This is a genomic window from Cobetia crustatorum (assembly GCF_000591415.1).
Taxonomy (GTDB): Bacteria; Pseudomonadota; Gammaproteobacteria; order Pseudomonadales; family Halomonadaceae; genus Cobetia; species Cobetia crustatorum.
The window spans coordinates 1-57,671 of the sequence record NZ_JEMF01000016.1 but is presented as its reverse complement, the minus strand read 5'-3'; the positions used below and the strand labels follow the sequence as shown (position 1 = coordinate 57,671).

The 57,671-nt window shown below is 59.7% G+C and carries 51 protein-coding genes and 1 pseudogene (1 of these 52 running past the window's edge); 31 read left to right on the top strand and 21 right to left on the bottom strand.

All coding sequences use genetic code 11. The features are described 5' to 3' along the window. The 3 genes from BF12_RS0103645 to BF12_RS0103635 form a co-directional block, all read right to left on the bottom strand. Positions 1-243, bottom strand: the 5' end (the start) of a protein-coding gene (locus BF12_RS0103645; RefSeq protein ID WP_024951085.1) for a sulfite exporter TauE/SafE family protein. The gene continues 540 nt to the left of window position 1, outside the view; only the first 243 of its 783 coding nucleotides appear in the window; the start codon lies at positions 241-243; its stop codon lies beyond the left edge, outside the window. Between the two features lie 87 nt (positions 244-330). Then, positions 331-1,617 (bottom strand): response regulator, encoded by a 1,287-nt coding sequence (locus BF12_RS0103640; RefSeq protein ID WP_084487958.1) that lies wholly within the window; start codon positions 1,615-1,617, stop codon positions 331-333. Further along, positions 1,551-3,164, bottom strand: a complete 1,614-nt coding sequence (locus BF12_RS0103635; protein WP_156941125.1) for a PAS domain-containing protein — start codon at positions 3,162-3,164, stop codon at positions 1,551-1,553. The genes BF12_RS0103640 and BF12_RS0103635 overlap by 67 nt, the downstream gene beginning before the upstream one ends. Positions 3,165-3,397: 233 nt before the next feature. Here BF12_RS0103635 and BF12_RS0103630 point away from each other — a divergent pair, with 233 nt between their 5' ends. Further along, positions 3,398-4,288, top strand: coding sequence for an NRDE family protein (locus BF12_RS0103630; RefSeq protein ID WP_024951082.1), 891 nt, complete (start codon positions 3,398-3,400; stop codon positions 4,286-4,288). A 61-nt stretch (positions 4,289-4,349) separates the two neighbouring features. Here BF12_RS0103630 and ptsP read toward each other — a convergent pair whose 3' ends face one another. Next, positions 4,350-6,647: a phosphoenolpyruvate--protein phosphotransferase gene (ptsP, locus tag BF12_RS0103625; protein ID WP_024951081.1), complete on the bottom strand. Its 2,298-nt coding sequence runs from the start codon at positions 6,645-6,647 to the stop codon at positions 4,350-4,352. Positions 6,648-6,813: 166 nt separating this feature from the next. Then, positions 6,814-7,287: pseudogene (locus BF12_RS18550) on the bottom strand (RNA pyrophosphohydrolase); the annotation flags it as partial. A 260-nt stretch (positions 7,288-7,547) separates the two neighbouring features. On the opposite strand from BF12_RS18550, the gene BF12_RS0103615 reads away from it, so the two are divergent. Then, a complete protein-coding gene (locus BF12_RS0103615; RefSeq protein WP_024951079.1) occupies positions 7,548-8,207 on the top strand; it encodes a histidinol-phosphatase in 660 nt (219 codons plus the stop codon). A 256-nt stretch (positions 8,208-8,463) separates the two neighbouring features. After that, on the top strand, positions 8,464-9,855 hold the full coding sequence (locus BF12_RS0103610; RefSeq protein WP_024951078.1) for an FAD-dependent oxidoreductase: 1,392 nt from the start codon (positions 8,464-8,466) through the stop codon (positions 9,853-9,855). A gap of 111 nt (positions 9,856-9,966) precedes the next feature. Here BF12_RS0103610 and rsd read toward each other — a convergent pair whose 3' ends face one another. The 6 genes from rsd to BF12_RS0103580 all read right to left on the bottom strand — a co-directional run bounded on the left by rsd (position 9,967) and on the right by BF12_RS0103580 (position 17,212). Further along, complete coding sequence (rsd, locus tag BF12_RS0103605; protein WP_024951077.1) at positions 9,967-10,464, bottom strand: sigma D regulator; 498 nt, start codon at positions 10,462-10,464, stop codon at positions 9,967-9,969. A gap of 127 nt (positions 10,465-10,591) precedes the next feature. After that, entirely contained in the window at positions 10,592-11,143 is a 552-nt protein-coding gene (locus tag BF12_RS0103600) for a disulfide bond formation protein B (protein ID WP_084487957.1), read from the bottom strand. A 236-nt stretch (positions 11,144-11,379) separates the two neighbouring features. Beyond that, the gene (gene gshA / locus BF12_RS18545; protein WP_084487956.1) at positions 11,380-12,978 is read right to left on the bottom strand and encodes a glutamate--cysteine ligase; all 1,599 of its coding nucleotides are present in this window, start codon (positions 12,976-12,978) and stop codon (positions 11,380-11,382) included. Between the two features lie 163 nt (positions 12,979-13,141). Beyond that, complete coding sequence (locus BF12_RS0103590) at positions 13,142-15,565, bottom strand: Tex family protein (RefSeq protein ID WP_024951075.1); 2,424 nt, start codon at positions 15,563-15,565, stop codon at positions 13,142-13,144. Positions 15,566-15,720: 155 nt separating this feature from the next. Continuing rightward, positions 15,721-16,218 (bottom strand): peptide-methionine (R)-S-oxide reductase MsrB, encoded by a 498-nt coding sequence (msrB, locus tag BF12_RS0103585; RefSeq protein ID WP_024951074.1) that lies wholly within the window; start codon positions 16,216-16,218, stop codon positions 15,721-15,723. A gap of 232 nt (positions 16,219-16,450) precedes the next feature. Next, complete coding sequence (locus BF12_RS0103580; protein WP_024951073.1) at positions 16,451-17,212, bottom strand: SDR family oxidoreductase; 762 nt, start codon at positions 17,210-17,212, stop codon at positions 16,451-16,453. Positions 17,213-17,667: 455 nt separating this feature from the next. Here BF12_RS0103580 and BF12_RS0103570 point away from each other — a divergent pair, with 455 nt between their 5' ends. The 5 genes from BF12_RS0103570 to BF12_RS0103540 all read left to right on the top strand — a co-directional run bounded on the left by BF12_RS0103570 (position 17,668) and on the right by BF12_RS0103540 (position 22,154). Next, on the top strand, positions 17,668-18,228 hold the full coding sequence (locus BF12_RS0103570) for an FxsA family protein (RefSeq protein WP_024951072.1): 561 nt from the start codon (positions 17,668-17,670) through the stop codon (positions 18,226-18,228). A gap of 516 nt (positions 18,229-18,744) precedes the next feature. Further along, complete coding sequence (locus tag BF12_RS0103555; RefSeq protein WP_024951071.1) at positions 18,745-19,038, top strand: co-chaperone GroES; 294 nt, start codon at positions 18,745-18,747, stop codon at positions 19,036-19,038. A 56-nt stretch (positions 19,039-19,094) separates the two neighbouring features. Continuing rightward, the gene (gene groL, locus BF12_RS0103550) at positions 19,095-20,735 is read left to right on the top strand and encodes a chaperonin GroEL (protein WP_024951070.1); all 1,641 of its coding nucleotides are present in this window, start codon (positions 19,095-19,097) and stop codon (positions 20,733-20,735) included. A gap of 195 nt (positions 20,736-20,930) precedes the next feature. Beyond that, a complete protein-coding gene (locus BF12_RS0103545) occupies positions 20,931-21,749 on the top strand; it encodes an RNA methyltransferase (protein WP_024951069.1) in 819 nt (272 codons plus the stop codon). A gap of 201 nt (positions 21,750-21,950) precedes the next feature. Continuing rightward, positions 21,951-22,154 carry a hypothetical protein gene (locus tag BF12_RS0103540; protein WP_024951068.1) on the top strand — a complete coding sequence of 68 codons (204 nt, stop codon included), beginning with the start codon at positions 21,951-21,953 and terminating at the stop codon, positions 22,152-22,154. 204 nt (positions 22,155-22,358) lie between these two features. Here BF12_RS0103540 and rpsA read toward each other — a convergent pair whose 3' ends face one another. From rpsA to BF12_RS0103505, 8 genes are all read right to left on the bottom strand, one after another. Then, on the bottom strand, positions 22,359-24,041 hold the full coding sequence (rpsA, locus tag BF12_RS0103535) for a 30S ribosomal protein S1 (RefSeq protein ID WP_024951067.1): 1,683 nt from the start codon (positions 24,039-24,041) through the stop codon (positions 22,359-22,361). A gap of 301 nt (positions 24,042-24,342) precedes the next feature. Continuing rightward, positions 24,343-25,062: a (d)CMP kinase gene (gene cmk / locus BF12_RS0103530; RefSeq protein WP_024951066.1), complete on the bottom strand. Its 720-nt coding sequence runs from the start codon at positions 25,060-25,062 to the stop codon at positions 24,343-24,345. After that, positions 25,059-27,293 carry a bifunctional prephenate dehydrogenase/3-phosphoshikimate 1-carboxyvinyltransferase gene (locus BF12_RS0103525; RefSeq protein WP_035158946.1) on the bottom strand — a complete coding sequence of 745 codons (2,235 nt, stop codon included), beginning with the start codon at positions 27,291-27,293 and terminating at the stop codon, positions 25,059-25,061. Before BF12_RS0103525 ends, cmk begins: the two co-directional genes overlap by 4 nt. 65 nt (positions 27,294-27,358) lie before the next feature. Beyond that, positions 27,359-28,480: a prephenate dehydratase gene (pheA, locus tag BF12_RS0103520; RefSeq protein WP_024951064.1), complete on the bottom strand. Its 1,122-nt coding sequence runs from the start codon at positions 28,478-28,480 to the stop codon at positions 27,359-27,361. Continuing rightward, entirely contained in the window at positions 28,396-29,583 is a 1,188-nt protein-coding gene (serC, locus tag BF12_RS18540) for a 3-phosphoserine/phosphohydroxythreonine transaminase (RefSeq protein ID WP_084487969.1), read from the bottom strand. Before serC ends, pheA begins: the two co-directional genes overlap by 85 nt. Before the next feature lie 58 nt (positions 29,584-29,641). After that, the gene (locus BF12_RS23670; RefSeq protein WP_439644472.1) at positions 29,642-30,865 is read right to left on the bottom strand and encodes a DNA gyrase C-terminal beta-propeller domain-containing protein; all 1,224 of its coding nucleotides are present in this window, start codon (positions 30,863-30,865) and stop codon (positions 29,642-29,644) included. Positions 30,866-31,254: 389 nt separating this feature from the next. After that, positions 31,255-32,484, bottom strand: coding sequence for a DNA gyrase subunit A (locus BF12_RS23665; protein ID WP_439644465.1), 1,230 nt, complete (start codon positions 32,482-32,484; stop codon positions 31,255-31,257). Positions 32,485-32,705: 221 nt separating this feature from the next. Beyond that, a complete protein-coding gene (locus BF12_RS0103505; protein WP_024951063.1) occupies positions 32,706-33,212 on the bottom strand; it encodes a thioesterase family protein in 507 nt (168 codons plus the stop codon). Between the two features lie 339 nt (positions 33,213-33,551). On the opposite strand from BF12_RS0103505, the gene BF12_RS18530 reads away from it, so the two are divergent. Then, complete coding sequence (locus BF12_RS18530; protein WP_345917355.1) at positions 33,552-34,397, top strand: recombination-associated protein RdgC; 846 nt, start codon at positions 33,552-33,554, stop codon at positions 34,395-34,397. A gap of 180 nt (positions 34,398-34,577) precedes the next feature. After that, the gene (locus BF12_RS0103495; protein ID WP_024951062.1) at positions 34,578-35,846 is read left to right on the top strand and encodes a 1-acyl-sn-glycerol-3-phosphate acyltransferase; all 1,269 of its coding nucleotides are present in this window, start codon (positions 34,578-34,580) and stop codon (positions 35,844-35,846) included. 141 nt (positions 35,847-35,987) lie between these two features. On the opposite strand, the gene BF12_RS23310 is transcribed toward BF12_RS0103495, so the two are convergent. Both BF12_RS23310 and BF12_RS23305 read right to left on the bottom strand, forming a co-directional pair. Further along, positions 35,988-36,800: a TrkH family potassium uptake protein gene (locus tag BF12_RS23310; RefSeq protein WP_345917354.1), complete on the bottom strand. Its 813-nt coding sequence runs from the start codon at positions 36,798-36,800 to the stop codon at positions 35,988-35,990. Beyond that, positions 36,797-37,498 carry a potassium transporter TrkG gene (locus BF12_RS23305; RefSeq protein WP_345917353.1) on the bottom strand — a complete coding sequence of 234 codons (702 nt, stop codon included), beginning with the start codon at positions 37,496-37,498 and terminating at the stop codon, positions 36,797-36,799. Before BF12_RS23305 ends, BF12_RS23310 begins: the two co-directional genes overlap by 4 nt. Before the next feature lie 344 nt (positions 37,499-37,842). Here BF12_RS23305 and BF12_RS0103485 point away from each other — a divergent pair, with 344 nt between their 5' ends. The 21 genes from BF12_RS0103485 to BF12_RS22295 all read left to right on the top strand — a co-directional run. Further along, on the top strand, positions 37,843-38,577 hold the full coding sequence (locus BF12_RS0103485; RefSeq protein ID WP_024951061.1) for a beta-ketoacyl synthase chain length factor: 735 nt from the start codon (positions 37,843-37,845) through the stop codon (positions 38,575-38,577). Next, the gene (locus BF12_RS0103480) at positions 38,577-39,416 is read left to right on the top strand and encodes a lysophospholipid acyltransferase family protein (RefSeq protein WP_024951060.1); all 840 of its coding nucleotides are present in this window, start codon (positions 38,577-38,579) and stop codon (positions 39,414-39,416) included. Before BF12_RS0103485 ends, BF12_RS0103480 begins: the two co-directional genes overlap by 1 nt. Positions 39,417-39,453: 37 nt before the next feature. Beyond that, positions 39,454-39,723 carry a phosphopantetheine-binding protein gene (locus BF12_RS0103475; protein WP_024951059.1) on the top strand — a complete coding sequence of 90 codons (270 nt, stop codon included), beginning with the start codon at positions 39,454-39,456 and terminating at the stop codon, positions 39,721-39,723. After that, a complete protein-coding gene (locus tag BF12_RS0103470; RefSeq protein ID WP_024951058.1) occupies positions 39,713-39,985 on the top strand; it encodes an acyl carrier protein in 273 nt (90 codons plus the stop codon). Before BF12_RS0103475 ends, BF12_RS0103470 begins: the two co-directional genes overlap by 11 nt. Then, the gene (locus tag BF12_RS18520) at positions 39,982-40,557 is read left to right on the top strand and encodes a COG4648 family protein (protein ID WP_051510708.1); all 576 of its coding nucleotides are present in this window, start codon (positions 39,982-39,984) and stop codon (positions 40,555-40,557) included. The genes BF12_RS0103470 and BF12_RS18520 overlap by 4 nt, the downstream gene beginning before the upstream one ends. Positions 40,558-40,627: 70 nt before the next feature. After that, positions 40,628-42,595: an ApeI family dehydratase gene (locus BF12_RS0103460; RefSeq protein ID WP_248623613.1), complete on the top strand. Its 1,968-nt coding sequence runs from the start codon at positions 40,628-40,630 to the stop codon at positions 42,593-42,595. After that, a complete protein-coding gene (locus tag BF12_RS0103455) occupies positions 42,592-43,410 on the top strand; it encodes a glycosyltransferase family 2 protein (RefSeq protein ID WP_024951056.1) in 819 nt (272 codons plus the stop codon). The genes BF12_RS0103460 and BF12_RS0103455 overlap by 4 nt, the downstream gene beginning before the upstream one ends. Then, positions 43,407-44,471, top strand: coding sequence for a lysophospholipid acyltransferase family protein (locus BF12_RS0103450; protein ID WP_024951055.1), 1,065 nt, complete (start codon positions 43,407-43,409; stop codon positions 44,469-44,471). Before BF12_RS0103455 ends, BF12_RS0103450 begins: the two co-directional genes overlap by 4 nt. A gap of 36 nt (positions 44,472-44,507) precedes the next feature. After that, positions 44,508-46,115, top strand: coding sequence for an HAL/PAL/TAL family ammonia-lyase (locus tag BF12_RS0103445; RefSeq protein ID WP_024951054.1), 1,608 nt, complete (start codon positions 44,508-44,510; stop codon positions 46,113-46,115). Further along, the gene (locus tag BF12_RS18515) at positions 46,112-46,663 is read left to right on the top strand and encodes an acyl-CoA thioesterase (protein WP_345917352.1); all 552 of its coding nucleotides are present in this window, start codon (positions 46,112-46,114) and stop codon (positions 46,661-46,663) included. The genes BF12_RS0103445 and BF12_RS18515 overlap by 4 nt, the downstream gene beginning before the upstream one ends. Before the next feature lie 183 nt (positions 46,664-46,846). Further along, positions 46,847-47,251: a LolA family protein gene (locus BF12_RS0103435; RefSeq protein ID WP_024951052.1), complete on the top strand. Its 405-nt coding sequence runs from the start codon at positions 46,847-46,849 to the stop codon at positions 47,249-47,251. Next, complete coding sequence (locus tag BF12_RS0103430) at positions 47,248-49,626, top strand: MMPL family transporter (protein WP_024951051.1); 2,379 nt, start codon at positions 47,248-47,250, stop codon at positions 49,624-49,626. Before BF12_RS0103435 ends, BF12_RS0103430 begins: the two co-directional genes overlap by 4 nt. A 47-nt stretch (positions 49,627-49,673) precedes the next feature. Continuing rightward, positions 49,674-51,023, top strand: a complete 1,350-nt coding sequence (locus tag BF12_RS0103425; RefSeq protein ID WP_024951050.1) for an NAD(P)/FAD-dependent oxidoreductase — start codon at positions 49,674-49,676, stop codon at positions 51,021-51,023. Beyond that, positions 51,020-51,841 carry a DUF3261 domain-containing protein gene (locus BF12_RS21025; protein WP_024951049.1) on the top strand — a complete coding sequence of 274 codons (822 nt, stop codon included), beginning with the start codon at positions 51,020-51,022 and terminating at the stop codon, positions 51,839-51,841. Before BF12_RS0103425 ends, BF12_RS21025 begins: the two co-directional genes overlap by 4 nt. After that, positions 51,834-53,216 (top strand): beta-ketoacyl-ACP synthase, encoded by a 1,383-nt coding sequence (locus BF12_RS0103415; protein WP_024951048.1) that lies wholly within the window; start codon positions 51,834-51,836, stop codon positions 53,214-53,216. Before BF12_RS21025 ends, BF12_RS0103415 begins: the two co-directional genes overlap by 8 nt. After that, positions 53,210-53,785, top strand: coding sequence for an ApeP family dehydratase (locus BF12_RS0103410; protein ID WP_211242388.1), 576 nt, complete (start codon positions 53,210-53,212; stop codon positions 53,783-53,785). Before BF12_RS0103415 ends, BF12_RS0103410 begins: the two co-directional genes overlap by 7 nt. Beyond that, on the top strand, positions 53,785-54,576 hold the full coding sequence (gene fabG, locus BF12_RS0103405) for a 3-oxoacyl-ACP reductase FabG (RefSeq protein WP_024951046.1): 792 nt from the start codon (positions 53,785-53,787) through the stop codon (positions 54,574-54,576). The genes BF12_RS0103410 and fabG overlap by 1 nt, the downstream gene beginning before the upstream one ends. Next, the gene (locus BF12_RS0103400) at positions 54,576-55,832 is read left to right on the top strand and encodes a beta-ketoacyl-ACP synthase (protein WP_024951045.1); all 1,257 of its coding nucleotides are present in this window, start codon (positions 54,576-54,578) and stop codon (positions 55,830-55,832) included. Before fabG ends, BF12_RS0103400 begins: the two co-directional genes overlap by 1 nt. Before the next feature lie 184 nt (positions 55,833-56,016). Then, positions 56,017-56,538 carry a heavy metal-binding domain-containing protein gene (locus BF12_RS0103395; protein WP_024951044.1) on the top strand — a complete coding sequence of 174 codons (522 nt, stop codon included), beginning with the start codon at positions 56,017-56,019 and terminating at the stop codon, positions 56,536-56,538. Positions 56,539-56,571: 33 nt separating this feature from the next. Continuing rightward, positions 56,572-57,396, top strand: coding sequence for a 4'-phosphopantetheinyl transferase family protein (locus BF12_RS21020; RefSeq protein ID WP_156941124.1), 825 nt, complete (start codon positions 56,572-56,574; stop codon positions 57,394-57,396). A gap of 76 nt (positions 57,397-57,472) precedes the next feature. Then, on the top strand, positions 57,473-57,671 hold a 199-nt coding region (locus BF12_RS22295), incomplete at its 3' end, for a hypothetical protein (RefSeq protein WP_211242387.1).

Genomic DNA, 57,671 nt, shown 5'->3' with positions numbered 1-57,671 from the left:
TCGCTTGAGCCAGTCCAGCCGTACGGCACCTCGTTCATGATGTGCACGCGCCGATGAAAGAGAGGTCACCACGATGGTGGCCAGTGAAGTGCCGATAGCCAAATGCATCAGCACGTCAGGCGCGACGCCCTGCAACACAAAGGCCGCTGCCAGTACTGGCACAATGATCAACCCACCACCAATACCGAACAGCCCGGCAATCAAACCTGCCACTGCCCCCAGCAAGGGATACCACCACCACATGTTCAGCTCCTCATATTCGTCAGGTCACTATCCACACCTCTGGTCGTGACACTCTTCAGGCTGCTTGGCAGGCGTAGCATTCTGCTCTTACTGTCGCGGTGAAGCATCTTCATCCGGAGGAGTCTCACTGCCAGGCGATGCCAATGCGATAGGCGGTGTCAGCACTACATCCGGCAACCACATGTGTACCTTGTCGATCAGCGCCTGAGGGCGATAAGGCTTACCGAGGTAATCATCCAACCCCGCTGAGAAGAAGCGCTCGCGATCTGTCTCACTCGCATTGGCAGTCAGCGCAATGATGACACTGCGACGATCGCTGCCAGCCACTACCTCCCGTTCACGCCAGTACTGCGTAACGCTGACACCATCCATGCCCGGCATGAAGATATCCATGAACACCAGCGCATAGAAATGCTGCGTACGAGCCGTCAATGCCTCTTCACCACTACTGACGGTATCCACCGTAAGGCCCTGGCGTCCAAGCACAGTGCGCGCCAGCATGGCATTCACTGGCCCATCATCGACTACGAGTATGCGTACCTCGGCGGGATTACCCGGCCATGTCAGTGGCAGCAGAATTTCCAGCGCTTCATCTTCGCCAAGGTTTATCTGGCGATAACTGCCGCCCAGTTCATCAACAAGACGCCGCGCCATGATGAGACAGGAAGGCGCCTTGCGTCCGATATCGAGTCCACAGTGAGCACTAAATTCCAATCTCAGACAGCATTGTGTCGCTTGACCCAACGGCTCTGCCTGGTCGACAGACGGCTGATCGGAGGACTGGCGAGATACCAGCACGCCATGCGGTTGCTCAATCACCTCGACAAACAATCGATGATGGCCGGCATTCTGACGACGGCAACCATCGTCTGACAGATGCTCGAAAAGCTGTGCAAGGCGCCGTACATCACCTTTCAAAGTGTCAGGTAACGACCCCAGCTGCCATTCAAACGGTGAGCCACTATCGTGATAGCGCTGCTGCATATCATCCAGTAACGCGCTGAATGTCGTGGCAGGAGAGAAAGGGTTTTCCTCAAGCGGCGTGCGCACCACTTCATCACGCTCAGTCAGGGCATCCAGCAGCTGTGCCACGCTATCGAGGCGTCCTTGCAACAGGCTCAGTTCAGCATCTTCAAGGTGGCGCTCGCGGCGCAACTGACCCAGCTTACGCACCAGTCCTTGCAGCGGCGGCGTCAGCTCGGCATGCAACATGTCGAGATAGTCGCTCTTGAGGCGTGCCTCTTCACGGGCCCGATCACGCGCGACCAATAGCTGCTGGCTGGCCTGATCATGCTCCGACTCATCAATCATGACTCCCAGCACTTGGGCAGGGTCATTATTGAAGCGACACAATTCCAGTCGAATACGGCGCATGCGCCTTCGGCATCATGTACGCGCAACTCGCGGCTACTGGGCACGTTGGGATTGGGTTCCAGCATCAGAAGGCTGCCGACCGAGCGACCCAATGCTTCGTGCAGCACCAAGCCAAACATCTTTTCAAAGGCCGGATTCGCCATGGCCAACAAGCCGTGACGCATCACGAAGGCTGGCAGTGGCAAGGTATCCAACTCATGACCACGTCCTCGCCGCAGTAGCGCCACTGCCGCCCGGTGACGCCGTAGCAGGTCATCAGCAGGATTCCACTGACGCCTTGAAGTCGGATACTCCTCCATGATTTCGCCACATTCGAGACGCTCACTCTGCCTCGCCAGCCACTCCAGTGGCTGCCCAAGACGCTGATACAGTCGACGCAAACGCCATTGCAAAATCAGCATGCTGACAGCAAACACCAGCAACAAGGCGCCGAGGCTCCCCATCAACAAGGCCTTCAAGGGGATCTCGCTTGGCACTTCGAGGCGTGTCTTGGCGATCAGGCGCCAGCCATTGATTGTTAGCGTGTCCCACACCACCACATCTCCGCGATCTCCCTGCAGACTCACGCCGCGCAATCCAGAATCCAGTACGCTCGCGACCTCGGCAGGCAACTGCCGTGGCTGACTATCGCTGGTGTTGGTACTCGCCGCCCATACATCGAGTCCGTTGCCGACCAGCCAATAGGATTCTGCTCGTCCATGCCCGGGCAGCACCAATCGTGACTCCATCTGCGGCAGAGCCAGATCGAGCCCCACACGCGCTTTTTCACCGCTATTGAGCGTGACTTCCACTAGCGCCGTGATCTGTGTCAGTCCCGCTGGCCCAGGGTGCGGTGGCAGCCAGACCACGCTGGGTGCACCACTGTCCATACTTCGAGACAGCTGACGCACCGTCTCGGGCAGCACTCCGGTATAAGGCATGTGCTTGGCACCCGGCGCGAAAACGTCCAGAACATTAAACCAGGGGTACAGCATGACCATGCTGTTATCGAGGCTGACAAATAAGCGTGAGATTAGCGGGTCTGATGAGTAGAGATCCGACAGTAACCACTGCATCTGCATCAACCGCTGCCCGGCTTCACGATCATTCTCGGTCAATGCACGGTGGAATTCGCCATAAAGTGCGGCGCCTCCACGAGTAATCGGCCGAAACAGCTGGCCCTGTTCAGTCAACGTGAACTGGCTCAAGGGGCCATCATCGGCCCCTTCGCCAAAATCAAGATGCCGTCGAGTGTAACGAGCGAGAATCTGTAGCCTGCGCTGCTGGGTCTCGAGACGCTCGCTGACTAACGCCGTGGCCAATGCATGCTGCTGACGCAACCCGCTCAATGCCGTATCCAGGGCGCCGTGACGCGCGCTATCCCAAATCACGATGGCACCAACCAGACAGCTGAGGGCTACCACCAGCTCCGCTAGCAATAGCGGACCAACGGTCAGACGAATCATTTGCCGCCAAACCTTATCCATTCCGCTGGCAGAACGCTCGCCATGGGTGCCGGATGACGGCTTAGCTGGTGACTCGACAGGAGGAACACGGCGCGAGAACATGATCTAAAAGCATCCTGTAGGTGAAGCCGTCGGTATGGAGTCAATGGTGGTGTTGCAGAGCGTGTCGCTTCATTGCCAAGTCACCATGACCGGATCTCGACTCCAACGACCGGCAGACACAAGTCGTCGAGAGAAAACAGCAGCATACGCAAGCCGCTGGCAGGCGTCATGCGACGCGTACATTACTCATCTCTGTATTTGACCCTGATATCCCTTGTCGACGGAGTCGCGATATGTGCCTGATGGCGTTTGACTGGCAGCCGATGGCTGCACAAGGCGAGTGCCTGATTCTGATTGGTAATCGGGATGAATTTCATCACCGCGCCACCACTGGCCTATGTCATTGGCCAGACGACACTCTGTGTGGCGGACGTGATTTGGTCGCGGGAGGTGGCTGGCTGGTCATGCATCGTAGTGGTGCACTGGCCACGCTGACCAACGTCCGTCAGCTGGACCGTCAATCACCCGCTGCCAGGCATAGCCGGGGACGACTAGTCACGGCGGCTGTGCGGCAAGCGATTCCTGGCGCTCCTGGCTTGGCACTGAAAGACTGGCTTGAAGCACTGGTGACAGGAAAGGCTGTCTCGGCGGCATTGGAAGCGAATGATGCGCAGCAACGCTTCTCCATGACATTGGCCGAGCTGGACTGGTGCAATCTACTGGTCTGCGATGGTCATACTCTCTGGCAGCTGCATCATGGCCCTGAAGGTAGCCAACTAATGTGTCTGCCAGCGGGTATCCATAGCCTTTCCAACGGGCATCCTGACACCGCGTGGCCCAAGCAACAGCGACTCAGCCAACGATTGGCTGAACTCAAGGCACGCAAGGCGCACGTCAGTGACAAGGAGTATCTGGATATTCTGAAGGATGAATGGCGCCCGGCTACCGCATTACTGCCAGCCACAGGCTTGGACTGTGCACGAGAAGCACTGCTCTCCAGTCCCTTTATCACCAGTCCTGAATACGGCACGCGTGCCGCGACCCTGGTGCGCTGGCAGCGTGATGGCACTCAGCAAAGCCTCAAACTTCACGAGCGCCGCTTCAGTCCCGACGGTGACTGCGTTGCCAGCCGTATAGGCATTTCAAATCACTCTGACGCGACACAGGGCTGGCAACTGAGCTGAAGCAACGAGGAGCTGGATTGCTGAGCGACCAAACCGCCGAGGCATCGAGTCGCCGAAACGGTCAGGCTGAACTAGCGGCAGTCGGAATGACCGGTGCATGGTCGCGGGGCGGCAGAAGGTGTGCCAAGTCCCACGACTGCAAACGGCTTAGCAACAGTGCATGCACCTCACCCGCCGTCGGCTGGCACAACACCTCGCTGACCAGTCCTTGAGCGGCGGTCAGCGAGACGCGCCGGATGGCAGCCCTCACGCGGGGCAAGCTGGGCGCGTTCATCGACAGACTCTCGAACCCCATACCGAGCAACAACAATGCTCCCGCCGGATCACCCGCCAATTCACCGCAGACACTGACCGGCACGCCAAGGCGCAGGGAATCCTCCGCGAGACGCGCCAACGCCCTCAGTACCGCCGGATGACAGGCATCATACAGACTGGCCACACGCGGGTTATTGCGATCAACCGCCAGCAGATACTGGGTCAGATCATTGGAGCCTACCGAGAAGAAATCGACGCGAGTGGCCAGTGCCTCCAGCTGATAAAGCGCCGCGGGCACCTCGATCATCACCCCGACGCTCGGCCGCGAGACATTGACACCATCTTCTCCCAGCTCGATCAGAGCACGATTGATCAGCGCCAGCGTGGCATCTACCTCTTCTATCCCTGAAATCATCGGTAGCATGATACGTAAGTTGTCGAGACCTTCGGCGGCTCTCAGCATGGCCCTCAACTGCACCATCAACACTTCGGGGTGATCCAGCGTGACACGGATACCACGCCAGCCAAGGAAGGGATTAGCCTCCTTGATCGGAAAATACGGCAAATCCTTGTCACCACCGATATCCAACGTGCGCATGGTCACGGGCAGTGGTGCAAAGCCGCTCAGCTGTTCACGGTACAGACGCGCCTGCTCCTGCTCACTGGGAAAGCGGTCACTCATCATGAAAGGCACTTCGGTGCGATACAGGCCCACTCCACCGACACGCGTCTTGAGCGAGGCCACGACATCCAGCGCAAGACCGGTATTCACCATCAATGGCATGACATGGCCGTCAGGCGTCACACTCGGTAAATCCTGCTCTTGCTCCAGCAGCGCACTCAAGGCATGTTCCTCCTCGATCTGCCGTGAATAGTGGGCGCTGAGTTCTGCTCCCGGACGTACCACCAATCGGCCGCGGTGGCCATCAAGAATGACCGGCGCACCGCCGAGCCGCGATAATGGTAGATCCACCATCCCCAGCACGGTGGGAATGCCCATCGCGCGCGCCAGGATGGCGACATGCGAGGTGCTGGAGCCACTGACCGCGACTAGCCCCTTGAGGCGCTCGCGAGGGACTTCTCCCAAGGTGGCCGGGCTGATCTCGTGCCCGATCAGGATGGTGTTTTCGGGATACTCGATCGGACCGCTGTCACCTTCTTCCTGAAGGTGTGACAACACGCGCCGCCCAAGATCACGAATATCCGCCGCGCGTTCGCGTAAATAATCATCATCGACACGCTCGAGATACTGAACATGTCGACGCACGATATCGGCTAGCGCAGCAGGAGCCCACTGCCCTTCACGAATGCGTTTCTCGACTTCCTGGCCAAGCGCTGCATCTCCCAGCATCTGCTGGTAAACCTCGAACAGCGCATGTTCCTGAGTGGAGATCCGGCTGGCGAGACGCTCCGCCGCAACGCGGATTTCCTCGCGCACCGCGTTGATCGCCTCCTTGAGGCGCGCGATCTCGAAATCGATATCGGTAGGAATCAGGTCTGGCACGGAATCCAGATCAGCCGGAGGCGACAGAACAAACGCCTTGCCGATGACCACTCCGGGAGAACCAGCCACGCCAGAGAAAATCGCCTGGCCACTCGTGCCCGCCAGCTTGCCCAGCGCACCCGTGGCCAGCGCATGCGCCAACACACCCGCCAACTGTGCTCCCAGCGTGACGAGAAACGCTTCCTCACCCTCATCAAAGCGACGCTTTTCGTGTTGCTGAACCACCAGCACACCCAGCACTCTGCGCTGATGGATGATGGGCACCCCGAGAAAGCTGGAGAAGCGCTCTTCGCCGGTTTCCTCGAAATAACGAAACTGGGGGTGTGCGGGGGCATCCTCGAGATTAAGCGGCTCCTCGCGCAGCGCCACCATACCGACCAACCCTTCACCGCGCGCCAGGCTAACCTGCCCTACTGAAGAAGAGCGCAGCCCTATGGTGTCCTTGAGCACGAAGCGATCGGTCTCAGGGGCCAATAGATAGACAGAACAGACGTCCGTCTTCATGGCCTTGCGAATACGCAGCACCATCGTCGCCAGCGCCGCGTCCAAAGAACGCGCGCCATTGACCTCCTGAACAATACGACGCAGTACCTCGAGCATGGGGGGCGCCCTTTGCAAGTGATGAAGCCCGGGCTCAGCCGGGAGAGTGGCGGTCGTACCCAGCGGCGGAGTCCGGCGCGCTGTCACATGGGCCGCGTGAATCACGTGAGTCGCGAGAGAAAGCCTCCTCCGGCGCCATGGGTATCATGTCATGCTCGGTATCTACCAGTCGCTGCAAACGAGGCGCCAGCTCACGTAGAGCGCGTCGATAGACCTCTCGCTTGAAAGCGACCACCTGTCCTAATGGATACCAGTAGCTTACCCAGCGCCAGCCATCGAATTCTGGCTTGGGCGTCTTATCTACACTTACGCGGCTATCCTGGCAGCGAATCTGTAGCAGGAACCACTTTTGCTTCTGACCAATACAGATTGGTCGGGAGTGCGTTCTAACCATGCGTCTGGGTAACCGGTAGCGCAGCCATCCTCGAGTGCAGGCCAGTATCTCGACATCTTCAGCTTTCAGGCCGATCTCTTCTTCGAGTTCGCGATACAACGCCTGTTGCGGTGTCTCGTTTGGCTTGATGCCCCCTTGAGGAAACTGCCACGCATTCTGTCCTACCCGGCGCGCCCAGAGCAGCTGGCCCTCACAGTTGGCAATGATGATGCCAACGTTGGGGCGAAAGCCGTCAGCGTCGATCACGGATGTCACCTTTGATTCGTTAATTGAAACCATTCTTCCACAAAGGCTGAAAGCGCTTCAATACACGGTTTGGCGGTGTGAAAGCCGGAGCACGTCTGCAATAATCGCATCTACCATCGTATTGCAGTGCAACACAGTCGCCGAAAAAACATCCTCGGCCTCCGTACACCCGCGTAAACACTGGGCTGGCACCATGCCACGCCAGATTGTCTGCGTCTGTTGCCCGCCGTTTACAGGCTGGGCAGAGCAAGGAGTTTTCCGTGAGTCTGGCCATCTTTGATCTCGACAATACCCTGATCGCCGGGGACAGTGATCATGCCTGGGGCGAATTTCTGGTCGAGCAGGGCGCTGTCGACGCCAAAATATACCGTGAAGCCAACGAGCGCTATTTCCAGCTTTACCAAAGCGGCGAGCTGGATATTCACGAATACCTGGCCTTCTCACTCAAGCCATTGGCCGAGAATAGCCCTGAACAACTCGCCGCTTGGCATCAGCAATTCATGGCTGCCAAGATCGAGCCGATCATCTTGCCACGCGCCGAAGAGCTACTGGCTCGCCATCGCGCCCGCGGCGACACGCTCCTGATCATCACAGCAACCAACCGCTTCATTACTGCGCCGATCGCCGAGCGCCTTGGCGTGGATGAACTGATCGCCATCGAGCCCGAAGTCATTGACGGGCGCTATACCGGCCGAGTCAGCGGTGTTCCCAGCTTTCAGGCGGGCAAGGTGACGCGTCTCGAGGAATGGCTGTCCGAACGTGACCATACACTCGACGGCAGCACCTTCTACAGCGACTCAATCAATGATTTACCGCTACTCGAGCGTGTCGATACTGCCATCGCAGTAGACCCAGATGAGCAACTACGCGCTGCGGCCCAAGAGCGCAACTGGCGAATCATCTCGCTAAGAGATCAATAACCTACTGTTTAATATGGATTTTATAGACATATAAGGCGATACAGACTCAGCTATAAGGTTTTCATGTGGTTACAAGCCTTCACCATAAAGTCGACCTTATTTGCTAAATCATTTCGCTGCAGATGTGTCTATAATGTTTATCCATCGAACCGTCGAGCCTGACGGGGCACATGTTGCCCTGCCACGGCAGGACGGCCCCCGGTAGCCCGGTCGGGCTTCGGGGGATGTCCCTCACCAACCTTGAGCGTGAGCAGCCATGTCCTCAACGACATACGATGTCCTGATTGTAGGTGGCGGCGTGTCCGGCACCGCCCTTCTCTATGAACTCGCCCGCTATACCGATCTCAAATCGGTTGGACTTGTGGAAAAATACGACCACGTCGCGATCGTCAACTCGCACGGCCGTAACAACTCCCAGACCATTCACTGCGGCGATATCGAGACCAACTACACGGTCGAGAAGGCGCGCGTGACCAAGCGCACCGCAGGGATGGTGGTCAATTTCTCCACCAAGCTTGCTGCTGAAAAGCGCGACCATATCGTCTACAAGTACCCGAAAATGGTACTGGCGGTCGGGGCCAAGGAATGCCAGTTCCTGCGCAAGCGCTTCGATACCTTCAAAGAACTGTTCCCGAACCTCAAACTACTTGAGCGCGACGATATCGCCGTGCAGGAACCGAAGGTGGTCGAGGGTCGTCGTCCGGACGAGGAAATCGTCGCACTGGGCTCTACCGACGAATATACCGCCGTCAACTACACCACACTGTCTGAAGCCTTCGTCAGCGAAGGTGAGAAAGCAGCGGCAGACAAGGGCATGAACTTCGATGTACGCCTGTCTACCGCAGTGGAAGACATCCGCAAGGAAGGCGATGTCTACAAGGTCAAGACCGACAAGGGCGAACTCACCGCACGTTACGTCGTCGTCAGCGCCGGTGGCCACTCTCTGCTGTTCGCGCACAAGATGGGCTACGGGCTGGACAAGTCATGCCTGCCGATGGCGGGCTCCTTCTACTTCACACCGAAGGTGCTCAACGGCAAGGTCTATACCATCCAGAACGAGAACCTGCCGTTTGCTGCCGTCCATGGTGACCCGGATGTGCTGGTAGAAGGCAAGACTCGCTTCGGGCCGACCGCCTTGATGCTGCCGCTGCTTGAGCGCTACAACGGCAAGACCTTCTGGGAGTTTCTCAAGGTGCTGCGTTTGGACCGTAACGTCGTCAAGGCCCTATGGGACCTGATGAAGGTGCGCGACATTCGCAACTACATCTTCAAGAACTTCATGTTTGAAGTGCCAATACTGCGTGAGCGCCTGTTCCACGGCGACATCAAGAAGATCGTACCGAGCCTGGAAGTCAAGGATGTCAGCTTCGCCAAGGGCTTCGGTGGCGTTCGCCCGCAGTTGATCGACAAGAGCAAGCAGAAGCTTGTCATGGGCGAAGCCAAGATCAACCCGGGCACCGGTATCGTCTTCAACATGACGCCGTCACCGGGGGGTACCAGCTGCTTGGGCAATGCCGAGAAGGACATGTTCCTCGCCCAGGAATTCCTGGGCTTCAATATCGACATGGAAGCCTTCGAGCGCGACCTGCTGACCGGCGAAATCGAGCTGACCGAGCTTGAACGTCCGGAAGCCTCCTCGCTGATGTAACTGTAGCTAGCGTTCGTCACGATGAGCACCATAAAAAAACCGCCAGCAAATGCTGGCGGTTTTTTTATAACTGCAAGGTGCGCGCGAGACGCATGGCGCTGCGTATTGATGTCAGGCCACTGGCTGCTGACGCGTCTGGCATGCCGGTTCGTGTACAGCGTGCAGACGCTGAATCAGTTGGTCTTCCAGCGCGAAGCGCTCAGTCAGACCTTCCTGCAGTCGTGCCAGCCATTCCGGCAGACGTGCACGATAGTGCTGACAACGGGTCGGGCTAGAGAAATCCTCATCGAAGGACAGTACCAGCTCAGTGGAAGGCTCAAGACGCAGCATCAGCTTGTCAGCCACTGCCAGCGCATTCGTATCCTCAAACACGCGCCCCTCTTCCTTGAGCTGAGGATAAACCTCGAAATGTCCTGCCGAGATGTAATCCATCAACAGCTCAATGAAGCGATTGACGCGCGTCATGTCCAGCTGATCAAGATCACTCACACAAGCCTCGTGCAGGTCCATGAAGCTGACCAGCATTTCGCGGCGCTGGTCCAGCCAGCGATCTATCAGCTGATGAACGCCACGAAAGCGTTCCGCCGCAGTGGTGCATTCCTCCAGCATGGGCGCCTCCTCTGGCATAACCCGATCAGGATAGGCCTGCCGCTCTCGGCCAGACCCGCTGCCAACCCACTATCCTCTATGCATTCAGCGCTGCCAACCCCCCACCATGATGTCAGGGTGTGTGGCTTCAACGGCGAAAGCTGCTCCACAGCATCGCCAGCGGCACCAGTGCTAATCCGCAGAAGCCCATCAGCGACCATTCGGGAATCGACAGCCCAAGTAGCTGACCACTGATTTGAGCGCATTCCCCGGAAGCATTCAACACCTGGGTAATCACATCCCAGACCGGCAACACTTCCAGCATGTAGTTCAGGCCCGGGCCACAGCTCGGCACTTGGTCCGGCGGCAGCGACTGCAACCAGACATGGCGGCCTGCCAGCACGATAGCGCCGATAGTCCCCGCGAGGGCACCTAGCGCGTAGATACGTGTGCCGATACGCCCGGGGCCATGCAATGCCCCCAGCAGGAAGAATGCGCCCGCGACGGCCACTGCAACGCGCTGGAAAATACACAGCGAACACGGCGCCATTCCAAAGGCAAACTGCAGCACGAAGGCGACACCGAGCAGCAACGCGCACCCCAGCGCCCCCAGCAGGCACCACTGACGCCCGTTCCAATGTGCCAGGCCTCCCTTGCTACCCGCCGCCTGCTGCCCTGAATCATGTTCCGTCTGTGCCATTTGCTGTCCTTGCTTGTCTGGACTCCGTCAGGAGTCGTGATGAATAAGAGAGAAACGAGAGATCTGATCAGTGTATCGGGACATTCTCAAGGCTGGATACGCTACCGGCGCTCCAAAAGAAGGCGCCGGTAGCGGTACGTCCATGACCTGACACCAAGTCATGCCACCATCAACAGATACACCCCATCATGCCTTGGCCTGATGACCTGAACATGAATTGGCGTTGCGCCTGATAATCAAGCGGGTTGCGTGGCGTGAGCAGAGGCAAAGTACTCGGCCATGAAGGTATCGAAGTCCTGATGGTCACCTGCCTCGATATCCCCCTGCTGCTGCAGGGAGGTCTCAACCAGCTGGTCCAGCAGATAACCGCGCGCGCGCTCCATTGGCTCAGCCTTGAATTGCTCGGCCTGACCGCGCGCCAGCCCCATCACCTCATCGACGAAATTGCTGCCATTGTCGATCATGCTGGTCAGCAAGCGACCAGAGGGCGTGCTGTCCGGTTGATCGAAGCGCGGCGCCAGTGCCGCGAGAGCATCACGGTGCGCACTACCCGCCTTGTCATCGCCATCCAACAGGCCAGCGACTTCACCCAGCTCATCCATCACGTTGGCGGCAATCTCACGCAGCTTGCGCTCCTCGCCCTTGACGTTGAGAGTCAACGACGGATCACGACCCGCCTCGACAACACGACGCTTGCTGTTATCGAGATTCGCGCACTCTTCATCATCGATCCACGGACTTTCCGTCAGCAAACACCAGATGAGGAAGGTATCGAGGAAACGAATCTGAGTCTCATCGATGCCCAACGGCAGAAACGGGTTGAGATCCAGACAACGTACTTCGATGTACTCGACGCCACGCCCTTCCAACGCCTGACTCGGTGTCTCGTTCTGCTTGGTGACACGCTTGGGACGAATATCCGAGTAATATTCGTTCTCGATCTGAAGAATACTGCTGGAGAGCTGCGACCAGCTGCCATCTGTCTGCTTCACTCCCAGCTTCTCGTAATCCTTCCACGGCGTGACGATGGCGTGACGCAGCGTCCCGACGAAGTTGTCCAGAGAGTTGAAGCAGATCTTGAGCTGAGCCTGCACCTTGTTTTGATACCCGAGATCAGACATCCGCAAGCTGGTCGCGTATGCCGAGACCAGACTGCGGTCCGCCTGACGCTTGAGGCGATCATCGTTACCGCCATCGAGGAAACTCTCGTCAACCCCCGGTGAAGCACCAAACAGATAGAGCAGAATCCAGCTATGACGGCGGAAGTTGCGTATCAACTCGAAGTAGCGACGCGAGCGAAAATCACGTGCATCCTCCCCCTCTGCACCTTCAAGGCGCTGTAGCAGCACCCAGAAATCATCCGGCAACGAGAAGTTGTAATGAATTCCGGCAATGGACTGCATGATGCGTCCGTAGCGGACATCCAGACCCTTGCGGTAGATATGTTTCATGGTGCCGCTATTGGAGGTGCCGTAGTCGGCAATCGGCACACTGTCGTTACCATTCAGACGCGGCGGCATGCTCGCTGGCCAGATCAGCTCATCACCCAGATTGCGGTAACTGAAGCGATGCAGGTCCGCCAGAAACTCCAGCGAATCCTTCGGGCGGGTAAACACTGGCGTGATGTATTCGAGCAATGACTCAGAATAATCCGTGGTGATATACGGGTGAGTCAGCTTGGAGCCTAGTGCACGCGGATGCGAAGTCTGGCTGATCTGACCGTCAGCGTTGACCCGCAAGCCTTCCTTCTCGATACCACGACGCAGGCGCCCGAAGAGTCCCTGACGGGCGGGGGCCTTTAGTCGCGCAATGGCGGACGCGAGTTGCTCGGACAAGGTATTAACCCTTTCGCATGGGGAGAAGCCCAGCCTCTCCGGTCGAATTGGATGACCATGGCTCGCGTCATGCGCTGTATGCCATGCAAGACGCGAACGGCAGTCACCGTTCGCGTCTGTCAGTATGCCCACATTATGGGCGCGTAAAAAATGCTTTCAAGGCTTATGATTTCGGTTTGCGAGCATTGAGCAGTGCGGCAGCCATTGCATTGTTGGCTGGTGCTGCTCCGCCACCAGCCTGATTACCGCCTGCATTTCCGCTGCGATTCTGGCCACCAGTCGTTTGGCGCCCACGACTACCATTTGCTCCATCCCCTCCACGACGCCCTTCGTTACGGGATTCCTTGCTGCCTGGGGTATCACTCATGCGCATGCTCAATGCGATACGGGCACGCGGAATATCGACTTCCATCACCTTGACGGTGACGATGTCACCCGCCTTGACCACTTCACGTGGGTCAGAGACAAACTTCTCGGATAGCGCCGAAATATGCACCAGTCCATCCTGATGCACACCGATGTCGATGAAGGCTCCAAAGTGAGTCACGTTGGTCACGACGCCCTCGAGCTTCATGCCTGGTTCAAGATCTTTAAGCTTCTCGACACCTTCCTTGAACTCGGCGAAGCGGAATTCTGGACGCGGATCACGTCCCGGCTTGTCTAGCTCACGCAGAATATCGGTCACTGTCGGCAGGCCGAAATTTTCATCGATGAATTCAGCAGGCTTCACGGTTCGCAGGAAGGTGCTATCGCCCAGCAGGCTGGGCAGCTCACGGCCATGCGCCCTGGCGATACGCTCGACCAGCGGGTAGGCCTCAGGGTGAACGGCGCTGGCATCCAGCGGGTTCTCACCCTCGGCGATACGCAGGAAGCCGGCACACTGTTCAAACGTACGCGGCCCGAGGCGGCTCACCTTCAGCAGCTCCTTGCGTGAGCTGAAGCGGCCATTGGCATCTCGATGCGCAACGATATTCTCGGCCAACGTGATATTGAGTCCCGCTACACGCGACAGTAATGCGCTGGACGCCATGTTGAGATCCACCCCAACCCCATTCACGCAATCCTCGACGACCGCTTCCAGACTACGTCCCAACTGCACTTGGCTGACATCATGCTGATACTGGCCGACCCCGATGGACTTGGGCTCAATCTTGACCAGCTCACCGAGTGGGTCCTGCAAGCGGCGTGCGATGGAGACCGCGCCACGAATGGTCACATCCAGATCCGGGAACTCGCGCGCGGCATATTCCGAGGCGGAGTAGATGGACGCCCCTGCCTCGTTGACCATCACCTTCTGCAGGCGCCGCCCGGCGAGACGCGTCAATACATCCGCCGCCAGCTTGTCGGTCTCACGAGAGGCAGTACCGTTGCCGATGGCAAGCAGTTCAACATCATGGCGCTCAACCAAACGCACCAACTCAGCCACTGAGGCATCCCAACGATTGTGTGGTGGATGCGGATAGATAGTCGCCTGATCCACATACTTACCGGTGGCATCAACAACGGCGATCTTGACGCCGGTACGCAGGCCGGGGTCTAGCCCCATCGTCGCCTTGGGGCCCGCTGGCGCGGCCAGCAACAAGTCCTTGAGGTTATCGGCAAAGACCTGAATGGCTTCAAGTTCAGCGCGTTCACGCAGGCGACCGACCAACTCACTTTCCAGATGGGTATAGAGCTTGACGCGCCAGGTCCAGCGCACCACCTCTTTCAGCCAACGATCTGCTGCACGCCCGTGATCTTCGATAGTGAAGTGATGCGCAATAGCACCCTCCATCGGGTGGCGCGGCAGCTCATCTTCATCCGGCAACTTGAGTGCCAGGCTCAATATGCCTTCGTTACGCCCACGCAGCATGGCCAGCGCACGATGTGACGGTGCCTTGTGCAGCGCCTCATCATGCTCAAAGTAATCAGAGAACTTGGCGCCCTCCTGCTCCTTACCCTTCATCATGCGTGCGCTAAGGATACCGTCATCCCACAACCGCTGACGCAGACGCCCGACCAGTGCGGCATCTTCCGCGAAGCGTTCCATCAGAACCTGCTTGGCACCGTCCAGCGCGGCCTTGGTATCAGCGACGTCTTTCCCTGCATCAACATACCTTGCGGCTTGCGCTTCGGGGTCAAGCGTCGGATCTGCCAACAGTGCATCAGCCAACGGCTCAAGCCCTGCCTCACGTGCAATCTGGGCCTTGGTGCGACGCTTCTTGCGATAAGGCAGATAGAGATCTTCCAGCCGCTGCTTGCTATCAGCTGCCAGGATATCGCGCTCCAGCACCGCATCCAGCTTGTTCTGCTCAGCAATGGACTCCAATACCACCTGACGGCGGTCTTCCAGCTCACGCAGATAGCGCAGCCGCTCTTCCAGAAGACGCATCTGGGTGTCATCAAGCCCGCCAGTCGCTTCTTTGCGGTAGCGAGAGATGAACGGCACGGTGGCACCGCCATCCAGCAGCTCGACAGTGGCACTGATCTGTTCTTCACGTACGCCAAGCTCGCCGGCCAGCGCTTGCTGGATACGACGGGCAGTGGTGGCAGGTGAAAGCGTCGGTGCAGGGCGGGAGGTAGTGGCGTCAGTAACGGTAGCGTCCATGAAACGTCGGTCCCTTCACAGCAGGATTCATTCGGCAAAAATGCAGACGGCCCGGTCGTCGAATCGACCGGGCCGTCTGCATCACGATGCTGTCACGTTACCACAAAGCGCCAATATTGCTTTAGCCACACACTCAGCGAGCGATTGGCATCGGATCAGGCCGGCACGAAACGCAGCGCTACGCCATTATTGCACCAGCGCAGCCCTGTCGGCTTCGGGCCGTCGTCAAAGACATGACCTTGATGGCCACCGCAACGTGCACAGTGATATTCGGTACGCGGCCACACCAGGCCGTAGTCAGTCTTACTCAATAGATGACCATCAATATGAGTAAAGAAACTCGGCCAGCCGGTGCCCGATTCAAACTTGGCCGCGGACGTGAATAACGCGAGATCACAGCCGGCGCAATGGTATTCGCCCTCACGGTGCTCATTGTTGAGGGCACTGGAGCCTGAACGCTCAGTGCCCTCTTCACGCAGCACCCGATACTGCTCGGCACTCAAGCGCGAACGCCACTCTTCGTCACTCAGCGACAGCTCGGTGATATCGGCCGAGCGCTCGAGCTCAGGGTCAGGGCGTGCGGCTGCCAATTTCGGCAGCGCCAGCATCGCTCCCCCTCCCAGTATCAGCCCCATGAATTGGCGACGTTGCATGACGAGACTCCTTGTACGAAATGAACCGTGATACTCACCATACGCATTACAGCACTTTTCGGATGCATGACCGACCTCATCGTCCATCAAGCGCAATCATCTCAGCTGATGAAAGCATTGAGATGAGCTACACCGAAAACCCAAAAGCTCCACGACCATGGAGGGTCGTGGAGGCTTTCAGATACCGCACTTTCGATTCATGTACCACGCAAAGCAGCCAGAATCGTGACGATCAGATGCGTAGACCGCCATCACACTCAATCACACGACCGGTGAAGTAGTCATTATCAAAGATGAACGCCACGCTGCTCGCAATATCTTCCGGACGCCCCAAGTCCCGCATCGGAATACCACTCTTGATCTTGTCGAGCATCTCCGGCTTCATGCCAGCCGTCATCTCGGTGGCAATGAAGCCCGGCGCCACGGCCCCGACACGTATCTTGTAACGCGCCAGTTCCTTGGCCCAGGTCACGCTCATGGCCGCCACACCGGCCTTGGCAGCAGTGTAGTTACTCTGCCCCATGTTACCGGCACGTGAAATGCTGGAGATATTGACAATCACGCCCGGCTGGCCGGCTTCGATCATCTGACTGGCGGCCTCACGGGTGCACAGAAAAACGCCCGTCAGGTTGACATCAATCACCTGCTGCCAGCTCGACAACGACATTGTCTTTTCCACCACTCCGTCACGTGCCTTGATCAGCAGACCATCGCGAGTGATGCCAGCATTATTGACTAGCCCGCTTACCGGCCCCAAAGACCCCTTGATGGCCGAAAAGGCCGCCGTCACAGACGTCTCATCAGCCACATTGGCCACGAATCCCTGTGCCTTGACCCCTGCCGCCTCCAGACTCGCGACAGCGTCATCCAGTGCGCCTTGCTCAATATCCAGTAGTGCCAACAAGGCACCCTTGTTGCCCAAGTATCGCGCCATCGCCAGGCCCAACCCACGTGCACCGCCTGTAATCGCGATGACCTTGTCGTTAAGCTCCATTTCTCCTCTCCCCTGATTAGCTATCGACATGTCCAATGTGACTGCCGAAGGTGATCGCCGCATGCCGTGCGATGATCACATTGAGTGTCGATTGTCCCGAAATCATAAACGTGATCAATTTCGCCAATAATCACATGGTGCAGTGCAACAGGTTGGCGCGTGTCGTGCCTCAACGCTTGAAAAACTGACCAACGAAGAGACTCACTTTTCTCAACGTTGTGCCCTCGTCACGCTATTGGCACGCGCTCGTCACTCCATGCCGAGAGTGACACCAGGATATTTATGGTGCACCGCAGCATAGCATGGCACCCCACACCCTACTGCGCCAGCGTAGACCGCACTGAGCTCATCCTTATCAGGCCAGTAACCGCATTCTGCGACTGTTCCCCGCTCGGCGGCTGGTTTACCCTTATGGGATTGGCATGCACTGCCGCTTACGTGATCCGGGAGACATAATGCCCATACTGCTAGTGATTACCCTGTTCGGGTTGCTGGACTTTGTAGTGCTGTTCAGCCTCGGCAGCCAGATTGGACTATTACCCACGCTTGCCATGGTACTGATTACCGGTGCCGTCGGTTTGCACCTGATAAAGCGTGAAGGACGCGCCACGCTGATGCGCGCGCAAGAGCGTCTGCAACGCGGGGAAATGCCGTCTGGTGAGCTGATGGAAGGCGCAGCTCTCATCTTTGGTGGTGCGTTATTGATGGCGCCAGGCTTTCTGTCTGATGCACTCGGGCTGCTCTGCTTGCTACCCGCCTCGCGAAGCCTGCTGACACGCAGTTTGAGCGGTAATAGCCCGCTGGCGCGTTTCTTCAAGAAACGCTTCAAGGCATCGCGTCCGTCACAACAGACACATGCCAGCAGCTGGGGAGCGTCAGCAAGCGACTCCAGTGGCAGCACGTCTCATACAGAGCATGACAATCAGCGTACCGGCGACCAGCAAGGCCAAAAACACCACAGCGACGGCCAACCACTGGAAGGCGATTACATCAGCCGTGACGAGCCCCGCCTCTGATCCACTGCCAGTGCCTCTGGCCGTCTGCGAAATGATGCCAGTTCCAATGCCGATCTCGCCTCCCAAGCGAGCGAGCTTGTCTCATGACGACTTCTACCAATGCCCTCTATCACCAGTGCAGATTAACGCTGCGCTGGTGATTTATGATGCAGTCGTGAACGGCATGATCGGCGACTGACTCTTGTACCAATGGACATTCTCTGCGCAGCACATCTGAATGATGTGATGGCTGCGCTCAGATACACTCAAGTCCTTGATTCATCATGAAGACCCACCTGATATTGTGTCGTCCTGCCAGGTGTGTAGCTTTTGTGCGACGCAGTAAACCTTCGAGTTTGAATTTTTTTTATGATCGCCTACTTGAAAGCTGTCATCTCGCCACCATAAATGCGAAGCATGGATAACGGCCAAGCCTTGGCGGCGTGGCTGAACACTCGGTAGGCAACCCCATTGAACGTCAGATTGTCCGGCAAAGACCGGCTGCTGACGGGATTTACCATCAGGAGAACGTGAGCAATGAACATCCGTCCCTTGCACGATCGCGTCATAGTCCGTCGCGTGGAAGAAGAACAGAAGACTGCAGGTGGCATCGTTCTGCCCGGCAGCGCCCAAGAAAAGCCGACCCGTGGCGAAATCCTCGCTGCCGGTAACGGTCGCATCCTCGAAAACGGTGAAGTTCGCCCGCTAGACGTTAAAGTCGGCGACACCGTGATCTTCAAGGATGGCTACGGCGTCGAGAAGCAGAAAATCGACGGCGAAGAGGTGCTGATCATGAGCGAGAGCGACATCCTCGCCGTGGTGGAAGGCTGATTTCCGGCGTTTCCGGTTCAAACGCTTCGACTTACTGATTAAAGGTAGAGATAACAATGGCTGCAAAAGACGTTCGTTTCTCCGATGATGCCCGCAAGCGCATGGCGCGTGGTGTCAATGTCCTGGCTGATGCCGTCAAGACCACCCTCGGCCCGAAGGGTCGTAACGTGGTACTGGAAAAGTCCTTCGGTTCACCGACCGTGACCAAGGATGGCGTGTCTGTTGCCAAGGAAATCGAGCTGAAGGATCGCTTCGAGAACATGGGCGCACAGATGGTCAAGGAAGTCGCTTCCAAGACCTCTGACGTCGCAGGCGACGGTACTACCACTGCAACAGTGCTGGCTCAGTCCATCGTCAACGAAGGCCTGAAAGGCGTGATCGCCGGCATGAACCCGATGGATCTCAAGCGTGGCATCGACAAGGCTGTTATCGAAGCCGTCAAAGCCGTGCGTGCGCTGGCTGTGCCGTGCACCGACACCAAGGCCATCGCTCAGGTCGGTACCATCTCCGCCAACGGCGATGCGCGTATCGGCGAGATCATCGCTGAAGCGATGGAGAAAGTCGGCAAGGAAGGCGTCATCACTGTTGATGAAGGCCGTGGCTTTGAAGACGAGCTGGAAGTGGTCGAAGGCATGCAGTTCGACCGTGGCTACCTGTCTCCGTACTTTGTCACCAATCAGGACACCATGACGGTCGAGCTCGAAGACCCGTACATCCTGCTGGTTGACAAGAAAATCTCCAACATCCGCGAGCTGCTGCCGGTGCTGGAAGGTGTTGCCAAGTCTGGCAAGCCGCTGGCGATCGTCGCTGAAGACATCGAAGGCGAAGCGCTGGCGACTCTCGTCGTCAACACCATGCGCGGTATCGTCAAGGTTGCTGCCGTCAAGGCGCCGGGCTTCGGTGATCGCCGCAAAGCCATGCTGCAGGACATCGCTGTTCTGACTGGCGGCACCGTGATTTCCGAAGAAGTCGGCCTCAGCCTCGAGCAAGCCAACCTGGATCATCTGGGCACCGCCAAGCGTGTGACCATGTCCAAGGAAAACACCACCATCATCGATGGCGCCGGCAACGAAGGCGATATCGAAGCACGTGTTTCCCAGATCCGCGCTCAGATCGAGGACACCTCCTCTGATTATGACCGCGAGAAGCTGCAGGAGCGTGTCGCCAAGCTGGCCGGTGGCGTTGCCGTCATCCGCGTCGGTGCTGCTACCGAAGTCGAGATGAAAGAGAAGAAAGCCCGCGTCGAAGATGCGCTGCACTCCACTCGTGCCGCTGTCGAAGAAGGCGTCGTGCCTGGTGGCGGTACCGCACTCGTGCGTATCCTGAACCAGCTCGTCGATCTCAAGGGCGACAACGAAGACCAGACTCACGGTATTGCCATCGCGCTGCGCGCCATGGAAGCACCGCTGCGTCAGATCGTTGCCAACGCTGGTGAAGAAGCCTCTGTCGTGCTCAACAACGTCAAGGCTGGCGAAGGTAACTACGGTTACAACGCTGCCACTGGCGAATACGGCGACATGTTTGCCATGGGCGTGCTGGACCCGGCCAAGGTCACGCGTACTGCACTGCAGTCCGCAGCTTCCATCGGTGGCCTGATGATCACCACCGAGTGCATGATCGCTGAAGACCCGGAAGACAAGTCTTCTGGCGGCGGCGGTGACATGGGCGGAATGGGTGGTATGGGCGGCATGATGTAAGCCAGCTCTACCCCTCGACGTATTCGTCGTGGATCGAACCGCTCCTGCGCAAGCAGGGGCGGTTTTTTTGTGCCTGTCATCCCCTCCTCATGTGGCCTGACGCATTCCTCGCGCCGCGCTACACTAGATGCCTTTTTTCCGGCACCGCGCCACATGGTCACTGCCGACCGATCACTGCTCGCCCAGGATTTCCCCATGACAGACACTCCTACCTCTCCTCAGGCCACCACCCTCCTCGACAATCTGCGCGTCGTGCTGGTACAGACCTTCCACCCCGGTAATATCGGCGCCACAGCACGTGCCATTCTGACCATGGGCATCAAGGATTTGGTGCTGGTCAATCCGCGCTGCTTCCCTGATGAAGAGGCGACGCGCATGGCCAGCGGCGCATCTGAACTATTGGAGAACGCACGTGTCGTCGAAAGCCTTGAGGAAGCGGTCAGCGATTGCCAGCTGGTCATCGGGGCCAGCGCTCGCCTGAGAAGCTTACCGCTGCCACACTTCGATGAGCCGCGCGAGATGGCCACACAAGCTATCGATACCGCGCGCGACGGCAAAGTCGCACTGGTCTTCGGGCGCGAGCGTTTCGGCCTCACCAACGAGGAAATCGCCTGCTGCACGCACCAGGTGTCGATTCCCACCAATCCGGCCTACGGCATTCTGAACGTCTCTCAGGCGGTCCAAGTGCTAGTACACGAATGCCGCAGTGCATGGCGCCTGACAATCTCAGACACGCAGGAGCAGCCTACTGCGCGCCGTGAGGACGACCAGTTACCAACCCGTGAACAGTTGGGCTACTTCCATGAGCACCTCGGCCGCGCACTGCGTGGCTCCGGCTTCCTCAATCAACCGCACTCACAGACCGAAGAACGTCTGCGCGCCCTGTTTTCACGTGCTGAGCCGACGCGTCGTGAGCTATCAATCCTACGCGGAATGCTGGCTAACCTGGAGCGTCAGACCGCCGCGGCGCAGGATAACGACAGAAACGAAATCACGTCCGACAGCAACGATTGAGTCGAGAGCGCAATGTCATCTTCCTGACACGGATCAGGGCGCAGTCTTGAGACTCCGCTACGCTAGATGGGCAGTAACCTCTAGCTGAAGAAGTGACAGGTAAAGGCTCCCGAGCATGCAGGCACACGCGGCGTGCCAAGGCATAAGAGAAGAGCCAACCCTGATCCTACTCGTGTACACAAGATTCACGGAGCGCCTCACATGACTCAGAAAGCCACACACACCAGCCATACCGAACATCTCACTGAAGAGATAAAGCATCTTGAAGGGCGTCTTCAGCAGACAGATCCAAACCAGGATCCGACGCTGTATCGCAGCCTGTATTGCATGATTTCTCTGCGTCAGATGCAGATAATGGCCTATGCCAGCTCCCAGGCCGAGCAGCAGCGACGTCATGTTGGCTAGCACATGCTAGCTAGTCCACGCTGGAATCCGTGGAGTAGACACAAAAAAACCGCCACCCCTTGGGGTGGCGGTTTTTTTCGTTCCTGCATGTGGCCAAGGCCTCATGCAGGATACCGATTCGGAGACAGAGGTGCGCTAGACAACGTCTGACCCACCTCTGTAGATCCGGACAGCACTCTCACGAGGAGAGATGCTGTCTCGGGATCACTCCTGACCCAGCTGCTGCTTGATCAGGTCACCGATGGTCGTCGGGCCGTTGCTCTCGACTTCCTGGGTACGCGGCTTGGCTGCATCGCGACGCGGTGCTGCTTCAACCTGATCCTTGGACTTGACGGACAGGTTGATCAGGCGACTCTTGCGATCCACACCAACGATCTTGGCTTCGACAGCATCGCCGACGCTCAGGACGTTGCGCGCGTCTTCGACACGGTCAGCGCTGATTTCAGAAGCCTTCAGGATAGCGATGACGTCAGTCGCCAGCTCTACCTGAACTTCCTTGGCATCGATGTCGACAACACGACCGGACACGATAGCGCCCTTGTCGTTGACAGCCAGGTACTCGGAGACCGGATCGCTCTCGAGCTGCTTGACGCCCAGAGAGATGCGCTCACGTTCCGGATCGATGGACAGGATGACCGCTTCAGCTTCTTCGCCCTTCTTGTAACGACGCACGGCTTCTTCGCCAGCTTCGTTCCAGGAAATGTCGGAGAGGTGAACCAGGCCGTCGATGCCGCCTTCCAGACCGATGAAGATACCGAAGTCAGTGATTGACTTGATGGTACCGGAGACACGATCGCCCTTGTTATGCTTGCCGCTGAAGTCTTCCCACGGGTTGGTGGTGCACTGCTTGATACCCAGGGAGATACGACGACGTTCTTCGTCGATATCCAGAATCATCACTTCCACGTCATCGCCGACATTGACGACTTTGGACGGGTGGATGTTCTTGTTGGTCCAATCCATTTCGGAGACGTGGACCAGACCTTCAACGCCCTCTTCCAGCTCGGCGAAGCAGCCGTAGTCGGTGAGGTTGGTGACGCGTGCGTTGATCTTGGCACCTTCCGGGTAGCGCGCCTTGATGTTGACCCACGGATCTTCGCCCAGCTGCTTGAGACCCAGAGACACACGGTTGCGCTCGCGGTCGAACTTCAGCACCTTGACATTGATCTCGTCGCCGACAGCAACGATCTCGGACGGATGCTTGATGCGCTTCCATGCCATATCGGTGATGTGCAGCAGGCCGTCAACGCCGCCGAGGTCGACGAAGGCGCCGTAGTCGGTCAGGTTCTTGACGATACCCTGAATCTGCTGACCTTCCTGCAGAGTGGCCAGGAGGGCTTCACGCTCAGCGCTGTTCTCGGCTTCGAGGACGGCACGACGAGACACGACAACGTTGTTGCGCTTGGCGTCGAGCTTGATGACCTTGAAGTCCAGTTCCTTGTTCTCGAGGTGGGCAGTGTCGCGCACAGGGCGGACATCGACCAGAGAACCCGGCAGGAAGGCGCGGATGGTGTTGATATCGACGGTAAAGCCACCTTTGACCTTGCCGTTGATCACGCCTTTGACGATCTCGTCTTTCTCGAAGGCTGCTTCCAGCTCTTTCCACGCTTCGGCACGCTTGGCCTTCTCGCGGGACAGGCGGGTCTCACCGAAGCCATCTTCGACGGCTTCCAGTGCGACCATGACTTCGTCGCCGATGCTGATGGACAGCTCGCCGTTTTCGTCACGGAACTGCTCAGACGGAATCTGACCTTCAGATTTCAGACCGGCATTGACAGTGATCCAGTCGCCATCGATGTCGACGATGGTAGCGGACACGATTGCGCCCGGCTCCATGTTGATGTCCTGGAGTGACTGTTCAAATAACTCAGCAAAGCTCTCGCTCATGGTATTCCTACAATGATCAACGTTTGGGGCGGCTTGCACCGCAGTCTCCGTACCACCAGCAAGCACGGGCCATATCTACATATCCCCGGGGGTGTTAACGCTGGTTCGAGATACACCGGCTTTCAGCTTGCCGCCAATGCACCCCATGACACCTGGCCGGGGGATTGATGGCACTAGCGCACCATCTGGGTTCAGCTATGTTCATTCGTTCACAAAGTGAACGAAATCTGCCACTGCTTAAGCCAGAAAGGCTTTCATGCAGCAGCAGATAGTCAGTCGATTGTCCTGACAGATTTTCAGTTTAGCGCGCGGCTACCAAGCCATATTCGACCAGTAGCTGCTGAATGCGTGCGACCACCTGACTGATATCAAGATCCGTCGTATCGAGGACCACGCCATCATCGGCAGGCTTGAGCGGAGCAATTGCCCGACCCATGTCACGTGCATCACGCGCCTGTATTTCTGTCAAAAGGCTCGAAATATTAGCATCGACACCCGCTTCCTGCAACTGGACGTGACGTCTGCGCGCCCGTTCCTCGGCTGATGCCGTGAGGAAAATCTTGAGCGGCGCTTCGGTAAATACCACCGTCCCCATGTCACGACCATCCGCCACTAGACCCGGCTCGCGCGCAAACGCGCGCTGACGTGCCAGCAGAGCAGCACGCACGCGCGGCTGAGACGCGATGATGGAAGCATTGTTGCCGACCGTCTCGAGGCGAATATCACGCGTAACATCCTCACCTTCAAGAATCACCCGCGTGGCATCACCCTCGGCATTGAACTGCACGTCTAGGTATTCGGCGATGGTCGCTACGGCATCTTCATCGTTCAGCGCCACGCCGTGACGCTCAGCTGCGAGTGCGGTCAACCGATACAGCGCACCAGAGTCCAACAGATGCCACCCAAGACCTGCGGCGACCAAACGACTGATGGTGCCCTTACCTGCCCCACCGGGACCATCAAGGGTCAATACCGGCGCGTTGCAGATCTGGCTGTGATGTGGCGTCGCTTCACCGCTCATGAAGCCTCCTGTCCGGGCGCCACGGCACCGAGACTCTCGACCTGCATACCCACTTCTGTCGCTAACGCCACGAAGTTCGGGAAGGAGGTGGCCACGTTGGCACAATCGTCGATCAGGATCTCGCCCTGGGCACGCAGCGCAGCGACACTGAAGGCCATCGCGATGCGATGATCACCGTGACTGTCGACAAGACCGCCACCGTAAGCGCCGCCACGGATATCGATACCATCGGCAACGACTTCGTGCACGATGCCCAGCTGTGCCAGGCCGTCTGCCATGACCTGAATGCGATCGGATTCCTTGACGCGAAGTTCCTCGGCGCCACGCAGACGTGTCATACCCTCGGCATTCGCCGCCGCAATGAACAGCGCCGGGAATTCGTCGATGGCCAGCGGCACCTGATCTTCCGGGATGTCGATGCCCTTGAGCGGCGCATAGCGAATATGCAGGTCTGCCACTGGCTCGCCGCCAACTTCCCGCTCATTGGAGACGAGCAGGTTCGCGCCCATCGCCTTGAGGATGTTGATCACGCCGATGCGCGTCGGATTGATGCCAACGTGCTCCAGCACCAGATCAGATCCCGGGGTGATCGCCGCCGCGACAAGGAAGAAGGTCGCGGAGGAAATGTCAGCCGGTACGTCTATCGGGCAGGCACTGAGGCTACCACCGCCAGTCAGCCACGCCTCGGCACCTTCACGCTCGACCTTGTAACCAAAGCCATTGAGCATGCGCTCGGTGTGGTCGCGCGTCGGGGCAGGTTCGATGGCACGTGTCTCACCTTCGGCGTAGAGACCGGCCAACAACAGGCAGGACTTGACCTGTGCAGAGGCCATCGGCATCTCATAACGGATGCCCTTGAGCGGCTGGCTGCCGTGGATACGCAGCGGCGGACGGCCATTCTCGGCGGTATCGATCACCGCGCCCATTTCGCGCAGCGGATTGGCGACGCGGTCCATCGGACGCTTGGTCAGCGAGGCATCGCCCGTCAGCTCACTGTCAAAGGCCTGGCCGGCCAACAGCCCCGCGAACAAACGCATCGCCGTGCCGGAGTTACCCACATACAACGGGCCCGGCGGTTGCTTGAGGCCATTGAGGCCAACGCCGTGGATGGTCACGCGACCCTGATGCGGACCCTCGATGACGACACCCATGTCGCGGAAGGCTTGCAACGTCGCCAGACTGTCTTCGCCCTCGAGGAAACCTTCGACTTCCGTCACGCCAGTGGCGAGTGCGCCAAGCATGATGGAGCGATGCGACATTGATTTGTCACCCGGCACGCGAATGCGCCCCTGGACCTGCCCGCCGGGCAGCGCACGGTACCGCACGTTCTGCTGTTCCATGGTCTGATAGCTCGTCTGTGTCAAAAGGGTATTGAAGTATTGTCGGGCATGGCTGGCGCGGGTAAAGATCCCCAGCATCGCCTCGCCATCACCCGTAGCCACGGCCGCACGTACGCGTGCCACCCCAGCCTCAAATTCGTCCAGCGCCTCAAGCACCGCATCACGGTTGGCCAGATAGACATCGCGCCACATCAGCGGATCACTCCCCGCGATGCGCGTGAAGTCACGAAAGCCACCGGCAGCGTAGCGGAAGATCTCCAGTCGTTCATCCTGACGCGCCAGGCTGTCGACCAACGAGAAGGCCAGCAGGTGCGGCAGATGACTGGTACGCGCCAGTACTTCGTCATGACGCGTCACGCTCATTTCCAGCAACTCGGCACCACAGGCTGCCCACAGGGCAGAGACACGCGCTATCGCCTGTGGGTCACTGTCCGGTTCAGGCGTCAAAATCACCTTGTGGTCACGATAGAGCTCAGGATTGGCGGCTGCCACCCCACTCTTCTCGGAGCCGGCAATCGGATGCCCCAAAATCAGCCAGGGAGGCATGCGATCAAATACGTCGATCGCGGCATCGCGGATCGCGCCCTTGGTACTGCCGACATCGGTCACGACAGCGTCATCATCAAGCAGTGGGGCCAACTCTGCCATGACCCCCTGCATCGCCATCACCGGCACGCAAAGCACCACGAGAGAGGCACCCGGCACCAGCGCCGCAAGACGCGTACTGCCACCATCGATCAGCTTCATGCGCTGGCCGAGGCAGATCTCATTGGAATCACGATCGCAGGCCAGTATCTCGCCACGATGACCCGCTGCACGCAGCGCCGCTGCCAATGAGCCACCGATCAAGCCTAATCCGACCAGCAGAATGCGCCGCTCGCTCGCAAGCAAAGCGGGCTCAGCGAGAGGGGCAGCCTCACCCAGCTTCTGATCTTCAGCACTCACCAGAGCCTGGCTCACAATACACCGACAGGGTAAGACCCCAGCACCTTGACGTCCGCTGCACACTGGCGCAGCGATTCAAGCGTCTCACTGATGAGCGGATCATCACGATGACCGCGGAAATCGATGAAGAACACGTAATTCCAGGCACCTGAGCGAGACGGACGTGTCTCGACGCGCGTCAGGTCGATCTGATTCTTGTGGAATGGTGCCAGCAAGTCGTGAAGCGCGCCCGGCTGGTTACGCATTGCCACGACAATGGAGGTCTTGTCGTCACCGGAGGCCGGTACTGAGCTATCACCGATGATCAAGAAGCGCGTGGAGTTATCGGGGCTGTCCTCGATCTTCTCCTCGACCTTCTCAAGCTCATAGAGCTTGGCCGCCATGTCACCGGCAATCGCTGCGCTGTGCCACTCGGTACGCACCTGACGCGCCGCCTCCGCATTTGAGGACACCGCAATGCGCTCGGCATGCGGGAAGTGTGCATCCAGCCACTTGCGGCACTGAGCCAGCGACTGCGCGTGGGAATAGATGCGTGAAATCTTCTCGCGACGGGTATTCGGCCCCACCAACAGATGATGGTGAATGCGCAGTACCACCTCACCGGAGATCTTGAGCTGAGAGCCCATGAACGAATCCAGCGTGTGATTGATGACGCCTTCGGTAGAGTTTTCCACCGGCACTACACCGTATTGCACAGCCCCCGCTTCCACTTCGCGGAACACTTCATCAATTGCCGCCATCGGCTTGGTGACGGCACTGTCACCGAAGTGCTTGATCGCAGCCTGCTGGGTAAACGTCCCTTCCGGACCAAGATAGGCCAGGCGGATCGGCTGCTCCAGCGCCAGACAGGCCGACATGATCTCGCGGAACAGGCGCGCCATCTCCTCACCCTTCAGCGGGCCGGGGTTGCTCGCCATGATACGACGCAGCACCTGGGCTTCACGCTCGGGGCGATAGAACTGCACTTGGCCATCTTCACCCACATCGCCTGCTGCCAGCTTGACCTCAGCGACCTGCTGCGCACACCGCGCGCGCTCGCTGATCAGGTTCAAGAGTTCACAATCGATGGCATCGATACGCACGCGCAGATCATCCAGCGTGACCTGCCCCGCACTACCCCTGGAATCCGACATCTGCCCTCTCCCTTAGCCGTGACGCGCGCGAAGTCGCCCATGAAATCGACCAATGCCGTGACCGCAGCTTCCGGCACTGCGTTATAGAGGCTGGCACGCATGCCTCCCACGCTGCGATGACCGGCCAGATTCAGCAGCCCCGCCGCTTCTGATTCGGCCAGGAAGGTCGCATCAAGACGATCATCAGCCAACACGAAGGGGACGTTCATGCGCGAGCGGTTCTCGATCACGATCGGATTGGAGTAGAAATCATTGCCGTCGATGGCGGCATACAATGCCTGCGCCTTGCGATCATTGATGGCGTTCATCGCTGCCAGACCGCCCACCTCATCCTTCAGCCACTCGAACACCAGGCCAGACAGATACCATGCGTAGGTCGGCGGCGTATTGAACATGGAATCGGCTTCAGCAGCCGTCTTCCAGTTCAACATGGTCGGGCAGTCCTTGCGGGCACGATCCAGCAGGTCTTCACGCACGATGACCAACGTCAAACCCGCCGGACCGATGTTCTTCTGAGCCCCGGCATAGATGACGCCAAAACGGCTGACATCCAGCGGGCCAGACAGGATGGAAGACGACATGTCACACACCAGCGGAACATCCGCCGGCACCTCGGGGATGTAATCGAACTCGAGGCCACCGATGGTCTCGTTGGCGGTGTAGTGCAGGTAGCCTGCATCACCGGACAACTGGATTGCATTCTGACGCGGCACGGCGATCAGACCATTGGATTCGCTGGAAGCAGCCACATGGCTGCCGACGGCCAGATGCTCGGCCTCCTTGATCGCCTTCTTGCCCCAGATACCGGTATACAGATAGTTGGCAGCACCGCCTGCGCCCAACAGGTTCAGCGGCACGCCCGCAAACTGGGTCGAGGCGCCACCCTGCATGAACAACACGCGATAATTGGCCGGAATATCCAGCAACGCGCGCAGGTCAGCCTCGGCCTTACTGGCGATGGCCACGAATTCGTCGGAGCGATGACTCATCTCCATGACGGACAATCCGCGTCCCTGATAATCCAGCATCTCGTCGCGAGCGCGTTCGAGGACAGCGGTCGGTAGTGCAGCAGGACCGGCGCAGAAATTGAACTTGCGTGTCATGTCGTCTTATTTCCCGAAAGTGAAGCGACCGCCCCGAAGGCGGTCGCAATCCAGCGTCTTATTCCGCGTCTGTCGGCGGTGTGTCCGTCGACTCAGCATCATCTACTGCGGCGGCATCATCTACACCACCACTGCCCGCCTGCACCTGCTCATCGGTGCTCTGCGAACCTTCTCCCCTCTCATAGGGGACGACATCTTCCTCGAAGATGACGACTTCATCTGGCTCGTCAACACGCACCGTGGTCACTAGACGCTCTTCTTCCGCAGTCCGGATCAGCGTCACGCCCTGGGTGTTACGCGATGTCGTGGACACCTCGGAAACACGGGTACGCACCAGCGTGCCACGATCGGTGATCAGCATCAGCTCATCTTTATCGCTGACCTGAACTGCGCTGACCAGATCACCGTTACGCTCACTTGTCTGCATCGCGATGACCCCCTGGCCACCACGACCGCGCAGCGGGAACTCTTCCAGACGCGTACGCTTGCCGAAGCCATTCACGGAAGCCGTCAGGATGTAGCATTGCGGCACCTCGACGGGGATGTTCTCAGCCTCACTCGACGCGATAGCGTCACCACTATCTACCGCAGTATCGGCGGTCGCATCCAACGTCTCATCGATAGCAGCATCCAGTGCTCCATCGATTTCAGCATCGCTATCGTTATCAATCGCCGTCGTACGCGGAATGATCAGGCTGATGACCTGTGCACCGCCCAGCAGACGCATGCCACGAACACCACGTGCGGTACGCCCCATGACACGCACGTTCTGCTCTTCGAAGCGGATCGCCTTGCCATTGGAGGACAGCATCATCACGTGATCAGAGCCAGACGTGATATCGGCGCCGATCAGACGGTCACCTTCATCAAGATCCAGTGCGATCAGACCCACGCTACGCGGACGCGAGAACTGGCTGAGCGCAGTACGCTTGACCGTACCGTTGGCGGTCGCAAAGAAGATGTAGCTGTCAGCAGCGTAATCGCGCACCGGCAGAATGGTCGTCACCCACTCACCTTCCGCCAGCGGAATCAGGTTGACCAACGGCTTGCCACGCGAACCACGCGAAGCCTGCGGCATCTCGTAGACCTTGAGCCAGTACACCTTGCCCTTGTTGGAGAACAGCAGCACGGTGTCATGCGTCGAGGCAACCAGCAGGTGCTCGATGACATCTTCATCCTTCATCGCGGTCGCGGACTTGCCACGGCCACCGCGCTTCTGCGCCTGATAATCAGACAGCGGCTGCGTCTTGGCATACCCGGTCCGCGAAACCGTCACGACCATATCTTCCTCATTGATGAGGTCTTCAATGGTCAGGTCACGACGGCTGGTGTGAATCTCGGTGCGACGCTCATCAGCGTACTGGGCACGTACGTCACGCAGTTCTTCGCGGATCACTTCCATCAGCAGATCGGCAGAACCGAGAATCGCCATCAATTCAGCGATGCGCTCGAGAATGGTGGAGTATTCCGCCAACAGCTTCTCGGTCTCAAGACCAGTCAGGCGATGCAGACGCAACTCAAGGATGGCCTGCGCCTGCGCCGGTGACAGCCGATAGTTGCTGGCATCATCGGCCAGCCCGAGGCCGTCAGGCAGATCTTCCGGACGACAGGAGGTTGCACCGGCGCGCTCAAGCATGCCGACCACCTGGCCCGGCTGCCATTCACGCGAGATCAGCTTTTCCTTGGCTTCAGCAGCACTCGGCGACGCTTGATCATCGCGATCACTTCGTCGATGTTCGAGATAGCCACTGCGAGGCCTTCAAGAATGTGACCACGTTCACGGGCCTTTCTGAGCTCGAATAGTGTACGACGAGTCACGACTTCGCGGCGATGGCGCACGAAGGACTCGAGGATCTGCTTGATGTTGAGGATTTTCGGCTGGCCGTCGTGCAGCGCGACCATGTTGATGCCGAATACCGTCTCCAACTGGGTCTGGGAGAAGAGGTTGTTGACGACCACTTCGCCGGACTCACCACGCTTGGTCTCGATGACCACGCGCAAGCCGTCCTTGTCAGACTCATCGCGCAGCTCAGCGATGCCTTCGATCTTCTTGTCTTTCACCAGCTCAGCGATCTTCTCGATCAACCGCGCCTTGTTCACCTGGTAAGGCAACTCGGTGATGATGATGTGATCACGGCCAGTCTTGTCGTGGTGCTCAATAGTGTGCACGGAACGCACATAGATGCGGCCACGGCCAGTGCGATAGGCTTCAATGATGCCAGCACGACCATTGATGATACCGGCGGTCGGGAAGTCCGGCCCCGGAATGAATTCCATCAATTCATCGATGGTCATGTCGCCGTTGTCGATCAGTGCCAGACAGCCGTCGATGACCTCGCCCATGTTATGGGGCGGGATGTTGGTGGCCATGCCCACCGCGATACCAGAAGAACCATTGACCAGCAGGTTCGGGGTCTTGGTCGGCAGCACGGCAGGAATGCGTTCGGTACCGTCGTAGTTATCGACCCAATCGACAGTCTCCTTCTCAAGATCGGCCAGCAACTCATGCGCCAGGCGCGCCATGCGCACCTCGGTGTAACGCATGGCGGCGGCGCTGTCACCGTCGATGGAACCGAAGTTACCCTGACCGTCTACCAGTACGTAACGCATGGAGAAATGCTGGGCCATGCGAACGATGGTGTCGTAGACCGCGCTGTCACCGTGTGGGTGATACTTACCGATCACATCGCCGACGACACGGGCGGATTTCTTGTAGGCCTTGTTCCAGTCATTACTCAGTTCGTGCATCGCGAACAGCACGCGACGGTGAACCGGTTTGAGTCCATCGCGGACATCCGGCAAGGCACGCCCGATGATGACGCTCATCGCGTAATCGAGGTACGACTGTTTGAGCTCGTCCTCAATGTTGACTGGCAGTATCTCTCTGGCGATCTCACCCATGATTCGTCAAATCCTTGAACTCAACTGTTGGCGCCACTGCAACAGCGACCCTCTCGGGCCAGTGCTGCAGCGCGGCAGTGACGTAAAGCAGACACAGGGTGCCAGCTCCGCGGCACCGAAGTGGCGGGATTATACCACTTGCGGGCTCTCCTAGCAGCCCACACGGCATCGCAAAGAGACGCTGCGGAACACAGCGTCGCGATCCTGCGCCTGATCGGCGCTCAGACATTGCCCTCAACCACTAGCGGACGCAGTATCGCAGCAATATCTCCCTCCAGTGGCATGGCACGCCCACTGGTCGTGTTCATCAACACAAAGGTGAAGTCGGCTCGCGATACAAGGGCGCCAGAGCGCGGATGCACTTCACCCAAGCGATGTTCACCGAGGTGGATCTCCTGGTGCATGATCATCTTGCGACGCCCGACATGGGAAAGCTGGGTAGTGATCACCAGTTCATCATGCACCGTGGCCGGATAGTTCCAGTCCAGATTGACGTTCACCGCCACCATCGCAATCCCTTCACGCTTCAGATCGTCGAGATCGAGATACGCAAGCATGTAGCCCCAGCGCCCTTCCTCGTAAAACTCCAGATAACGGGCATTGTTGACGTGCCCATAACCATCCAGATGGAAGCCGCGCACTATCAGCGTTGCACGACTAATGGCTCCCGAAGCGGAACCCGAACTGGAATCCGATGCGGCTTCTGACGTGCTCATATCATTGTGCATCCTTGCCTCCTGATCATCATGACATCTGCAGCGGAGTGCAGATTGTCGATAATATAAAGCGCCGCACATGGCCTTCTTGCTCTGAAAACCCGTCATGCCCGCGCAAGGGAAACCTGCAGTAACAATGCGACAAGAATCTGATCTTATGCCTGCAGTTGACATAAAAACAAACGCTTGGCTGAAAGCGTTGGCGGGAGCCGTTACGTAAACTGCACCTCCTCAGGCATGCTTCTGATACACAGCATCATGCCGGTGACGGATGACCCGCCGCATGAGTTTCGCCATAATACGCGCCATTCAAACGGGCACGCCCGCTCATCGGACTCAAGGATTGGCCGCATGTGGTTCAAGCATCTCCAACTTTATCGCCTGCATGACAGCGCTCCGCTAGAAGAAGGCCGCCTGGCCGACGCCCTCCCCGAGCACCTGTTCCGCCCCGTTACCGGCGTCGAAGCCAAGCGTATTGGCTGGGTGGCACCGGGAGGCCGTAACAGCGACATGCTGGTTCACGAGATTCAGGGCCACTTCCTGATCAGCGCCCTACGTCAGGAGCGCGTATTGCCCGCGGCCGTGGTCAAGGAAGAACTGGAAGAACGTGTTGCCGAGCGCGAAATCGCCGAAGGCCGTCCACTACGTCGTCGTGAAAAACTGACGCTCAAGGAGCAAATCTACGAAGAATTGCTGCCACGCGCCTTCACTCGCTCCTCGCGGACTGATCTATGGTGGGACAGCCGTCGCGGATTGATCGCCGTCAATGCCTCCACCGCCAAGCGTGCCGAGGAAATCCTCGACCTACTGCGCCAGACACTGGGGTCGCTCAAGGTCACACCGCTAGCCGTCGCACATCCGCCGTCACAGGTAATGACGACCTGGCTGCGCGATGTCACTTCACGCCCGGAAGAGCTGATCGTCGGTGATCAGGTCGAGCTCAAGGCGCCAGGCGGTGAAGAGGGTGTACTGCGCGCTCGCCAGTTCGATCTCGATGGCGAAGAAATCCAGACCGCGCTGAACCTGGGCCGTGTTGTCAGTAAGCTGGCACTCGAAATCGATGGCCGTGTTGCGCTGGTACTCGGCGAAGATACGTCACTCAAGAGCCTGAAGTTCGCCGATGCGGTCATTGACGAAGCCAATGCCCAAGACGACGCTGAAGACCCGATTTTACGTCTTGAAACCGACTTTGCCTGATGGCTCAAGTGCTGTCTGGCGTGATTGAACAGATGACCGCCTGGTTGGGCGGTGAAGCCCAACCGGGTAGCTGAGCAACGCCGGCATGTCCGCTCTCCGAGTGAAGTGTTCACTGCCTGAGAAACGTGCCGGCCTGCCGCCCCTTTTTTTCAAAATGACAATACCGGATGACGCGCGTCGATGACTGACACAGCAACGCCTAGCCCTGCCACGACCGCCGAACAAGACCCGTTCGCCGATATTCGCCCTTACCACGATGACGAGGTAGCGGAGGTGCTGGTGCGCCTGGAGCAGGACCGCGAGCTGCTCGATACCTTGACTCGCTTCCGTTTACCAGGCCTGACCCAGCGCTTCCCATGGCTGGCACGCCAGATCGCACGACTGGCCATCAAGCGTGAAATGCGTGGCGTGAAAGATGTCGCCAGCTTCCAGAGCCGCATCGCCGGTTACATGGCGCGCATGATTCACACCACCACGACCAGCTTCGAGACAGCAGGACTTGAGCGCCTCTCCGAGGATACGCCCTACCTGTTTCTGTCCAACCATCGCGATATCTCACTGGACCCGGCCTTCGTCAACTACGCCCTCTATCGTCATGGGCGTAACACAGTGCGTATCGCGATTGGCGATAACTTACTGCAAAAGCCGTTCGTCACCGACGTGATGCGCCTCAACAAGAGCTTCATCGTGCCGCGCTCGGCCAAGGGCAAGCGCGCGATGCTAGCGGCCTATCAAGCGCTGTCAGGCTATATCCGCCATTCGCTGACGCACGACAAGCATTCTATCTGGCTGGCCCAACGTGAAGGTCGTGCCAAGGACGGCCGTGACGGCACCGAAACTGCCATCATCAAGATGCTGACCATGTCTGCACGCATGGCCGACAAGACCCGTCCGTTCAGTGAGACGGTCAGCGAGCTCAATATCGTGCCGGTCTCGATCAGCTACGAGTTCGACCCCTGCGATCTGCAGAAAGCACGTGAACTGGCCGCACTGGCCAATGAAGGTCGCTACGAAAAGGTGAAGTACGAGGACATCCAGTCCATCGCCGCCGGTATCAGCGGCCACAAGGGGCGGGTCAAGCTGGTCTTCGGAGAGCCGCTCAAGGGCGACTTCGAAACGCCGGAAGACGTGGTGGCGGAAGTCGACCGCCAGGTATTGGAGCACTACACCCTCTACCCGAGCCACCAGCTGGCGCTGGAGAAACTGGCCGCCAGTCGACCGCAGCTGCGCGAAGAACCGCGTCTGGCCTCAGCACTGGATGTCACGGCCATCAGTGGCGCTGAACGCGCCACCTTCGAGAATCGCCTTGCCGGTGTGCCCAGCGAGCTCAGGGACTGGTGGCTGGTGCAATACGCCAACCCGATCCTGAATCGCGAAGGCCTGAGCATTGATCTCGACGACAAGCTGGATGCCGCACAAGCGGCGGGAGCCGAGCAGGCAGCATCATAAGGGACGGATCCGTATCCCATGAAATGCTGACCCTGAAATACCGATCCTGAAATACCGATCCTGAAATAAAAAATGCCACCGTCAGCCGACGGTGGCATTTTTCATGATCGACGTTCTTCATGGCCACCATGATGAAGCGAGTTACTTACGCCAGAAACTGGGCGAGAACAGCACCAGCACGGTCAGTATCTCGAGACGTCCCATCAACATGCCAATGCACAGCAACCACTTGGCACTGTCAGGCAGCGTCGAAAAATTACCCGCCGGGCCAATGATGTCACCGAGCCCTGGACCCACATTGGTGACTGCTGTCGCGGCACCCGTAACGGCGGTGATCAAATCAAGCCCGATAAAGGACAGTGCCAGCGCCAGTCCGCCGATGGTGATGAAGAAGAAGAACGAGAATGCGATGACCGCGCGAACTACCTCATCCGGCAAGGCACGTCCGTTGTAGCGCTGCGAGAACACGCCATTGGCATGTATCAGTGAACGCAGATGATTGCCGAGCATGATCAGGCCGATCTGCAGGCGGAAGATCTTCATGCCACCACTGGTGGAGCCACTGCAGCCACCGACGAAGGTCAGATAGAAGAAGGCCACTACCGCAAACGGGCCCCATGCACTGTAGTCATCACTGGCATAGCCGGTCGTCGTCACGACCGAAATGACATTGAACGTCACCTGCGTCAGCGCCGTGAATAGCGCCTCGCCATTGATGACGCGATAGAGTGTCAACGCTGCAATCACCCAGCCTAATAGACGCAAGAAGCCACGCACCTGAGCGTCGCACCACAGCACACCGGCACGGTCCTGCCAGGCGCGAATGAACAGCACAAAGGGGAGCGCCCCCAGCAGCATGAAGAAGGATGCCATCCACAACAGATGCGGCCGGTCCGAGTAGACGCCCATCGAGCTGTCGTAATTGGCAAAGCCGCCGGTCGCCAGTGAGGTCATGCCGTGTACCACGCGTCCAGCCCGTCCATTCCGCCTAGCCAGTAGGTCAGTATTGCCAGCAGGGTCAGGCCGACATAGACCAGCCCGATCGCCTTGGCCACGCCGCCAGCACGCGGCAATACCTTGTCAGACCAGTCAGACGACTCGGTCTGAAACAGACGCATTCCACCCACCTTCAGGAAGGGCAGGATGGCAATCGCCATCACGATGATGCCGATGCCCCCAATCCACTGCATCAAGCCACGCCACAGCTTCAAGCCATCCGAGAGGCCTTCAATGTTGCTCATCACGGTCGAGCCGGTCGTCGTGATCGCCGAGACCGATTCGAAGACCGCATCGGTCACCTCCAGATGCGGCGCGCCGAACACCAGCGGCAGACTGGAATACGCCGATACCAGCACCCAACTCAAGGTCGTCAGCACGAACATCGCGCGCGGCTTGAGCTCCAGCTCCACCTTGCGCGAGATCGCCAGCATCAGCACCGCCGAGCCGAGCGTGATACCCAGCGAGATCAGGAAGGCCCTCGCATCACCGTCATCCTCCTTGAGCAGGATAAACAACGGCACGAGCATCATCACGGCGACTACACACAGCAGCAGACCGAGAATCCTGATCACCGGTAACCATTCATCAAGCTGCAGATGCCGTACAATCCGCATTTTTCGCCAGCCCACCGTCGACTCCAGCGGCGAACTCATGCCCTTGACCCGCGTATGATCAACGTCATGCTACGTCCTCATCTTTCGTTCCCATCACACTGGTGGCGCCTCATCTCGGCGCTTCACGTACTATTGTTTCTTTCCGACTTACGCAGGCGATAGTGTCTGGTGCACCAGCAATGCGGCGATACCCTACACCGTCGCCAGCGCCTGTCCAGTCTCGCCGACAATGACATCGCCCGGATGACAGGATTGTCCCTCTGACGCACGGGTAACAAGCGTGCTCTGGAGAGTGCAACCGCACGCCTGCTTGGGCTGTCGATCTCCCGTACGTTACACTGAGAACCCAATATGGCAACGATGCGTTCACGGACAGACACTTCATGCATCTGACTGACTGGCGAGCCTGGCAGGCGAGTGCGACCCGCACCGCACATGACAGCCGTGTCGAGATCACCCCTACCCCGCGTGCCGAGCAAGTGCCCGCCATGCTGCGCCGCCGACTGAGTTCGGTGGGCCAGGCATGCTGCACACTGCTATCTGCACTGGACCCGCACGCCAATCTGCCGGTGATTCACGCCTCGCGTCACGGCGACACCACCAGAATTCTCGCCCTGCTCGACGCTGCCACCCAGCCTGACGAGGCGTTGTCTCCTGCGCGCTTTTCGCTTTCGGTACACAACGCTATCCTCGGGTTGTACTCCATTGTCAGCCAGTCCCACCAGCCTCTCGAGGCCGTCGCTGCCTGCGGTGACGAATTCGAGGCCATGATGAGCGAAGCCCTCGGCTATCTGACTGAACGCGATGAAGTCATCGTGTTGTTCTCCGATATCGCCGCACCAGACGCCTTCATTCATCACGGCGACTATCCAGCACATGCCTCTGCAGTGGCGATGCGCCTGAGTCGCTCGACCGTCACAGGTGTCGGCAGCGCTGAGCTGTCCGCCAGCCCAGTCAGCCCGGCGGCCAGTCAGACAACTCACTCGCCCAACGCCCCAACACCGCTTGAAGTGATTCACTGGCTGGAGCAGGCCGAGCACCTTCCCGAGGCCACCCTCACCTGCCGCCGCCAGCACTGGCAGCTGGTGGCTCCTCACCCAGCACCTGATCACGACTGATGCACCTCACGCTCTCCTCACCTCCCGGACGCCTATGGCGTGGTATCGCCACCGCTGTCAGTTTCACCGCCTTCGGAATCGGTGGTGTGCTGCTGGGCGTGCTATTGCCGCTACTCACGTTACTGATTCGCGATGATGCACACTGCCAACGACTGGCACGTAGCGTCATTCATCACTGCATGCGCGGCTTCGTCGGCCTGATGCGCGGTCTTGGCGTGCTCGATTATCAGCTATCTGAATGCGAACGCCTCCAGCGCCCTGGCCTGCTGGTACTGGCCAATCATCCGACACTGATTGATGTTGTCTTTCTGCTGGCGCTGATCCCACATGCCGATTGCGTCGTTAAGGGAAGACTGGCACGCAATATCTTCACGCGCGGCCCCATTCGCGCCGCGGGTTATATCACCAACAGCGAGCCAGAAACCGTGCTCGACGCCGCGCGTGACAGCCTGGCACGCGGCAATGCTCTGATCCTGTTTCCTGAAGGTACCCGCAGTGTGCCTGGCCGAGCGCTCAAGTTTCGCCGTGGTGCCGCCAACATCGCGCTGCGCACGCCCAGCGATATCACGCCAGTGCTAATTGATTGCCAACCGAGCACCCTGACCAAGGGTGAGCCCTGGTACCACATTCCCAAGCGGCGCGTGATGCTGCGTTTCAAGGTGCTACCTGATATTTCATCAAACATGTCATTACGTACTGCATCAGAGGTGTCACCAGCAACATCACAGAACACAGCCAGCGCTAGCCCACCGACACCACTATCACGCGATGCCCGCCAGCTGACCCGCCAACTGGCCACACAATTCGCCAACGAGCTGACAATTTTCCAACGCTCGTAACCCACCGCCTTCGCATTAGCCGACCAGAGGATATTTCATGAGCGATACGCCGACGCTTGAACTTGAACTCAAGCAACTGATCATCGACACGTTGGAGCTTGAAGATATCACCGCCGACGATATCGTCGCCGACGAACCACTCTTCATTGACGGCCTTGGGCTCGACTCCATTGACGCCCTCGAACTGGGCCTTGCGCTGCAGAAGCACTACGGCATCACGTTGGATGCCGAGGCCGAAGACACACGCACCCACTTCGCAAGCCTGAATGCCCTGCGTGCACTGGTGGAGGCTCGTCGTGAGCGCTGAACACACTACCGTCACCCGTGACGATATTTACGCCCATGTACGCAGCACTCTGATCGAACTATTCGAGATCGAGGCCGACGACATCCATCCCGAAGCCCGTCTTTATGAAGACCTCGACATCGATAGCATTGATGCCGTCGATCTGGTGGTCGAGCTCAAGAAGTTCACCGGCCGACGCATTGAAGCCAACGACTTCAAAAGCGTGCGCACGCTGAATGATGTGGTCAACGCCGTCGAAAACCTGATGCAGCGCCAGGCATGAAGCCGCTATCCACTGGCAATCACCGCCGCCGTCCCCTGCTGACCGTCCTGCTCAGCGCATTAGGGGTGGTGGCGGCGCTGTGCTGGCCATTGCTGGTCTATGCCCTGCTGTCACGACTGACAGCAACGTCCGCCATGGACTCAGCAACGGCCAGCTCAGCCACTGCCAGCGGACATGCCTCACCGTGGATCTGGGCGCTGATCGTCTTCGGTGCCGTGCTGATGCAGCGCCTGCCCATCGCCTGGCCTCTCAGGCTAGGGCTTGCAGGCCTGCTGGTCGGTGTCAGTGTCGTGAGCGAGGCCGAACTGGGCCTGCGCGCCTATCCGGTATTGGTCAATCTGGCCATGCTCAGCGTGTTCGCGACCAGTCTGTGGCACGGCATGCCGGTGATCGAGCGTCTCGCACGCCTGCAGGAGCCGGATCTTCCGCCAGCAGGCGTGCGCTATACCCGTCAGGTCACTCGCGTGTGGTGTGGCTTCTTCATCTTCAATGCCAGCATCGCCAGCTGGACGGCACTGTATGCCGACCTCGCGACCTGGACTCTTTACAACGGCCTGATCAGTTACGCCTGATGGGCCTTCTGTTCAGCGGCGAATGGCTGGTTCGCCGCCGCCTGCGGAGCTCGCATCCCTGATGTCTTTCTTGCCTCACACGTCTGACGCTTGCCACCACACGCACCCGCTTAGTCAACTGAGCTGGCGCCGCCACGCACGCCAGGCGCCGGATGCCACGGCGTGTTGGCTGGCCACTCCCGGTCAGCCGCTGACCGCGCTGAGCCGTGCCGACCTGATGGCGCGCGTCGATGCTTGGCAGCAATGGCTTGACCGTCAGCCCGCGAGCCAGCCCGGCGCACGCTGGGTCCTGTTTCAGAGCACCACGTTAGGAGCCTGCGTTCAGCTGTTGGCCGTGTGGGAGCGCGGCATGCTCGCCGTACTACCCGGTGATGACCGCCCCGAGACACTGGCTCGGCTACGCGAGATCAGTGCGGGCCAGCTACCCACGACTACCGTGGATGGCTGGCCGCAGCAGGCTGATCAGTCCGGCAACCCGCCAAGCAAATCGCACATAGTCCCAACAGCTCATGTACCGCTCGCCCCCGATCAACTGGCACTGGAACTGTGCACCTCCGGCTCGACGGGTGAACCGCTGCGTATCGCCAAGCGCTTCGACCAACTCGACGCCGAGCTGGCCATCCATCAGCAGTTGTGGCCATTGGCGGATACCGCCAATGGCCAGGTCAGTCTCAGTCAGGTCAGCCATCAGCATATCTACGGCCTGCTGACAGCACTGTTGCGTCCGCTATGTACAGGCGTGCCGTTTCTCAGTGAAGCCTGCCACTATCCAGAGCAGCTCAGTGCGGCCATCAGCCAGCTCGCAAGCCAAGGCTATCGTTGTCAGGTGATCAGTTCACCGGCGCAGCTGGCACGCCTACCGCAGATAACCACCGCTGAGGCTGGCCAGGTATTACGTGTATTCTCGTCAGGTGCACCGCTGCCAGAAGCCGCCGCCCGCCATGCTGAAATCAGTCTTCACGCGCCGATCATCGAGATTTACGGCAGCACCGAGACCGGTGGCATCGCCCAGCGTCGTCAACGTGACGGTGCAGAGTGGAGCCCCCTGCCGTGCGTGGAGCTGCGTTTTTCTGACGAGGGCCAAGAAAATATTTCCAGCCAAGAGGCACCGACGCCAGCCAGCAGCCTCTGGTTACGCTCACCGTTCCTCGATATGCCCACCGAATGGTGGCCACAGGCCGACAGAGCGGAAGTCTGCGAACAGAAGTACCAAGACGGCCAGCAGCGCTTTCGTCTACTCGGGCGCAGTGATCGACTGGTCAAGCTGGCCGGCAAACGTATCTCACTGAGCGCGGTGGAACGCTGCCTGAACGAGCAGTCGGATGTACTGGAAATACGCTGCCTGCCGATGCCCACCCGCGAGCATCGTCTCGGCGCCGTGATCGTCATGGCACCGGACGCACTCCCGCACGATCACAACACCCGCCGCGCACTCATTGCGCATTTGCGACGTGCGCTGATGCCAGCCTTCGAGCGCATCGCGCTACCGCGCTACTGGCGCTTCGTCACTCGCTTGCCACTCAATGCTCAAGGCAAGTTCACCAGTGAGGCAATCGCACGCCTGTTTGCTGATCTCGACGATCACCGCCTGCCACGCTGGCTAGGCGAGCGCTCGAGTGGGCCAGAGCAACTGACGCTGGAGGCCGAGGTACCTGACAGCCTGATCTACCTCGAAGGCCATTTTGCACAACAGCCGCTGGTGCCCGGTGTGGTGATGCTCAAGTGGGCACGCGATCTCGGCAAACGTCTGCATCTCGATGGCCAGCAAGTCGACGAAGCGCGCTTCATTCGACTGGAACGCATCAAGTTCTCCAGCCTGTTGCTACCGGGCATGCGCTTCACGCTCGACGCCACATTGACTCATGATAGCCACGGGCTGCGCATCGACTTCCGCCTCGCCTCCAGCGCCGGTCTGCATGCCAGCGGTCGCTTGCGCTATAGCGTCAGTGGTGCATCGCCGCTATCTGAATCATCATTCAGGCAGTCACCGACATCTCTATCCTCCCAGCCGCCTGCACACTCACAGGAGGCGTCATGAGCCAGTCTCACGCGCCCTTGCCAGCCGAAGATGAATGCCTACGCCCCTGCGTGATCATTCCGGTCTACAACCATCCCGCTACCATCGCGAGAGTCTGTGCCGGTCTTGCACCGCTCGGGATGCCCATTGTGCTGATCGACGATGGCTGCAATGCGCCGTGTGCCGAGGTGCTGGATCAACTGGCTGCCGCAGGCCATCACCTGGTGCGTCGCAAGCACAATGGCGGCAAGGGCGCGGCGGTGCGTAGCGGCCTTGCCGCTGCCGAGCAGCTCGGCTTTACGCATGCCCTGCAGATAGATGCTGATGGCCAGCACGATGTCAGTGACCTGCCCGCCTTTCTGAAGGGTATGCAGGAAAATCCCGACTGCCTGCAGATCGGCTATCCCGAATACGATGCCAGCGTGCCGCGCATCCGCTTCTACGGCCGCTATGCCTCGCACGTCTGGGTGTGGATAAACACGCTGTCATTGGCGATCCGCGACACCATGTGCGGCGTGCGCCTTTATCCGATCGCCGCCACCAATCGCCTGCTGCTGAGGCATGACTGCGGTGACCGCATGTCCTTTGATACCGAGATACTGGTGCGCTGGTATTGGGCCGGTGGCGAGGTCGCCAACCTGCCCGTGCGGGTCAGCTATCCCACCGATGGCATCAGTCACTTCCGGCCCGGGCACGACAACCTGTTGATCAGCGCCATGCATACCCGGTTGTTCTTCGGCATGCTACTGCGCTCACCCAAGCTTGCGTGGCGTACGTTCAGCAAACGTGGTGCATCAAACGACAGTCCCACTACTCCTTCAGAGAGGCACGAATGACGCATTGGTCACGCTTATCGGAGACCGGCTCGTTGAGCGGCATGCGTCTGATGGTGGTCATTCGCCGCCGACTGGGCGCCTGGCCGTTCCGCATCGCGCTATTTCCCGTCCTGGTGTGGTACTTCCTGTTACGCGGCAGTGCACGGCGTGCTTCCTTCGATTACTTGACGCGTCTCGAGCCCACACTCAGCGGCCTGCGTCTCTGGGCGCGTAGCTTCGCCCACTTCATGCAGTTCGGTGAGGCCGTGATGGACAAGGTGTCCGCCTGGAGTGGTGAGATTCCTCTCACCTCACTCGCCGGCACCGGCCCGGAAGACCTGCGCCAGGCAGCACTGCGTCGCGAAGGCGGTGTCATTCTTGTCGCCCACCACGGCAACCTCGATGTCATCAATGCGATCGGTGAGCGCAATGACATCGACCTGTGCGCACTGGTCCATACGCGCCATGCCGAGAAATTCAATCAATTGCTGGAGCAGGCCACCGGCCGCAAGCCGCCGCAGGTAATAGAAGTCAGTGATATCACGCCCGCCACGGCGATGGCCTTGGGTGATCGCGTCAATCGCGGTGGCTTCGTGGTGATTGCCGCCGACCGCGTGTCGATTCCACCCACCACCGACACAGCGCCTGCTGATAAAAGCGCGGCTGACAAGGACGAGAGCGGTGAGGCCGCGGTTAACACAGCGGCCTCACCGCTCAAGCCACGCGTGCATCACTGTGACTTCCTGGGTGAGTCCGCCCCCTTTCCGGAAGGCCCTTTCATGCTGGCGGCGCTATTGCGCTGTAACGTCTATACCTTGGGCTGCGTGCGTGAACATGGCGGCGCTCACCCGCGTTTTCGGGTCGACTTTGCGCCCTTTGATGACAGCCGTGAGATCAAGCGCAGCGCACGCCAGGACTGGATTCGCCAGGCCATTCAGCGCCACGCCGAACATCTCGAAGCACGCGTGAAACGCCATCCACTGCAATGGTTCAACTTTTTCGATTTCTGGCATCAGGCGCCCAGCAATGAGCCCGCACCTGACAGCACTGACAGCACGCCAAGTACTGACAACAACGCCTGATCTCCGCCACTTTTTCTTTTCGTCTGGAACTCCGTCATGCCACAGCCTGTTACCGCCAGCTCATCGGCCCTGATTCTCGATGGTCGGGAGATCAGCCTCGAACAACTGATTGACGTCGCTGAAGGTCGCCTTGAGGTGTGCCTCAGTGATGACCCCACCTTCCGCGCACGTATCGAGGCCGGCCCGGCACTGCTGGAGCGGCTGCTGGAAGAAGAAGGCGTGGTCTACGGCGTGACGACCGGTTACGGCGATTCCGTGACGCGTGCCGTACAGGGTGCTGACGATCTCGAAGCGCTGCCGCGGCACCTGTATACCTTCCACGGCTGCGGCATGGGCGCGAATCTGGACGTGGTCAGCAGTCGCGCGGTCGTCATGGTGCGCCTCGTCTCGCTATGTCGTGGCGTCTCCGGCGTCAGCGTCGCCCTGCTGGAGCGCCTCACCTGGCTGCTGAATCACGACATACTGCCGCGTATTCCTGAAGAAGGCTCCGTCGGCGCCAGCGGTGATCTCACGCCGCTGTCTTACGTGGCCGCCGTGCTGTGTGGTGAACGCGAGGTGTGGATACGCCCAGCCGCCGATCAACCCCATGCGCTGCGACCGACTGCCGAGGTGTTCGCTGAACATGGGCTGACGCCCTACGTGCTGCGTCCCAAGGAGGGGCTGGCACTGATGAATGGCACCGCAGTGATGACAGCACTGGCCGCCCTCGCCTTCAGCCGTACCACCTACTTGAGTCGTCTGAGCAGCCGTATCACCGCACTGGTGGTGCAGGCATTGGAGGGTAATCCCTACCACTTCGACGCTGACCTGTTTGCCGCCAAGCCACATCCCGGTCAGGCGCGCGTGGCGCAGTGGTTGCGTGATGATCTCGCGCATCCGGCAGCGCCAGAAGTTGATGCCACACCGATCAACTCACCACGTCTGCAGGACCGCTACTCGACGCGCTGCGCGCCGCACGTCATCGGCGTGGTCGAAGACAGTCTCGACTGGTGGCGCAGCTTCCTCGAAACCGAACTCAACAGCGCCAACGACAATCCGCTGATTGACGTCGATGCTGGCAAGATCCTGCACGGCGGCCACTTCTACGGCGGCCATGTCGCCATGGTGATGGACAGTCTCAAGATAGCGGTCGCCAATCTGGCCGACCTGCTCGATCGCCAGCTGGCGCTATTGGTCGACAGTCGCTACAACCGCGGCCTGCCCAGCAATCTGAGTGGTGCCACACCGGAACGCGCAGCGCTCAACCATGGCTACAAGGCGGTGCAGATCGGTGCCTCGGCCTGGACGGCAGAAGCCCTCAAGCAGACCATGCCTGCCAGCGTCTTCTCACGCTCCACCGAGTGCCATAATCAGGACAAGGTCAGCATGGGCACCATCGCCGCGCGTGATGCGCTGCGGGTACTGACGCTGGTCGAGCAGGTCGCCGCGGCCACTCTGCATGCCGCGATTCAAGGCACCGAGCAACGTGCTGCACTGGCCGGAGACAGCGGCACGCCGCCGGTACTGGCGGCCTTCGTCAGCGAGCTGCGCCACGACATCGCACGCCTTGAAGAAGACCGCGGCCTGGAGGCCGATCTGCGCCTGCTGTGCGCGCGCATTCGTGAGCGCCACTGGGCACTAAGCACAGACGAGGCCAACGCATGAGCGAGCAGACAGCCATGAACCAGCCCACGGAAACGCCGATGCCGACCGCCACGGTTGAGATGGAAGTGCCCTTCCACGACGTCGACATGATGGAAGTCGCCTGGCACGGCCATTACGTGCGCTATCTCGAGATCGCGCGCTGCAAGCTGCTCGACATGCTCGACTACAACTACTCGCAGATGCGCGAGTCTGGCTTCGCATGGCCGGTGATTGATCTGCGCCTGCGCTATGCAGGCCCGGCACGCTTCGGTCAGCGCATCGCGATCACTGCGCGCCTGCGTGAGTGGGAGAACCGCCTCAAGCTCGACTATGTGATTCGCGATGCCGAGAGCGGCAAGCGACTGACACGAGGTTACAGCGTGCAGGTCGCGGTGGGCCTTGAGGATGGCGAGATGCTGCTGGCTTCGCCGCGCGTGCTGGCCGACCGACTAATGAACTGGCAAGCGATTCAGCTATCTGAACAGCAATCGACAGAGATGTCTGAAGCACTGCCCAAAGTCGCGCCGGAGAAGGATGCCAACGGCCATACAGGAGTCTCTCACTCATGATGCTACGCCTGCTTCGCCTACCCGCCCTTGCGGCGGCTACCTGTCTCGTGATGCTCAGCGCATCGCTGCCATCTGCTTACGCTGCCGAATTTGACGCGCGCGCACTGACCGAACAACTGGCGCGCACCGCACCAACCTGTGGTGACTTCAAGCAGGTGCGCTGGCTGGAAGATGTCGGGGTCGATGTCAAAAGCCAAGGGCACTTTGCCCTACTGGGAGATCCCGTCTCGCCCGAAGCTGGTGTGGGAAACCACGTCCCCCATCGAAAACCGTCTCGAGATGCGCCCCGAATCAGGCCAGGGCCCGAACGGAGAAAAGCTGCCCGCGGACCAGCAAGCCATGGCAGAACTGTTGATCAATTTCTTCCACGGCGACTGGCAGGCACTTGAGGAGCACTTTGATCTCACGCTCACGGGCACGCCGGAGGATTGGCAGGCCACGCTCACGCCCAACAATGCCCAGCTGGCCGAGGCCATCGAGCACCTCGAGATTGACGGCAGCAGCTGGCTTGAACACCTGACACTGAACAGTACCGATGGTGATCGCCTCAACCTGACGCTGACGCCGCGCAGCCAGTGCGCTGAATGACGCCTTCGCCTCCCGAATCAGGCGCTGTCGCAGCTCCCAAGGGCCTTGATCGTCGCGGCTGGCGCTGGGGATGGGCCTGCGTACTGCTGCTGTGTGCCGTGCTGCTCGCCCTCAAGCTGGTGCCACAGAGCCCGTGGCGAGGTGCGATTGATACCCGTATTACCGCCATGCTGCCCCAGCAGGAGCGCAGTCCACTGGCCGCGCGCGCCGAATCCCTTGATGACACCGCCACTCGGCTGGTCATCCTGCTGGGGGCTGCTGACACTCGCCAGGCGTCAGTGGCCAGGCGCGACGCGGCGGCGAAAGCATTGCGCGACGCGCTGGCACCACTCACGACACTGGATGACGCCCGTAGCCTCGAAAGCCTGCGTCTGCCGACCGAAGTACAACCGGCGCTGATCGCACCTGAACTGCGCTCGCTAAATGATGAACAGTGGCAGTCGCGTGCGCTCAAGCAACTCTTCCAACCCGGCGGACAGCGTGATCTGGTGCGTGATCCGTTCGGGCTGGGCAGCGCCTGGCAGGCAATGCTGACGCCCGACAATCTGCGTCTGAGTGGCGGCCAGCTATTGCTGCGCGACCCTGATGCACAGGAAGGCACGCCAGCCAGTACCGGCTATCGCCTGATCAGCGCCACGCTGACCGGCAGCGCCTATGCCATGGAAGACCAGCAGCAACTGCAACAGGCGCTAAGCACCGTGATAGCGGCCTATCCCGAGGTACGCCTGCTGCGGTCAGGACTGGTGTTCCACGCCAGTGCCGGTGCACGTCAAGCCAAACACGAGATGTCGACCATTGGGCTAGGCTCGCTGATCGGCATCCTGCTACTGCTGTGGGCAGTGTTCCGCACGCCGCGTCGCCTGCCACTATTGTTGTTGCCGGTCGCGACCGGCGTCCTGTTTGCCCTGCCGCTGACATGGTGGACCTTCGGCAGCCTGCATGTACTGACACTGGCGTTCGGGGCCAGTCTGATCGGCATCTCCATCGACTATGTGCTGCACCTGGAATGCATGCGCCGTCTGGCGCCCGCGGGAGGTCTCGCACGACTGTGGCCGGGCCTGACATTGGGACTGCTGTCGAGTCTGGCTGCTTATCTGGCGATCACGCTGACGCCCATGCCCGGCCTGCGCCAGATGGGCATGTTTGCCGCGCTGGGATTGATCGGCGCCTGGCTGAGCGTGCGCCTGTGGTTGCCGCATCTTGCATTATCGGCACAGGCGACTCGCGAAGATTCGCCTGCCGCACGCTGTGCCGCATGGCTGGCGCGCTGCATCCCCGGCAAGCGCAGCTGGGCACTGCTGACGCTGGTGTTGGCCGCTGCACTGATCAGTCTTTATGGGCTGCGCAGTGACGACCGCCTCACCCAACTCAATCCGTCACCGCAAACGCTGATCGACCAGCAACGTGAGGTGCAGCGTCTGCTCGCCGAACCGGATGGCCTGCGCTATCTGATCGTGCGTGCTGACGATGGCCCCGCCCTGCTGGAGCGCCTGCATCAGCTGGAGCCAACCTTGACGCGACTTGCCGATGAAGGAGAACTTGGCCACTGGGCGAGCCTTGCTCAGCAGCTGCCGACGCTCGCCCAGCAAGAAGCCAATCTGAGTGCCCAGCGTGAGCGCACGACAACACTGTTGCCGGAAGTGCTCAGCAAAGCAGGCTTGCCGGTGGCACTGGTTGAGCGCGCAGAAAAAGCGCTGGAGAATGCACACCCGCTGCTGCCTGCTGACTGGGTCGCGCTGCCGGCAGGCGAGATGGGCCAGCGGTTGTGGTTAAAGGAGCAGGATTCAGCCGTCGGCATCGTGCGCTTCGGCGCCGTCAATTCGGCCGCTGGTGACGCACTGGAGACACTTGCCGCTGGCGACCCAACCCTCGAATACGTCGATCAGGTCGCACGTCTCTCCCACACGCTGGGGCGAATTCGCAGCGAGATGGCGTGGTTGGTCGGCAGCGCCATCGTGCTGATCAGCTTGCTGTTGGCGCTGCGCTATCGCCGCGCCAGCTGGCGAGCACTGTTGCCACCACTGGGCGGACTGGTACTGACACTCTCGGTGCTGACGCTCGCTGGAACCGGCCTCAATCTGTTCCATCTGCTCGGGCTGCTATTGGTACTGGGGATTGGTCTTGATGCGGGCATTTTCTGTGCCGAGCACCCTGCGACGCCCCGACACAGCCCACGAACAGACGAAGCTGCTACACAAGACAGTCGCCGCGCCTCACAGGCCAGCCTGCTGGCGATCTCACTATCGTGCGCTTCCAGCCTGCTAGCGTTTGGACTATTGAGCTTCAGCCAGACACCGGCGTTAGCCGCATTGGGGCTGGCCTGCCTATTGGGCTTGACCGCCACCTGGTGTCTGGTGCCCTTCGCTCGCTCATGACAGCAACACGATAGCTCGCACACCATATAACAACAGGGGACGACGCCATGGATAAGGCACGCGACTCACACACCGATTTGAGCAGGCATCAAGCAAAAGAGGTCATCATCATCGGCGCAGGCCCGGCAGGCGCGGCAGCGGCAGCGTGGCTAGCACGGGCGGGCCATGCCGTACGCGTGCTGGAGCGCAGCCACTTCCCGCGTTTCTCGATTGGCGAGAGCCTGCTGCCACGCTGCATGCAACATCTAAAAGCCTGTGGACTGATGCCTTACGCCGAAGCAGGGGACTACCAGCCCAAGACTGGCGCGGCCTTCACGCGGCGTGGCGAACATCGTCACATCGACTTTCGCGACAAGTTCAGTGACGGGCCGGGCACCACCTGGCAAATCGAGCGTGCTGACTTTGACCAGCGCCTGATCGAGGGCGCACGCGAATACGGTGCCAAGGTCGAATTCGGTGTGACCGTCAACGGCTTTCGCGCCGCCGAGGGCAACGAGGGCCCACGCCTCACGCTTGAAGATGGCCGTGAGCTGGAAGCCGCCTTCGTGCTCGATGCCAGTGGCTATGGCCGCGTGCTGGCGCGTCTCGAATCCCTCGAACGCGACCCACGTCTGGAGCCACGCGTCGCGCTGTTCGGGCATGTCCATGACGGCATCGCAGGCCTCACGCCGCCTGCCGAAGGCTATCACCGCGACAATATCCTGATCGCCTCGCATCCCGTACATCCTGATGTCTGGTATTGGCTGATTCCGTTCACCCATGGCCGCGCCTCGCTGGGCGTGGTCGGTCCGCGTGAGCTGATCGAGGCAACCGGCGATGATTCAGAAAATTCCCTGAACAAACAGCAGCGTCTCTGGCAGTGGGTCAATGAAGAACCGCGTCTGAACGAGCTGCTGCGTGATGCCACGCCAGCCAATGCCGTGCAATCGCTCGGCGGCTACAGCGCTGATGTCAGTCGTCTGCATGGGCCAGGCTATGCACTACTCGGCAACGCGGGGGAGTTTCTCGACCCGGTATTCTCCTCCGGCGTCACCATCGCGCTGGAATCAGCGCTGCGTGCGATGCCGCTGGTCGAGCGCGAACTGGCCTGCACCGATGAAAGCCAGCGCCCGGATTGGGCCAGCGAGTTCGAGCAACCGCTGCGCCGTGGCATCAACGTATTCCGTGAATTCGTCACGGCCTGGTATGACGGTCGTCTGCCCGACATCATCTACCACCCTGACCCGCATCTGCGTATTCGCCAGATGATCAGCGCCGTACTCGCCGGTTACGCCTGGGATGAAAAGAATCCCTTCGTCAGTGCCAGCCGTCGTCGCCTCACAGCCCTGGCAACGCTCTCTGCCAGTGCGCATGACACACGGCAGCCAGCAGCCAGAAAAGGTAAAATACCGTCATGAACTCCCTGCCTGTTTCCGCTGATACTGTCTCGACGCGCCCCTCTGATGCTGCGTGTAACTTGCGCACGCGCTGCCGACCGCTGCTCGCCGCTGGTCTGGGGCTTGCTGCCAGCCTATTGCTGAGCGGATGTAGCCTGTTCGCCCCACAACCACTGAGCGCGCAAAGCCCGATGCCGGCACTCTCCAGCTTGCAAGACACGACGACACAACGTCTGAGCCTGCGGATGGAGCGTATGGATGAGAACGGCAAGGCCGTGATGGACGATGCCTCCCCCCGCCTGCCGCCATTGCTCGGAGTGCTGCGCCAATCGCCGGAGGCCATGCGACTGGTGTTGCTCAGCGTGCAGGGCCAGCGCCTGCTGACGCTGGTACATGACAACGACGGCAGCCGCTTCGAGAATGCGCGCCCCGACGTGCTGGAAAAGCTGCCCTTCACCGCTGACTGGCTAGCGCGCCGCATCAGCTGGGTGCATTGGCCGCAAGCTGCCATCGACAAGGCCTTCATGGGCACTGACTGGCAGCTGGTCCAGGCCGGCGACTGGCAGCACCCGAATCAGCCCGCGCAGCGCATCATCCGTCAGGGAAATGACGTCATCGCCGAGCTGGACCGCGACGCACAGGGCCGTGTCTCATTGAGCGATCCCGCATCGGGGCGAGTACTTGTGCTGACACCACTGCCCTCTGTTTCTTTCAACACTGATTCTCTCGACACTGATTCTCTCGACACTGATTCTCTCAATACTGATTCTCTCAATACCGTTTCTCTCAACACCGTTTCTCCTGAACTGGCCTCACTGGAACCGTCTACGCATGACTGATATCGCTTCATCCTCGGCTGCTGGCTCGACGGCGACCTCACCGGCTGGCTTGGGCGCTAATACCGCAAGCCCCCGCTCCGCCTGCCGTCTGTCACGCCCCGGTATCGTCTGCCCGCTAGGCGCCGATCACGGGCTGATTTCCAGCGCCCTGTTCAGCGCTAGCCGTGGGTTGCGTATCAGTGATGACTTCAGCCCCGGCACACCACTGCCGCTGGGCCGCGTCACCACGCCGCTGGTGGATGACAGTGAGTGGCCGGCACCCATGCGCTCGCGCAACAATCGCCTGTTGGCAACCGCATTGGAGCAGCTGACACCAGAGCTTGATGCCCTGCGTCAGCAAGGCATCAAGCCGGAGCGCATCGGCGTGGTGCTCGGCACCAGTACCTCCGGCATCGGCGAAACGGAAGCCGCGATGGAGGCACACCGCGCCAGCGTGGCGCAGGGGACAGACAGCGCTGATAGTTGGCCGACGAGCTTTGAATATCGTCGTCAGGAGCTGGGCGCGCCCGCCGAGTGCGTCGCTTGGCTGAGTGGTGCGCGCGGGCCGGTCTACACCCTCTCCACTGCCTGTACGTCCAGCGCCAAGGCACTCGCCAGTGCACGCCGTTTATTGGCCTCTGGTCAGTGTGATGCGGTGATTGCTGGCGGTGCCGACAGTCTGTGCCACATGACGGTGAAGGGTTTCATGAGCTTGGAAGCCGTCAGTCGTAACGAATGCCTACCACTGGGCGCGGCGCGCGATGGCATCAATCTCGGTGAGGCCGCAGTGCTGTTCGTGGTCACGCGGGAAACCGGCGGCGTGCAATTGACCGGCGTCGGCGAATCCAGCGATGCCCATCACATATCGGCACCCTGCCCCGAGGGTAGCGGTGCCGAGGCCGCGATGCGTGCCGCGCTCACCAATGCCGGGCGTTCGCCCAGCGAGATCGACTACATCAATCTGCACGGCACGGCCACGCCGCTCAACGATGTGATGGAGAGCCTGGCCATCAGCCGCCTGTTTTCCCAAGACGCCGAAGGCGCAGAAAGCACAGATGACGCTCACACGCTGATGCCCGCCGTCAGCTCGACCAAGGCACTGACCGGCCACACGCTGGGAGCCTGTGGTGCGCTGGAAGCCGCCTTCTGCTGGCTGACGCTGCAACACGGCCGACTGCCGCCCCATGCCACGCCGCGTCAGGCGCTCGACCCTGCGCTGGCCGCGCTGAACATCGTCTATCGTGATCGCCCTGAGACCCCGCCACTGCGCGTGATGAGCAATGCCTTCGCCTTCGGTGGCAACAATATCTCGCTGGTGCTGGAACGCCATCCAGTCTCGACAGAACGGTTTACGGAGCCATCTGCCAAGCTGACCAAGGAGCCTTCTACATGCTGACATCGCCCTCGGATAGCTGGCCGACCCTGCCCTGTGACATTGGCCCCTATGTTCCGCATGAGATGGGCATGTGCCTGCTGGACCGCATACTGGCCTGCGATGATACCTCGCTGAGTGCCGATATCTGCCCCACTGCGGATGATCTGTTCGCCGAACCTGACGCCGACGGCCAGTCCGTGATTCCCGGCTGGGTGGGACTTGAGTGGATGGCACAGGCCATCGCTGCGTGGTCTGGCATGCAGGCCGCGCGTAGCGGGCAGCCACCACGCGTCGGCTTTCTGCTCGGCAGCCGCCGTTTCAATAGTGAGGTCGCCGCTTTCGCCTGCGCGCATCGCTGGCAGATTCATGTTCAGCTCGACTATCGCGCCAATAACGGTCTGGGTGCCTTCACGGCACAGATCAGCGATGACAACGGTATCCGTGTCGCCAACGCCGGAGTCAATGTCTTCGAACCAAGCGACGCTGCCGACAGCTCTACTGACAGCTCAACCAACAACGATTCCAACGCTCCCCTTTCCTCACCCGGACAGCAGGATGCTGCCGGTGCCTCATTGCAAGGAAATCCCTGATGTCTGCCATGCCCTCTTCTGACGCCATCCCTGATAGCAGCCCTGACGCCAGCCCTGTCACCCACAGTCGCGAGTGGATTCTGGTCACCGGCTCCAGTCGGGGTATCGGCCGCGCCATCGCACTGCGTCTCGCCCGCGACGGTTACAACCTCGTGCTGCACTGTCGCTCACGCCGCGATGCCGCCGAAGAAGTTGCTCGCGAGATCACCACGCTGGGCGGCGAATCGCGCATCCTGTGCTTTGACGTCGCAGACCGCGCCGCGGCCAAGCTGGCGCTTGAAAGCGATATCGAGACACACGGCTGCTATTACGGCGTCATCTGCAACGCCGGCATTCATGCCGACAACGCCTTTCCCGCGTTGACTGATGAAGACTGGGACAGCGTGATTCGCACCAACCTCGATGGCTTCTACAACGTGGTCAAACCGCTGGCAATGCCGCTGGTGCGCCGCCGCAAGCCGGGCCGCATCATCGTGATGTCGTCCGTCTCCGGCATGATGGGCAACCGTGGCCAGGTCAACTATTCCGCCGCCAAGGCAGGGCTGATCGGGGCGGTCAAGGCACTGGCGGTAGAGCTGGCCAAGCGCCGTATCACCGTCAACGCGGTCGCGCCAGGCGTGATCAATACCGAGATGACCGACGGTGTCGAGATGGAAGAGGCGCTGAAGATGATTCCGATGCGCCGTGCCGGTGAGGCAGAAGAAGTCGCTGCCACCGTGGCCTTCCTGTGTTCGAAGGATGCCGGCTACATCACGCGTCAGACCATCGCCGTCAATGGAGGCATGTTCTGATGACAGCAACATCTTCCATACGCGGTCACCGCGTCGTCGTCACCGGCATGCATGGCTTCTCGCCGATCGGCAATGACTGGCCGACGCTGCGCGCCAACCTCAAGGCAGGCCATACCGGCATTCGCTATATCGAGGAGTGGGACAAGTACGACGGCCTGAACACGCGTCTCGGCGCGCCCGTCAGTGACTTCACGCTCCCCAAGCACTATAACCGCCGCGCACTACGCAGCATGGGCCGCGTTGCACAGCTGGCGACGCGTTCCAGTGAGTTGGCGCTTGAGGCAGCGGGGCTGGCAGACAGCTCGCTCAAGGAGAGCGGCCAGATGGGCATCGCCTATGGGGCCTCTGCCGGTGAGCCGGACGCGGTGGCGGACTTCGGCAACATGCTGATCAACCACTCCACCGATGGCCTCAACGCCAACTCCTACATCCGCATGATGGCGCACACTGCGCCGGTCAATATCGGCGTCTTCCTGGGTATCAAGGGACGGATTCACACCACCTCCAGCGCCTGCACTTCCGGCAGCCAGGGCATCGGCTATGCCTATGAGGCCATCCGCTTCGGTCGCCAGACCGCGATGGTGGCCGGTGGCTGTGAAGAACTCTCTGCCGCCGATGCCGCCGTGTTCGACACCCTGTTCGCGACCAGCACCTGCAATGACCATCCAGAGCGTTCACCGCGACCTTTCGATGCCGAACGTGATGGGCTGGTGATCGGCGAAGGCGCCGGCACGCTGATTCTGGAAGAGCTGGAGCACGCCCGTGCGCGCGGCGCGACCATCCACGCCGAGATTCTCGGCTTTGGCACCAACTCCGATGGCCGCCACGTCACCCAGCCTGACGCCAACATGATGGAAGCCGCCATGCGCATGGCGCTGGAAGATGCCGGTGTCTCGGCTTCTGATATCGGCTATGTCAGCGCCCACGGCACCGCCACCGAGCGCGGCGATATCGCCGAGAGTCACGCGACTCATGCCGTATTCGGTGATGGCACGCCCATCAGCGCCTTCAAGAGTTTTACCGGCCATACGCTGGGCGCCTGTGGCGCACTTGAAGCCTGGATCGCCATCGAGATGATGCGCGATGGCTGGTTCCACGGCACCGCCAATCTGGAGAACGTAGACCCGCGCTGCGCTGCGCTGGATTATCTGCGCGCCGATGGACGCGAAATCGAGACAGACACCGTGATGAGCAATAACTTCGCCTTCGGTGGCATCAACACCTCGCTGATTCTGCGCCGCTGGCAAGGCGACTGATCAGCGTTTGAGGGCGCAGGAAAGGTGTCGCGACTGGACGACTTTGCAGCGAGCAAGTTCTGGCGCAAGATACGCGCCCGCTGCATGGGCTAAGGTATGACAAGCACCACCATTGCTCCGCAGCCGTCCGCGATTCGTGCCTTTCCGCTCACACTGCCGTTCATAGATTCATGAGGAGATTCAGATGGTGTCATTCGTTCATCAGCAGTTCTCGTCCCTGTCGCGCATCGCGCGCGCAGTACGCTCGGCCCGTGTGCTGGCGCTGGGCGCCGCCATGCTGATCGGTTCGGCAGGCCTGCTGGCCTCTGCACCGGCGGCAGCGCGGGATACGCAACACTTCCTGCCGATCATGCCCGTGATGGCCAGCACCGCGGCCAGCCAGCGACTGGGGAATGATGTCGCTTTCTTCTTCGGTGAAAACAAGCCCTACGAACGCATCGAGAAACGTGGCTGGGCGCGGGCGAATCCCAAGACCAACTCGACCAACAAAAGCGATGCAGAAGCCTGCCGCTGGGTGTTCCTCTCTGCACTGCGTGAGCTGCAGGACAAGGCGCGTGAATATGGTGCCAATGCGGTGATCAACATTCGCAGCGATTACGACAATGTGCCCTACACCAGCGCCGAGAAGTACGAATGCCACGCGGGCAATATCGTCTCTGGCGTCGCGTTGCGCGGTGATCTGGTGATTCTGCATCCCAAGAACTAATCAACGCTGATGATGACGAGGGCGACCAGTGACGTGAGCGAGGCAAGTGAGGGCAACACGGCAAACGCGGCAGATGAACCAGCGACGCGCCCGACCGATTACCCCGCCTACCGCTGTGTGGTGCTGGGCCGTGGTGCATCTGAAGGCTCTGGCTCACTGAGCGCCGAGCCACTGATCTCGCATGATCCTCATGCCCTCGCCGCCTCGCTGGCGGCAAGCGGCGCGCCGTCTACATCGCTATCAGCATCAGGCCCAGCCTCTGCTTCAACCTCTCGGCCAGCCCACCTGTGGCTGGCCGAGGCGTGTGTGATGATCCCGCCTGCTGCCCCCAAGCGCTCGGCCACGCCATCATTGGGCGAGCGACAAGCGGCTGTGGATAACACGGTCATCACTGAGTCACATCCGCCAACTGACGCATCATCCTCGCATGTGCCCGTCAGCCGGCCATCGCCCGCCAAGGCCCGCCGTCGCCAGCAACGCGAAGCCGAATCCCATCTCGCCCGTGTGCTGCTGTGTGAACTCGCCGCGGCTCAGGGTATCCAGCTTCCACTAGACGACTGGTCGCCGCGTGGCCAGGCACCCCACCACCCTGCACTGCCTGCAGACTTCTACGTCTCCATCGCCCACCGCCACGGCCATGTGCTCGTCGGCCTCGCCACCGCCCCACTCGGACTGGACCTCGAATACCGCAACCCCCGCCACGCCCACGACCTCGACGCCCGCATCGCCATGCTGCCCCTGGACGCACGCGAACGCCTCGCCGAGGTAACACACCTCAGCGAGACAGAACGTCTGGACGGATTTTATCGGGAATGGGTGAGGTATGAGGTGATGATAAAGCATTTGCACATTTACTGATTTATTAATACTATATTTAAAAAGTTATAAAAACAAAAACCATTAACAATGACACTTCTTGACATATGGATAATTTATGGTAGAACGTGATAATTTACTTTCTCAGGTGGCTGAAAAAATAAGTGCTTATCGATCAGGAGAAATACCAGTTCCTGATAAACAACACGTAGATCGCTGGCTAAGTCAATTTACTCCTAAAAACCAGCTCCCGCTACTAAGAGAACTGAACCACTTATTAGGCTGTAGCTTTCTAGGTAAGTGCTTGGTCTTAAGTT

What these genes read in the sequence shown, in the direction of transcription:
- BF12_RS0103640 (WP_084487958.1), bottom strand. Translation starts at nt 1,617, where the DNA reads ATGCGCCGTATTCGACTGGAATTGTGTCGCTTCAATAATGACCCTGCC.
- BF12_RS0103635 (WP_156941125.1), bottom strand. Translation starts at nt 3,164, where the DNA reads ATGTTCTCGCGCCGTGTTCCTCCTGTCGAGTCACCAGCTAAGCCGTCA.
- BF12_RS0103630 (WP_024951082.1), top strand. Translation starts at nt 3,398, where the DNA reads ATGTGCCTGATGGCGTTTGACTGGCAGCCGATGGCTGCACAAGGCGAG.
- ptsP (WP_024951081.1), bottom strand. Translation starts at nt 6,647, where the DNA reads ATGCTCGAGGTACTGCGTCGTATTGTTCAGGAGGTCAATGGCGCGCGT.
- BF12_RS0103610 (WP_024951078.1), top strand. Translation starts at nt 8,464, where the DNA reads ATGTCCTCAACGACATACGATGTCCTGATTGTAGGTGGCGGCGTGTCC.
- rsd (WP_024951077.1), bottom strand. Translation starts at nt 10,464, where the DNA reads ATGCTGGAGGAATGCACCACTGCGGCGGAACGCTTTCGTGGCGTTCAT.
- BF12_RS0103600 (WP_084487957.1), bottom strand. Translation starts at nt 11,143, where the DNA reads ATGGCACAGACGGAACATGATTCAGGGCAGCAGGCGGCGGGTAGCAAG.
- BF12_RS0103590 (WP_024951075.1), bottom strand. Translation starts at nt 15,565, where the DNA reads ATGGACGCTACCGTTACTGACGCCACTACCTCCCGCCCTGCACCGACG.
- msrB (WP_024951074.1), bottom strand. Translation starts at nt 16,218, where the DNA reads ATGCAACGTCGCCAATTCATGGGGCTGATACTGGGAGGGGGAGCGATG.
- BF12_RS0103580 (WP_024951073.1), bottom strand. Translation starts at nt 17,212, where the DNA reads ATGGAGCTTAACGACAAGGTCATCGCGATTACAGGCGGTGCACGTGGG.
- BF12_RS0103570 (WP_024951072.1), top strand. Translation starts at nt 17,668, where the DNA reads ATGCCCATACTGCTAGTGATTACCCTGTTCGGGTTGCTGGACTTTGTA.
- BF12_RS0103555 (WP_024951071.1), top strand. Translation starts at nt 18,745, where the DNA reads ATGAACATCCGTCCCTTGCACGATCGCGTCATAGTCCGTCGCGTGGAA.
- groL (WP_024951070.1), top strand. Translation starts at nt 19,095, where the DNA reads ATGGCTGCAAAAGACGTTCGTTTCTCCGATGATGCCCGCAAGCGCATG.
- BF12_RS0103545 (WP_024951069.1), top strand. Translation starts at nt 20,931, where the DNA reads ATGACAGACACTCCTACCTCTCCTCAGGCCACCACCCTCCTCGACAAT.
- BF12_RS0103540 (WP_024951068.1), top strand. Translation starts at nt 21,951, where the DNA reads ATGACTCAGAAAGCCACACACACCAGCCATACCGAACATCTCACTGAA.
- rpsA (WP_024951067.1), bottom strand. Translation starts at nt 24,041, where the DNA reads ATGAGCGAGAGCTTTGCTGAGTTATTTGAACAGTCACTCCAGGACATC.
- cmk (WP_024951066.1), bottom strand. Translation starts at nt 25,062, where the DNA reads ATGAGCGGTGAAGCGACGCCACATCACAGCCAGATCTGCAACGCGCCG.
- pheA (WP_024951064.1), bottom strand. Translation starts at nt 28,480, where the DNA reads ATGTCGGATTCCAGGGGTAGTGCGGGGCAGGTCACGCTGGATGATCTG.
- serC (WP_084487969.1), bottom strand. Translation starts at nt 29,583, where the DNA reads ATGACACGCAAGTTCAATTTCTGCGCCGGTCCTGCTGCACTACCGACC.
- BF12_RS23670 (WP_439644472.1), bottom strand. Translation starts at nt 30,865, where the DNA reads ATGGTCGTGACGGTTTCGCGGACCGGGTATGCCAAGACGCAGCCGCTG.
- BF12_RS23665 (WP_439644465.1), bottom strand. Translation starts at nt 32,484, where the DNA reads ATGGGTGAGATCGCCAGAGAGATACTGCCAGTCAACATTGAGGACGAG.
- BF12_RS0103505 (WP_024951063.1), bottom strand. Translation starts at nt 33,212, where the DNA reads ATGCACAATGATATGAGCACGTCAGAAGCCGCATCGGATTCCAGTTCG.
- BF12_RS18530 (WP_345917355.1), top strand. Translation starts at nt 33,552, where the DNA reads ATGTGGTTCAAGCATCTCCAACTTTATCGCCTGCATGACAGCGCTCCG.
- BF12_RS0103495 (WP_024951062.1), top strand. Translation starts at nt 34,578, where the DNA reads ATGACTGACACAGCAACGCCTAGCCCTGCCACGACCGCCGAACAAGAC.
- BF12_RS23310 (WP_345917354.1), bottom strand. Translation starts at nt 36,800, where the DNA reads ATGACCTCACTGGCGACCGGCGGCTTTGCCAATTACGACAGCTCGATG.
- BF12_RS23305 (WP_345917353.1), bottom strand. Translation starts at nt 37,498, where the DNA reads ATGAGTTCGCCGCTGGAGTCGACGGTGGGCTGGCGAAAAATGCGGATT.
- BF12_RS0103485 (WP_024951061.1), top strand. Translation starts at nt 37,843, where the DNA reads ATGCATCTGACTGACTGGCGAGCCTGGCAGGCGAGTGCGACCCGCACC.
- BF12_RS0103480 (WP_024951060.1), top strand. Translation starts at nt 38,577, where the DNA reads ATGCACCTCACGCTCTCCTCACCTCCCGGACGCCTATGGCGTGGTATC.
- BF12_RS0103475 (WP_024951059.1), top strand. Translation starts at nt 39,454, where the DNA reads ATGAGCGATACGCCGACGCTTGAACTTGAACTCAAGCAACTGATCATC.
- BF12_RS18520 (WP_051510708.1), top strand. Translation starts at nt 39,982, where the DNA reads ATGAAGCCGCTATCCACTGGCAATCACCGCCGCCGTCCCCTGCTGACC.
- BF12_RS0103455 (WP_024951056.1), top strand. Translation starts at nt 42,592, where the DNA reads ATGAGCCAGTCTCACGCGCCCTTGCCAGCCGAAGATGAATGCCTACGC.
- BF12_RS0103450 (WP_024951055.1), top strand. Translation starts at nt 43,407, where the DNA reads ATGACGCATTGGTCACGCTTATCGGAGACCGGCTCGTTGAGCGGCATG.
- BF12_RS0103445 (WP_024951054.1), top strand. Translation starts at nt 44,508, where the DNA reads ATGCCACAGCCTGTTACCGCCAGCTCATCGGCCCTGATTCTCGATGGT.
- BF12_RS18515 (WP_345917352.1), top strand. Translation starts at nt 46,112, where the DNA reads ATGAGCGAGCAGACAGCCATGAACCAGCCCACGGAAACGCCGATGCCG.
- BF12_RS0103435 (WP_024951052.1), top strand. Translation starts at nt 46,847, where the DNA reads ATGTCAAAAGCCAAGGGCACTTTGCCCTACTGGGAGATCCCGTCTCGC.
- BF12_RS0103430 (WP_024951051.1), top strand. Translation starts at nt 47,248, where the DNA reads ATGACGCCTTCGCCTCCCGAATCAGGCGCTGTCGCAGCTCCCAAGGGC.
- BF12_RS0103425 (WP_024951050.1), top strand. Translation starts at nt 49,674, where the DNA reads ATGGATAAGGCACGCGACTCACACACCGATTTGAGCAGGCATCAAGCA.
- BF12_RS21025 (WP_024951049.1), top strand. Translation starts at nt 51,020, where the DNA reads ATGAACTCCCTGCCTGTTTCCGCTGATACTGTCTCGACGCGCCCCTCT.
- BF12_RS0103415 (WP_024951048.1), top strand. Translation starts at nt 51,834, where the DNA reads ATGACTGATATCGCTTCATCCTCGGCTGCTGGCTCGACGGCGACCTCA.
- BF12_RS0103410 (WP_211242388.1), top strand. Translation starts at nt 53,210, where the DNA reads ATGCTGACATCGCCCTCGGATAGCTGGCCGACCCTGCCCTGTGACATT.
- fabG (WP_024951046.1), top strand. Translation starts at nt 53,785, where the DNA reads ATGTCTGCCATGCCCTCTTCTGACGCCATCCCTGATAGCAGCCCTGAC.
- BF12_RS0103400 (WP_024951045.1), top strand. Translation starts at nt 54,576, where the DNA reads ATGACAGCAACATCTTCCATACGCGGTCACCGCGTCGTCGTCACCGGC.
- BF12_RS0103395 (WP_024951044.1), top strand. Translation starts at nt 56,017, where the DNA reads ATGGTGTCATTCGTTCATCAGCAGTTCTCGTCCCTGTCGCGCATCGCG.